52 protein-coding genes, 1 tRNA gene and 1 rRNA gene (1 of these 54 running past the window's edge) are annotated in these 57,671 nt (G+C 48.6%); 12 read left to right on the top strand and 42 right to left on the bottom strand.

Annotated elements, in window-relative coordinates; genetic code table 11:
- From ACX1DY_RS14785 to ACX1DY_RS14770, 4 genes are all read right to left on the bottom strand, one after another.
- Positions 1–1,301, bottom strand: the 5' portion of a protein-coding gene (locus ACX1DY_RS14785) for a cytochrome ubiquinol oxidase subunit I (protein ID WP_458964951.1). It extends 103 nt beyond the left edge of the window; 1,301 of the gene's 1,404 nt are visible here — the first part of the coding sequence; the start codon lies at positions 1,299–1,301; its stop codon lies beyond the left edge, outside the window.
- A 225-nt stretch (positions 1,302–1,526) separates the two neighbouring features.
- The gene (locus tag ACX1DY_RS14780; RefSeq protein ID WP_019914583.1) at positions 1,527–1,757 is read right to left on the bottom strand and encodes a cold-shock protein; all 231 of its coding nucleotides are present in this window, start codon (positions 1,755–1,757) and stop codon (positions 1,527–1,529) included.
- A gap of 178 nt (positions 1,758–1,935) precedes the next feature.
- On the bottom strand, positions 1,936–2,136 hold the full coding sequence (locus tag ACX1DY_RS14775; protein ID WP_039878010.1) for a cold-shock protein: 201 nt from the start codon (positions 2,134–2,136) through the stop codon (positions 1,936–1,938).
- Positions 2,137–2,527: 391 nt separating this feature from the next.
- Positions 2,528–3,775: a S1C family serine protease gene (locus tag ACX1DY_RS14770; protein WP_458964950.1), complete on the bottom strand. Its 1,248-nt coding sequence runs from the start codon at positions 3,773–3,775 to the stop codon at positions 2,528–2,530.
- Between the two features lie 475 nt (positions 3,776–4,250).
- On the opposite strand from ACX1DY_RS14770, the gene ACX1DY_RS14765 reads away from it, so the two are divergent.
- Positions 4,251–4,457 carry a hypothetical protein gene (locus ACX1DY_RS14765; protein ID WP_458964949.1) on the top strand — a complete coding sequence of 69 codons (207 nt, stop codon included), beginning with the start codon at positions 4,251–4,253 and terminating at the stop codon, positions 4,455–4,457.
- Here the strand turns inward: ACX1DY_RS14765 and ACX1DY_RS14760 are convergent.
- The 21 genes from ACX1DY_RS14760 to rpsF all read right to left on the bottom strand — a co-directional run bounded on the left by ACX1DY_RS14760 (position 4,426) and on the right by rpsF (position 30,155).
- Positions 4,426–5,232 carry an MBL fold metallo-hydrolase gene (locus tag ACX1DY_RS14760; protein ID WP_458964948.1) on the bottom strand — a complete coding sequence of 269 codons (807 nt, stop codon included), beginning with the start codon at positions 5,230–5,232 and terminating at the stop codon, positions 4,426–4,428. The two genes, ACX1DY_RS14765 and ACX1DY_RS14760, sit on opposite strands and share 32 nt — an antisense overlap.
- A gap of 22 nt (positions 5,233–5,254) precedes the next feature.
- The gene (gene yycI, locus ACX1DY_RS14755; RefSeq protein ID WP_458964947.1) at positions 5,255–5,995 is read right to left on the bottom strand and encodes a two-component system regulatory protein YycI; all 741 of its coding nucleotides are present in this window, start codon (positions 5,993–5,995) and stop codon (positions 5,255–5,257) included.
- A 19-nt stretch (positions 5,996–6,014) separates the two neighbouring features.
- Positions 6,015–7,307, bottom strand: a complete 1,293-nt coding sequence (locus ACX1DY_RS14750) for a YycH family regulatory protein (protein WP_458964946.1) — start codon at positions 7,305–7,307, stop codon at positions 6,015–6,017.
- Positions 7,304–9,136: a cell wall metabolism sensor histidine kinase WalK gene (gene walK / locus ACX1DY_RS14745; RefSeq protein ID WP_458964945.1), complete on the bottom strand. Its 1,833-nt coding sequence runs from the start codon at positions 9,134–9,136 to the stop codon at positions 7,304–7,306. Before walK ends, ACX1DY_RS14750 begins: the two co-directional genes overlap by 4 nt.
- The gene (gene yycF, locus ACX1DY_RS14740) at positions 9,136–9,867 is read right to left on the bottom strand and encodes a response regulator YycF (RefSeq protein WP_019914571.1); all 732 of its coding nucleotides are present in this window, start codon (positions 9,865–9,867) and stop codon (positions 9,136–9,138) included. The genes walK and yycF overlap by 1 nt, the downstream gene beginning before the upstream one ends.
- Positions 9,868–10,020: 153 nt before the next feature.
- Positions 10,021–11,559, bottom strand: a complete 1,539-nt coding sequence (locus ACX1DY_RS14735; RefSeq protein WP_458964944.1) for a peptidoglycan DD-metalloendopeptidase family protein — start codon at positions 11,557–11,559, stop codon at positions 10,021–10,023.
- 298 nt (positions 11,560–11,857) lie between these two features.
- A complete protein-coding gene (locus ACX1DY_RS14730) occupies positions 11,858–12,502 on the bottom strand; it encodes a hypothetical protein (protein ID WP_458964943.1) in 645 nt (214 codons plus the stop codon).
- Between the two features lie 167 nt (positions 12,503–12,669).
- Positions 12,670–13,956 (bottom strand): adenylosuccinate synthase, encoded by a 1,287-nt coding sequence (locus ACX1DY_RS14725; RefSeq protein ID WP_458964942.1) that lies wholly within the window; start codon positions 13,954–13,956, stop codon positions 12,670–12,672.
- 214 nt (positions 13,957–14,170) lie between these two features.
- A complete protein-coding gene (gene dnaB, locus ACX1DY_RS14720) occupies positions 14,171–15,532 on the bottom strand; it encodes a replicative DNA helicase (protein WP_458964941.1) in 1,362 nt (453 codons plus the stop codon).
- Position 15,533: 1 nt separating this feature from the next.
- Positions 15,534–15,980 carry a 50S ribosomal protein L9 gene (gene rplI / locus ACX1DY_RS14715; RefSeq protein ID WP_458964940.1) on the bottom strand — a complete coding sequence of 149 codons (447 nt, stop codon included), beginning with the start codon at positions 15,978–15,980 and terminating at the stop codon, positions 15,534–15,536.
- Positions 15,977–17,983, bottom strand: a complete 2,007-nt coding sequence (locus ACX1DY_RS14710) for a DHH family phosphoesterase (protein ID WP_458964939.1) — start codon at positions 17,981–17,983, stop codon at positions 15,977–15,979. The genes rplI and ACX1DY_RS14710 overlap by 4 nt, the downstream gene beginning before the upstream one ends.
- A gap of 11 nt (positions 17,984–17,994) precedes the next feature.
- The gene (locus ACX1DY_RS14705) at positions 17,995–18,912 is read right to left on the bottom strand and encodes a DUF2232 domain-containing protein (RefSeq protein ID WP_458964938.1); all 918 of its coding nucleotides are present in this window, start codon (positions 18,910–18,912) and stop codon (positions 17,995–17,997) included.
- Between the two features lie 6 nt (positions 18,913–18,918).
- On the bottom strand, positions 18,919–19,254 hold the full coding sequence (locus ACX1DY_RS14700) for a MazG-like family protein (protein ID WP_458964937.1): 336 nt from the start codon (positions 19,252–19,254) through the stop codon (positions 18,919–18,921).
- 153 nt (positions 19,255–19,407) lie between these two features.
- The gene (locus ACX1DY_RS14695; protein ID WP_019914561.1) at positions 19,408–19,833 is read right to left on the bottom strand and encodes a CBS domain-containing protein; all 426 of its coding nucleotides are present in this window, start codon (positions 19,831–19,833) and stop codon (positions 19,408–19,410) included.
- A gap of 183 nt (positions 19,834–20,016) precedes the next feature.
- Positions 20,017–21,060, bottom strand: a complete 1,044-nt coding sequence (locus tag ACX1DY_RS14690; RefSeq protein WP_458964936.1) for an LCP family protein — start codon at positions 21,058–21,060, stop codon at positions 20,017–20,019.
- A gap of 393 nt (positions 21,061–21,453) precedes the next feature.
- The gene (opp4A, locus tag ACX1DY_RS14685; RefSeq protein WP_458964935.1) at positions 21,454–23,166 is read right to left on the bottom strand and encodes an oligopeptide ABC transporter substrate-binding protein; all 1,713 of its coding nucleotides are present in this window, start codon (positions 23,164–23,166) and stop codon (positions 21,454–21,456) included.
- A gap of 267 nt (positions 23,167–23,433) precedes the next feature.
- The gene (locus ACX1DY_RS14680; protein WP_458964934.1) at positions 23,434–26,193 is read right to left on the bottom strand and encodes an endo-beta-N-acetylglucosaminidase; all 2,760 of its coding nucleotides are present in this window, start codon (positions 26,191–26,193) and stop codon (positions 23,434–23,436) included.
- Between the two features lie 246 nt (positions 26,194–26,439).
- Positions 26,440–28,446 (bottom strand): endonuclease MutS2, encoded by a 2,007-nt coding sequence (locus tag ACX1DY_RS14675; RefSeq protein WP_458964933.1) that lies wholly within the window; start codon positions 28,444–28,446, stop codon positions 26,440–26,442.
- Between the two features lie 572 nt (positions 28,447–29,018).
- Positions 29,019–29,291 (bottom strand): 30S ribosomal protein S18, encoded by a 273-nt coding sequence (gene rpsR, locus ACX1DY_RS14670; RefSeq protein ID WP_019914552.1) that lies wholly within the window; start codon positions 29,289–29,291, stop codon positions 29,019–29,021.
- A gap of 20 nt (positions 29,292–29,311) precedes the next feature.
- Positions 29,312–29,818: a single-stranded DNA-binding protein gene (gene ssb, locus ACX1DY_RS14665; RefSeq protein WP_458964932.1), complete on the bottom strand. Its 507-nt coding sequence runs from the start codon at positions 29,816–29,818 to the stop codon at positions 29,312–29,314.
- Between the two features lie 49 nt (positions 29,819–29,867).
- Positions 29,868–30,155, bottom strand: coding sequence for a 30S ribosomal protein S6 (gene rpsF / locus ACX1DY_RS14660; protein ID WP_458964931.1), 288 nt, complete (start codon positions 30,153–30,155; stop codon positions 29,868–29,870).
- A 218-nt stretch (positions 30,156–30,373) separates the two neighbouring features.
- On the opposite strand from rpsF, the gene ACX1DY_RS14655 reads away from it, so the two are divergent.
- On the top strand, positions 30,374–30,571 hold the full coding sequence (locus ACX1DY_RS14655) for a YjzC family protein (RefSeq protein WP_458964930.1): 198 nt from the start codon (positions 30,374–30,376) through the stop codon (positions 30,569–30,571).
- 360 nt (positions 30,572–30,931) lie between these two features.
- On the opposite strand, the gene ACX1DY_RS14650 is transcribed toward ACX1DY_RS14655, so the two are convergent.
- The 4 genes from ACX1DY_RS14650 to ACX1DY_RS14635 all read right to left on the bottom strand — a co-directional run bounded on the left by ACX1DY_RS14650 (position 30,932) and on the right by ACX1DY_RS14635 (position 32,573).
- Positions 30,932–31,022, bottom strand: a tRNA-Ser gene (locus ACX1DY_RS14650).
- Between the two features lie 47 nt (positions 31,023–31,069).
- On the bottom strand, positions 31,070–31,279 hold the full coding sequence (locus ACX1DY_RS14645; RefSeq protein ID WP_458964929.1) for a DUF951 domain-containing protein: 210 nt from the start codon (positions 31,277–31,279) through the stop codon (positions 31,070–31,072).
- A complete protein-coding gene (locus ACX1DY_RS14640; RefSeq protein ID WP_458964928.1) occupies positions 31,279–32,304 on the bottom strand; it encodes a mechanosensitive ion channel family protein in 1,026 nt (341 codons plus the stop codon). Before ACX1DY_RS14640 ends, ACX1DY_RS14645 begins: the two co-directional genes overlap by 1 nt.
- Positions 32,301–32,573 (bottom strand): DUF3343 domain-containing protein, encoded by a 273-nt coding sequence (locus ACX1DY_RS14635; protein ID WP_458964927.1) that lies wholly within the window; start codon positions 32,571–32,573, stop codon positions 32,301–32,303. The genes ACX1DY_RS14640 and ACX1DY_RS14635 overlap by 4 nt, the downstream gene beginning before the upstream one ends.
- Before the next feature lie 115 nt (positions 32,574–32,688).
- On the opposite strand from ACX1DY_RS14635, the gene yyaC reads away from it, so the two are divergent.
- On the top strand, positions 32,689–33,297 hold the full coding sequence (gene yyaC, locus ACX1DY_RS14630) for a spore protease YyaC (protein ID WP_458964926.1): 609 nt from the start codon (positions 32,689–32,691) through the stop codon (positions 33,295–33,297).
- Here the strand turns inward: yyaC and ACX1DY_RS14625 are convergent.
- The 12 genes from ACX1DY_RS14625 to rpmH all read right to left on the bottom strand — a co-directional run bounded on the left by ACX1DY_RS14625 (position 33,269) and on the right by rpmH (position 44,776).
- Positions 33,269–33,769, bottom strand: a complete 501-nt coding sequence (locus ACX1DY_RS14625; protein ID WP_458964925.1) for a DUF4446 family protein — start codon at positions 33,767–33,769, stop codon at positions 33,269–33,271. The genes yyaC and ACX1DY_RS14625 overlap by 29 nt on opposite strands.
- Positions 33,770–33,789: 20 nt before the next feature.
- On the bottom strand, positions 33,790–34,953 hold the full coding sequence (locus tag ACX1DY_RS14620; RefSeq protein ID WP_458964924.1) for an aminotransferase class V-fold PLP-dependent enzyme: 1,164 nt from the start codon (positions 34,951–34,953) through the stop codon (positions 33,790–33,792).
- A 94-nt stretch (positions 34,954–35,047) separates the two neighbouring features.
- Complete coding sequence (locus tag ACX1DY_RS14615; protein ID WP_458964923.1) at positions 35,048–35,890, bottom strand: ParB/RepB/Spo0J family partition protein; 843 nt, start codon at positions 35,888–35,890, stop codon at positions 35,048–35,050.
- The gene (locus tag ACX1DY_RS14610) at positions 35,883–36,644 is read right to left on the bottom strand and encodes a ParA family protein (RefSeq protein WP_458964922.1); all 762 of its coding nucleotides are present in this window, start codon (positions 36,642–36,644) and stop codon (positions 35,883–35,885) included. The genes ACX1DY_RS14615 and ACX1DY_RS14610 overlap by 8 nt, the downstream gene beginning before the upstream one ends.
- Positions 36,645–36,852: 208 nt before the next feature.
- The gene (gene noc, locus ACX1DY_RS14605; RefSeq protein ID WP_458964921.1) at positions 36,853–37,668 is read right to left on the bottom strand and encodes a nucleoid occlusion protein; all 816 of its coding nucleotides are present in this window, start codon (positions 37,666–37,668) and stop codon (positions 36,853–36,855) included.
- A 416-nt stretch (positions 37,669–38,084) separates the two neighbouring features.
- Positions 38,085–38,807 carry a 16S rRNA (guanine(527)-N(7))-methyltransferase RsmG gene (rsmG, locus tag ACX1DY_RS14600; protein ID WP_458964920.1) on the bottom strand — a complete coding sequence of 241 codons (723 nt, stop codon included), beginning with the start codon at positions 38,805–38,807 and terminating at the stop codon, positions 38,085–38,087.
- A gap of 3 nt (positions 38,808–38,810) precedes the next feature.
- Positions 38,811–40,697, bottom strand: coding sequence for a tRNA uridine-5-carboxymethylaminomethyl(34) synthesis enzyme MnmG (gene mnmG, locus ACX1DY_RS14595; protein ID WP_458964919.1), 1,887 nt, complete (start codon positions 40,695–40,697; stop codon positions 38,811–38,813).
- 56 nt (positions 40,698–40,753) lie between these two features.
- A complete protein-coding gene (gene mnmE, locus ACX1DY_RS14590) occupies positions 40,754–42,130 on the bottom strand; it encodes a tRNA uridine-5-carboxymethylaminomethyl(34) synthesis GTPase MnmE (protein WP_458964918.1) in 1,377 nt (458 codons plus the stop codon).
- 120 nt (positions 42,131–42,250) lie between these two features.
- Positions 42,251–42,985 (bottom strand): RNA-binding cell elongation regulator Jag/EloR, encoded by a 735-nt coding sequence (gene jag / locus ACX1DY_RS14585; protein ID WP_458964917.1) that lies wholly within the window; start codon positions 42,983–42,985, stop codon positions 42,251–42,253.
- Positions 42,982–43,890: a YidC/Oxa1 family membrane protein insertase gene (locus tag ACX1DY_RS14580; RefSeq protein ID WP_458964916.1), complete on the bottom strand. Its 909-nt coding sequence runs from the start codon at positions 43,888–43,890 to the stop codon at positions 42,982–42,984. The genes jag and ACX1DY_RS14580 overlap by 4 nt, the downstream gene beginning before the upstream one ends.
- An 86-nt stretch (positions 43,891–43,976) precedes the next feature.
- Positions 43,977–44,327 carry a ribonuclease P protein component gene (rnpA, locus tag ACX1DY_RS14575; RefSeq protein ID WP_019914531.1) on the bottom strand — a complete coding sequence of 117 codons (351 nt, stop codon included), beginning with the start codon at positions 44,325–44,327 and terminating at the stop codon, positions 43,977–43,979.
- A gap of 314 nt (positions 44,328–44,641) precedes the next feature.
- On the bottom strand, positions 44,642–44,776 hold the full coding sequence (gene rpmH / locus ACX1DY_RS14570; RefSeq protein WP_019914530.1) for a 50S ribosomal protein L34: 135 nt from the start codon (positions 44,774–44,776) through the stop codon (positions 44,642–44,644).
- Between the two features lie 671 nt (positions 44,777–45,447).
- On the opposite strand from rpmH, the gene dnaA reads away from it, so the two are divergent.
- The 6 genes from dnaA to gyrB all read left to right on the top strand — a co-directional run bounded on the left by dnaA (position 45,448) and on the right by gyrB (position 51,775).
- The gene (dnaA, locus tag ACX1DY_RS14565) at positions 45,448–46,794 is read left to right on the top strand and encodes a chromosomal replication initiator protein DnaA (RefSeq protein ID WP_019914529.1); all 1,347 of its coding nucleotides are present in this window, start codon (positions 45,448–45,450) and stop codon (positions 46,792–46,794) included.
- Positions 46,795–46,991: 197 nt separating this feature from the next.
- Positions 46,992–48,134, top strand: a complete 1,143-nt coding sequence (gene dnaN, locus ACX1DY_RS14560) for a DNA polymerase III subunit beta (protein ID WP_458964915.1) — start codon at positions 46,992–46,994, stop codon at positions 48,132–48,134.
- Between the two features lie 48 nt (positions 48,135–48,182).
- Positions 48,183–48,413, top strand: coding sequence for a S4 domain-containing protein YaaA (gene yaaA, locus ACX1DY_RS14555; RefSeq protein ID WP_458964914.1), 231 nt, complete (start codon positions 48,183–48,185; stop codon positions 48,411–48,413).
- A gap of 21 nt (positions 48,414–48,434) precedes the next feature.
- Positions 48,435–49,553, top strand: coding sequence for a DNA replication/repair protein RecF (gene recF / locus ACX1DY_RS14550; RefSeq protein WP_458964913.1), 1,119 nt, complete (start codon positions 48,435–48,437; stop codon positions 49,551–49,553).
- Positions 49,554–49,569: 16 nt separating this feature from the next.
- The gene (gene remB / locus ACX1DY_RS14545) at positions 49,570–49,818 is read left to right on the top strand and encodes an extracellular matrix regulator RemB (RefSeq protein WP_219220158.1); all 249 of its coding nucleotides are present in this window, start codon (positions 49,570–49,572) and stop codon (positions 49,816–49,818) included.
- A 46-nt stretch (positions 49,819–49,864) separates the two neighbouring features.
- Complete coding sequence (gene gyrB, locus ACX1DY_RS14540) at positions 49,865–51,775, top strand: DNA topoisomerase (ATP-hydrolyzing) subunit B (RefSeq protein ID WP_458964912.1); 1,911 nt, start codon at positions 49,865–49,867, stop codon at positions 51,773–51,775.
- Positions 51,776–51,882: 107 nt separating this feature from the next.
- On the opposite strand, the gene ACX1DY_RS14535 is transcribed toward gyrB, so the two are convergent.
- Positions 51,883–52,764, bottom strand: coding sequence for a YheC/YheD family protein (locus ACX1DY_RS14535; protein ID WP_458964911.1), 882 nt, complete (start codon positions 52,762–52,764; stop codon positions 51,883–51,885).
- Between the two features lie 322 nt (positions 52,765–53,086).
- Here ACX1DY_RS14535 and gyrA point away from each other — a divergent pair, with 322 nt between their 5' ends.
- The 3 genes from gyrA to ACX1DY_RS14520 all read left to right on the top strand — a co-directional run.
- A complete protein-coding gene (gyrA, locus tag ACX1DY_RS14530; protein WP_458964910.1) occupies positions 53,087–55,630 on the top strand; it encodes a DNA gyrase subunit A in 2,544 nt (847 codons plus the stop codon).
- A gap of 198 nt (positions 55,631–55,828) precedes the next feature.
- On the top strand, positions 55,829–56,929 hold the full coding sequence (locus ACX1DY_RS14525; RefSeq protein ID WP_458964909.1) for an HD-GYP domain-containing protein: 1,101 nt from the start codon (positions 55,829–55,831) through the stop codon (positions 56,927–56,929).
- A 441-nt stretch (positions 56,930–57,370) separates the two neighbouring features.
- Positions 57,371–57,671: ribosomal RNA gene (locus tag ACX1DY_RS14520) — 16S ribosomal RNA — on the top strand; the annotation flags it as partial.

The following is a 57,671-nucleotide window of genomic DNA, read 5'->3' as shown; positions in this document are numbered from 1 at the left end:
CCAACCAGCACAGCTCCCAGTATGGCGTAAATTGCCGTAAAGGAAATGACCGAGAACAACACCTGACCAGCCGTAACATTAGGAGACACACTATCCGCTGTGGTCATGAGTCCAAATACCGTCCAAGGCTGACGCCCGATTTCAGTCATGATCCAGCCCGACACATTGGCGATTGGCGGAAGCAGCAGCCCCCAGAGCATTAAGCGCATGAACCAGGTATTCGGACGTTCCATCTTCTTGCGCCACATCAGGTAGATCGCATAGACTCCAAGCCCGATCATCGCCGTACCTGCGGCAACCATGATCCGGAAGCTCCAGAACGTTGTGCGTACAGGCGGGATATAATCCCCAGGTCCGTACTTCTGTTCATACTCTGCCTGCAGCGTATTCATACCTTTAAGAGATCCGGAGAACTTGCTGTAGGAGAGAAAGCTCAGCATGTACGGAACCTTAATCTCATGTGTGCTTACTTTATTATCAGGATCAATGTTTGCGTAGACCGTCCACGCCGCAGGATCTCCACTGTCGTCCCAAAGCGCTTCTGTAGCAGCCATTTTCATCGGTTGAGTCTCTACGAGATACTGCGCTTGAGCGTGACCTGCAATGGCTACGCCAAACGAGGATACAACCCCGACAATAGCAGCAATTTCAAACGATTTTCTGAAAAAAGAAACATCCTGCTTCTTCAGCAGCTTATACGCACTGATACCTGTTACCAGGAATGCGCCTGTGGCGTAAGCGGCGAGTACCGTATGCGGGAATTCCACCAGCAATTGTCCGTTCGTAATGAGGGCGAAGAAATCGTTCATTTCAGCCCGGCCATTGTTAATGGCAAAACCGACCGGATGCTGCATAAAAGAGTTCGCGGCCAGAATCCAGAACGCCGATAACATCGTTCCCAGGGCTACCAGCCAAATAGCGAGACAGTGAACCTTCTTCGGAACCTTGTCCCAGCCAAAAATCCACAATCCAATAAATGTAGACTCCAGAAAGAAAGCCAGCAACGCTTCAATGGCCAGCGGAGCTCCAAACACATCACCGACAAAGCGTGAATAATCGGACCAGTTCATCCCGAACTGAAACTCCTGCAAAATCCCTGTCACTACACCTACGGCAAAGTTAATGAGGAAGAGCTTTCCCCAGAACTGCGCCATTCTTTTGTACTCGTCATTGCCTTTTCTGACATACATCGTCTCCATGATTGCAATCAAGAGCGCAAGTCCAATTGACACCGGTACAAAGAAATAATGAAAAATCGTCGTCGACGCAAATTGTATACGCGACAGTATAACTGTATCCATATTTCTCCCCTTCCTTCTCCCCATTCATTACGTATATTCTGTCAAAAATCTAACACCTTAAGTGTGATATTAATCACATTATACACCCTGTTTCGGCCTTAAAATCAATAAATTTGTGACAAATATCACAATATTACGTTCATAAAGCAAAAAAAATAAGACGGTTTCACCGTCTTGGATGTGTACATCATTCTATAGAAAAAGCTTGACTCATAAAGGTGCTCATTAGCTAATGGAAGTGCCCTTCTTCAGCGATTTTAGATCGCCATTCGAATTAAGCAATTGTGGCAGCATTTTCATGGAACGCTCCATCGGAGAGTTGCAGAGACGGCAAGAAGGCGCATGTTCAAATGCGAAATTATCCCTCATCCATCCGTTACATCCATCGTTGGTACAGGCCCATATTTCAGTATTTTCCTCTGGTACTTCCTCCAAAGGCTTCTTCCGGTAGTTCATTGCCGTTCCTCCCTTCCTTTATGTAACAAGCCCGAGAATCCAGACAAGTAAAAACGGCGTTGCCGCCCTTTATTCTAAGGACGGCAACCGTTTCATTGAGAATATAAGGATATTTACTCCTCATAATTCTAAAAAAAGACCGTCCCAGCTTTCACAAGCGGGACGGTTCCTTCTATTATTACAGTTTTACAACGTTTTCGGCTTGTGGTCCACGGTTGCCTTGAACAACGTTGAATTCAACGCGTTGGCCTTCATCCAAAGTTTTGAAGCCTTCGCCAGTGATTGCGCTGAAGTGAACGAATACGTCGCTTCCGCCTTCAACTTCGATGAATCCGAATCCTTTTTCTGCGTTGAACCATTTAACTGTACCTGTTTGCATGTGTGTTACCTCCACAAATTTAAATTAATATGTTCTTTTTATCTTCAAACAAAGAAAAAATTCACACATTGAAAAAGGTTGTGCTTCAGTTGACAGCCCTTTTCAATACGTGAATCAGGTATCAATTGTATGATTAATTTTCATGTTACCACACCTCATTAACAAAGGCAAGCTGGCTCATCCGAATTTCTCCGTTTTTCCCCTTATAAGGTTACTTTCCCAATGTAAGGGCTACCAGCATATAAAAACTATATAAATTAATTCCTTCACTATCCTTTACCCTAAGTATTTCACTTAGAAACGGTTGCCGCCCTTAAATAATAATTATAAGGGCGGCTCGCCGCCTCTCTTTATGTGACTGCTTCATCATTATATACTGCCTGATGCGTTTTTATTCCTCCGGCTTCTCAAGAAGCTTCACAGTGACCTGCTTCATTTCCCCATTGCGGTAAAAAGTGATTGTAAGCTCATCGCCGATCTTAGTGTGATCGTACAGATATTTCCGCAGTGAAAGCGTAGATGTAATCGGCTGGTCGTCAAACTTCGTAATGACATCATTGAGCTGCAGTCCCGCTTCCTTGGCTGGACCTACGGCATCAAGCACAACTACCCCATCCTTCACACTCGTCGGCAGGTTCAGCTCCTTGCGCTGGTCCTCTGCCAGCGGCACATAAGGATTGTTCAGATCAACGGAATATACACCTAAGTACGAACGGGCTATTTTCCCTTTGGCTGTCAGTTCATCCGCCGTTTCTATCACATGATTGGCAGGAATGGCAAAGCCGAGGCCTTCCACACCTGTATCAGAGATCTTCATTGTATTGATGCCTATTACCTTGCCGTTCAGATCTACGAGTGCGCCTCCGCTGTTGCCCTCATTAATCGCGGCATCGGTCTGAATAACCTCCTGCTCCCAGTCATATACGCCATCCTGGTTCAGCGATACGGGAATGGTCCGCTCGGTATAGCTGACAATACCTGAGGTTAGCGAATCCCCGAGTCCCAGCGGATTGCCGATGGCGATCACCGTCTCACCAAAACGCAGCTTGGAGGAATCGCCAATCTGGGCAATGGTATTGATGCCTTTGGCGTCTATGGAGAGCACCGCGATGTCGCTTACTTTATCCGCACCAACAAGTGTCGCCTTGCGGGTCTCCCCGTCAACCGTAACCACTTCCAGCTTGCCTGCACCATCAATCACGTGATTATTGGTGATGATGAAGGCCTTGCCGTCGTTTTTCTTATATATAACCCCTGAACCCAATGCCGACTGATCCTGGATATTGAGTTCCTTGTTATCTTCTTTATGATTAATAATGCTTACTACCGCAGGACGCACTAGAGCGGCTGCCTGAACAATCCGGTCAAAGGGATCGCCGCTGCTTACAGCGAGCTTACCTATCACTGCCGGTGAATTGGCTTTCACATGAGTGAACTGCCCTGTGACCATACTGAAGAGAAGCACCGACATCACAGCGCTGGCTATGGAGCAGATCATTGCCACCTGCCACGTTGCTAGTCCCCTCCGCGATCTGCGCACAGCCCATTTACGGCTGCCAGCTCCACTGGAGGCCTCATGTTCCCTGCTTATGCGCCGCGACACTTTCGTTGAATAGAAATCATCATCAAACAGTCCCACCGTTACACCCTCTCCCCTCTATTGCTACTGCATTCAAGACCTGAACGCCAAGCAACCACGTCCGAGCTTATTACTTTATCTCTTAGACTCCAGGAGGCACTAAAAGGTTTCAACTGATTCATTACCGCATAGGTGCGGCTTATAACAAGTAGAAACGCCGCGCCGTCCATAGAAGGACGGTATCTGTTTCAGCGAGAAATATAAGGATAAAGTATAGCGTGAAACTTATACTTTCTTATATTTGTACAAAGGCTCTCTTATTCTTGCAGCCTAGCATAAATCGTTACGTATTTTTGAGGAATATTCTGCAACTTAAAAGACTACAATAGTAGAAACAGCTAATCCTGTCTTGCACCTGATCTGTTCTATACAATTGTATCACAGGCAGCGGCCGTTCCGTATTTTTTCTGCAGTAAATTTTGTGTAAATTTATTACAGTTAAAGTGTATATTCAGCATCGAAGGAGGAAGGCAAAATGGAATCTTTTGGAACAAGCATGGACCTCGTGCAATTTATCGGCAAGCTGGGTGATCTCAAGGATGAGCATTATCATTTGGTTCTTGTTCAAAGTGCGATGATCGAGCTGCTGATTGATAAAGGGCTCTTCTCACGCCAAGAGCTGGAGCATAAAATCGCCGAAATGGACCGGCTTATGACTGACTCACCTTATCCCATGGCGTAGGACGGTCATAGTAGGTATCACACAGCCTGAATTCACTGTCTTTGAAAAAACAGCCCCGGTCTTCCATCGCCCCGCGCACCGACATCCTCGCAAGATCAATCATATTATGATCCCGGCTCAAGTGAGCCAGATAAGTGCGTTTGGTCCGCCCTGTAAGAATCTCGCTCAGCGCCGCCCCCGCCGCCTCATTGGACAAATGGCCCAGGTCGCCAAGAATACGCCGCTTGGTGTTCCACGGATAACGTCCCATTCTCAGCATTTCAATATCATGATTGGCTTCCAGCACAAGGACATCGGCATCCGAAATCGCCGTCCGCACTTTATCGCTGACATAGCCAAGATCCGTCGCGACACAAAGCTTCTCCTTGCCGTCATAAAAGTTGTAGCCCACCGGTTCAGCAGCGTCATGTGAGATTGCAAACGACTCTACCCGCAGACTGCCGAAATCCCTGTGCTGCCCAGTCTCCAGAATTATGCGGTTATGCTCGGCAATGTTGCCGATTCCCTTCTCTATCGCTCCCCAGGTATTGGTGTTGGCGTAGATCGGAAGATCGTATTTGCGCGCCATAGCTCCGAGCCCCTTAATATGATCGGAATGCTCGTGCGTTACCAGAATTCCATCGATATCCTGACCCGTTAGCTCGCGCATGGCCAGCAGCTCATCAATCCGTTTTGCACTTAGACCGGCGTCGATCATCAGCGTGGTTTCCCCGTTCCGCACCACCGTTACGTTACCGGTAGAGCCGCTCGACAGCACCGTAAATGATATTCCCATCTCTCTCCTGCTCCTTCTACTTCTACTCTGTTGTCTTGGGACTAATTATGTCCGCACTAATGGCATCCACATAATAGGCATTGCCATTCTCCAGCATGAACCGCCACATGGGTGAAGCTACCTGGCTCTCGGAATTGAACAGCTCGCCGTAGTAGCCAAGCTCAATCTCCTTGACCACTGAATTCGCCGGTAAATATTTTTCAATCAGGCTGCTCAGCGCCTGGGAAGCCGGAAGCACCTTCTGCGCTTTGTCTTCGCTGCCGGCTTCAATCTCAATCTTCGTCCAGCGGTACGCCACAATTTTCTGGTCGCTGTTAATCAGCTCCAGCCTGACTCTGAACAGCGAATATTTCTTATCGACCAGTGGATGGAGCACGAACTTGCCGACCTCACTTTCCTGTGAATCGAAGCGGTAATTAGCAATATCCGTGATCTGGCCCTGCAGGGCACTACTCAGCTCCGTGAACGAGGAATAGATCAGCTTGCTGTCTACAGGCTCCTTCAACTGAACCGGAGGATCATTCTGCTCATCGCCGGAGTAATGGTACGTAATATTCGGAAGCTGCGGTGTGGCTGCCGGGATCGGGCACAGCACCCGGATAGCCTTCTCTTCCATTACCGCCTGTGTTTCCTGGGACAAGGAGGTGAAATCCAGGTTGGCACTGGCCTGATCGCGCAGATCGATCCAGAGCTGATAACACAGCAGCAGGTTCAGCACTAAAAAGGCGTAAATCATTACATTTTTCGCTCTTCCCCAGTCCATACCTTCCCCTCCGTCACTTCTAGTTCAACGTAAGCACAGTGCCGTCTTCCAATGTAACCCGCCATACCGGGCGAAGCTGCAGCGATTCTCTCTTCACGACAGGCACATAGGCCGGAGTCAAATCCTTTACCGCCGATACCTGGCTGATTTGCGCCAACTGATTGCGCAGCCTGTCTCCTACCGGCAGATCGACAATTCGCTTAACCGCCTTAGCCTCCTGCACATACATCAGGGAGCGCTCGTAGGAGGATACCGTTCCCTGCTGCAGCTCCAGATTAATGATTCCATACTTCAGCCGTGGCTGGCTAATGATCGGATACGAACCATAAGGCGAGTCGCCGTAGAACTGCTGAAAAGAAACCTTCCGTTCCTGCCGCCCCTCCTCCGTCGCCTCCAGCCGGTATGTTCCATTCCATCCGCCATGCTGGTTGACGAAGTCAACAGCTTCCAGAGCGTCCTTCGCCGGCGTGCTTTCCCCGGCTGGAAGGGCCGCCGGATCGCTGTAGCTCATCCAGTTCTGCTCCTGATCCACCTGAAGACTGCGTTTGCTGTCCGTATAAATCTCCGTTCCGTCTTTCTCCGGGATATATCTGGTGCTTCCTGCATCAAAAAAGAGATTGCTCTGCATTTGCTGGATAGTGTACATGCCGGACGGCATCTCCGCCTCAACCATGGATACCTTGCCCTCCGGTACGTAATAGTCGCCGTTCACGGCTGTATAATTAGGGAGATTTTTTCCGAAATCAACATGCTGCTGCACGTCCTGAACTGTGAGGTCGGCTTTGGCTGCTTCATATACGATATCGCCCCGGGTGCTGAAGAAGATGGCATGCGCTTTGGAATCATTTTTAACATTGTAAATCCAAATCCGGTCGATGCTCTCCCCTTCAAACAATGAATCAGGAGACAACTGCATCACCCGCTGCAGCAGCGTTACCGGGATGCCTGCACCATAGGACAGCTCAATCCCCGGGTTCTCGTTACGGATTTTATCCCAATCGAAATCCTGCACAGAGCGCCGCTGAAAGCTCTCAAAGCTGCGTCCCTTCAAGCGGTTCAGGATAAGATTATAGAAAGTGGTGCTTGGATAAAAAAGCGTATGCTTGCTTTCCCCCATATGGATGATCATTTTATCGGGATAGAGCAGATTCTCTACCTTTTCTTCCGGCCCCATGTTATCCGTCTTCACATACAGATTCTCAGACATGACCGCCGAATCGCTGCCCGGCAGCCGGTAGATCAGGTAATAGCTCTCTACAAGACTTCCGAACACAAGCAGCGCCAGAATCCATGATTTCACTTTTTCCTTCATGACTCACTCCCCCTTTGCTCCTTCAGAGGCAGTGTGAAGGTTACGAGCGAACCTTCATTAAGCTCGGATTGCAGGGAAATAGAGCCGCCATGCGCTTTAACAATTTCCCGGGCAATGGACAGCCCCAGGCCAGTTCCACCCATATTCCGCGAGCGGGCCTTATCCACTCTGTAAAATCGTTCAAAAATACGCTCAATATCCTTTTTCGGTATTCCAATCCCGGTATCCCTTACAGAAATAGCCAACATTCCTTCTTCATTCTTCAGCGCCTCAAGCTGGATTGTTCCGCCCTCCGGCGTATACTTCAGCGCATTGGAGACCAGATTGCCCAGCACCTGATCAATTTGGTCGCGGTCAAGCCAGGCGCTCTCAACCTCCTTGCGGACTCTTGTGCTGATATGAATCCGCTTCTGGCGAATCTGAAATGAGAAGCGGTCAGCGACATCCTCCAGCATCTCGGAGATATCGGTCTGCTGAACGCGCAGGCTGGATTCCTTCGAATCAAGCCGCGAAAGATGCAGCAGATCCGTAACGAGGCGGATCATCCGCTCGGTTTCATTGCGGATAACTCCAACGAACCGCACAGCCAGCTGCGGATCATCAAGTGCGCCGTCATCCAGCGCTTCGACATAGCTTTTGATGGTCGTAAGCGGCGTCCGCAGCTCATGCGACACATTGGCTACGAACTCGCGGCGGGACTCCTCCAAGTTCTCCTGCTCAGTCACATCCTGCAGCACAGCAATCGTGCCCGCGATTCCCCGGCCTTCCCGGCGGTGAATCGGCGTAAAGGTGACGCGCACGATGTTGGAGCTGCCGCCCCCCACGGGCGAGAGATGGAGCATGGCCGACTGGGCGTTGCCCTGGGCAAGCGATCCCGATTGCTCATGGTCGAGGCCCAGCAGCTCGTCCAGGGGAGCGCCCTCAGGAAGTGGACCTTCGGAGCCTAGCATATGTGCTGCGCGGGTATTCATCAGAATGACCACACCGCTCTCATCCGTAGCCACTACACCATCGCTCATGTTCGTCAGAATGGAAGCCAGCTTCTCCTTCTCCTCCTCATTCTGTGACAGGGCTTCGCGAAGCCTTCCAGTCATATAATTGAACGCCTGGCTTAGCTGGCCGATTTCATCGTTGCCGAATACAGGCATCTTACGGTTAAAGCGTCCTTCCGCAACCGCTGTGGCATGACGGGTCATTTCCTTGATCGGATGCGTGATCGTATGAGCGAGAATAACACCCAGAACGGCCGTCAGCGCCAGAGCCAGCAGCAGTCCCGAGAGAAATACGCTATTGATCCGGCTCATTGTGGCGTATAAATCCTTCATGTCGGCAGCAATATAGATTGCGCCTACGACCTTGTCGCCGGAGAGCACCGGCTTGGCGACTACCTTCTTTCGCACATTGTCGTCGGCAATAATGTATTCTTCATTGTCGCTGATCCCCTGCAGAGCGCGGCTGACCACAGTCTGCGTGTTGCGCTGGCCGACATAATCATTCTGCGAAGGGACAGAGGTGGTGATAATTTTACCGCTTGCATCCAGAACCTGAATTTCAGCACCGTTGATATAGAGATTGTTGACCATGCCCCGCAGACTCTCTACAGCAGTTTCTTCATCTGCCGTTCCGGCTTGGCTGCCGAGCTTGTCGGCGGTCAGGATAGAGAGCATTTCTGCGCGCGCCTTCAGATCCTTGGTGAAATTATCGGTCAGTGAATTCTTCATCGAGCTGACAAAATATACACCGATCAACTGCATGGCGATCAGAATCAGCAGCACATAGATAATAATAAGCCTCGCCTGTATCGTCCGGAAAAAGGACAGTCCCTTCATCACAACCCTCCGTTTTTGGGGCTATGCATCAAATAACCGAGTCCGCGCCGGGTAAAAATATATTCCGGTTTGCTAGGGTTCTCCTCAATTTTTTCTCTTAGACGGCGGATGGTTACATCAACGGTCCGCACATCACCGAAATACTCGAAGCCCCATACGGCCTGCAGCAAATGCTCCCGGGTCATCACCTTGCCGGCGTGACGAATCATATAATAGAGCAGCTCATATTCCCGGTGGGTCAGATCAAGCGGCTCGCCTTCCTTGTAGACCATGTACATATCCGTATCCACAAAAAGACCGAAATGCTGCACCCCTTGCTTGCTCTCCAGCGGTTCACTCTGCGTTTCGGAGGGCATCGGCTTATGCTGGCGGCGCATCTGCGCTTTGACTCTGGCCAGCAGCTCGCGCGTACTGAACGGCTTGGTCACATAATCATCCGCCCCAAGCTCCAGACCCAGCACCTTGTCGATTTCCCCGTCTTTGGCTGTAAGCATAATGATCGGAATATCAAGATGCGCGGACCGCACCTCACGGCAGACATCCATGCCGTCCTTGCCGGGCAGCATCAGGTCAAGCAGCATCAGATCGGGCCGTTTGGACAATGCCAGCTCTACTGCGCTGTTGCCGTCAAAGGCACAGATCACCTCATAGCCCTCTTTTTCCAAATTGAATTTCAATATATCAGCAATAGGCTGTTCATCATCTACTACCAGAATCGTTCCCATCTGCATAGGCTCAGCTTCACCTTTCTACCCTTACTTATCATTGATTCTTTTATTTTAACATACCTGATCTGGCGCCACATCCTACGATATACATTCTGCTCCTGCGTGAAATATAAAAACCGCCCGAAATCATTCGGACGGCCGAACCTGTCATATGGATTATTGCAAAAACCTCATTGGATTGATCGCTGTCCCGTTCTTGCGGATTTCAAAATGAAGATGGGTGCCGGTTGAACGTCCGGTGCTGCCCATAATCCCGATTTTGGAGCCCTTCTCAAGCCTTTGGCCCGGGGAAACGGAGATTTTGCTTAAATGCCCGTAATACGTAATATATCCGTTGTGGTGATCCACAATAACTACATTGCCGTATCCGTTCTGTACACCGGCGAAGCTGACCGTTCCGGCATCGGCGGCTTTGATCGTGCGGTTACCGGATACCAGGTCCACGCCCTTATGTACGCGTCCCCACCGTTCGCCATAGCTGCTGGAAATCGACGCACCGACCACCGGCCAGGCGAACATCCCTGTTGCTTCTAAGGCAACCTTGGTTTCCGGCGTCTTCGTTCCTTCTCCGATCACCTTGGTTCCCCGGTACACTACTTCCGGCAGTGAAGCCTGCACTACCGTCTGTCCCAGCCATTCCTCCTTGACGACCAGACCGTTCTCCTTGGTTAAGCGGTACTGCATCGTTTTGAGGCCGGTCTGCCCCGGACGGACCACCTTTCTCTTGCCGGCAGGGAGCAGATTGCTCGTCCGCACAACAACTTCCGGCTCAGTAACAACCTTCTCTGCAACCTGCTCTACAGTTACTACTGTGAGGTCAGGCTGTGGTACGGTTAATTGCAGCGTGTCCCCAATTTGCAGGGTCAATTCTTCGACAGACGGATTGTTGCGGAAAATTTCAGCTTGAGTCGTACCATACAGCTTGGCGATGCCGGAAACCGTGTCACCTTCCTGCACTGTGTATAGCAGCGGCGCCTCTTTGCCTTCGGTAAGCGTCTTGACAGCTTCCTCTACACTCAGCACTTTGTTCGGGTCGGCTTTTACCGGAGCAATGGACACTTTCTCGCGGATCGCAGCCGATTCTACTTTGTCTGCGCCTGCAGCCGAGGTTTTGGCCGCGCTTGAAGCTGCTGTCTTCTTGAGCTGGGCTCCTGTGGAAGCCTGGGCCTCTGGAAGATAATGCTCCTTAACTCCCTTCAGCACCGCAGCCGCCGTCTCCTGATCCTTGACGATTCCAAGCACCTTGCCGCCCACAGTCAATTGCACGCCTACCGCATAAGCCTTAAGCATGCTATCCAGCTTGTCCAGTGTTGCGGCGCTGTCAATCTCCGGCTTATACGCCTTCTCTGGTTCTGTAGTAATACCGTCTGTCTGCAGCACCATCACCGAGTCAGGATATTTGATCTGGTATTCCTTCCGCTTCTTTTCGAACAGCCCATCGAGCTCGGCCTCCTGGCTGATCTTTCCGATCTCCGCGCCTTTCACCAAAACCTTGTAGTAGGTCACTGTGTTCGCCGCTACGTGCTTCTTCTCCGCTCCGACCGCGAAGGCCCCAAGCAGCATCAGTCCGGCAGAAGCTGCAATCCATGAGCGCCGGATTCTCCGAGGTTTGGTTTCTGCACCAAATTGGGCTGAACGCTCCTCCTCTTGGTTCCGCATATTCCCCAACCGGCGCATGAACTTAAATCCCTTCATGAAACTCTCCCTTTCAGTCCGCCCATTCATTCCTCCTAGAGCGATCAAGCTATTGATATACGGCCCCTTGTATATATTCTGCTGCATCTATTTTTCTGTTGCGTTAGTATGAATAATCATGCTGTTACAAAGCGGAAAAAGGTTACAAAAAATTAACCCCTTTTAGTCCTTTTTTACTGTACCATAGCCCGAAGAAGGATTTCAACTTTCTCTACATGGCAAAACCCGCGCAAATGGCGGGTTTTATCCAAAAATATGATCGTTCAAAGGCTTTGTTGTGTCTGAAAAATGACAATTTTTAATTTTGTGGTGTAGCTGTTGCACTAGGTGTAAGCATTTTCATTAAGGTCTTATATTCATCCGGGTCTACATATTTGGCAATAACCTGCTGCAATTCCTGCACTTCGCTCTCTGTTAATCCATCCTCCATAATCTTGGAGATTTTTTGCATTTCATCCGGGGGCAGCTTGGTCATCAGAATATTGAATATATTGGTTTTTTCATCGGTTGGCAGCTTGTCTTTCATATCCCGCATCGCTTCAGGCGTCATTACCAATTGCTGATCGGCAGCGCTCCCGCCCTGTTCCCCACCACCCGAAACTCCCCCCATTACGGGCAGAGCATTCTCAGGGACCTTCTCCTCCGCTGGCTGCTCACCGCTTTTGCTGTCCTTATTGCCGGTGCTCCCTTTATCCGTCCCCTGGATTGGTGTTTTCGCCTTATTTGTCTCCGCATTGTCAGCAGTTGTATCTTTACTGTTCATCCCTACAAGACTCTTCATGAATCCGCCAATTCCCGGCTCCGGGCCGTCCAGCTTAATATCAAAGCTTGCCAGCACAGACTGAATATACGTATTTACAACAAATGCTGTAGTCAGAATGGAAAGTCCGCTGGCCAGAACAACAATCAGGCAGACGGCAAGTGCCCGTTTTACTAAATTCATCTTTATCTCTCCCTTGCGCTATGTTCATATCCAAACTTTCAGGAATCAGGTCTTTATACCTTCCATCCATCCAGTATTGACTAGAACCCTGCCAGGGAAACATATTAATATGGAAAAAAAAGGAGCCTCAAATGAGGCCCCTTATGTCGGCTTAATGCATATTCAGCTTAAATATAAATTGGCAGCACTTGATTGGTTTGCTCCCGGTTGCGGCCCACGGAGAAGATCGAGATCGGAATGCCGGTAAGCTCCGATACCCGTTCCACATATTTGCGGGTATTCGCAGGAAGATCATCCAGCGTTTTGGCCGAAGTAATATCCTCGCTCCAGCCTGGAAGCTCTTCGTAGACGGCTTCACATTCCGCCAGCATTTTCAGGCTTGCCGGATAGTGGGTAATCACCTCGCCGCGATACTTGTAGCCTGTGCAAATCTTCACCGTTTCGAGTCCGGTAAGCACATCTAGTGAGTTAAGAGACAGACCGGTGATGCCGCTGACACGGCGGGCATGACGCACCACTACACTGTCAAACCAGCCTACACGGCGTGCGCGTCCGGTTACTGTACCGTACTCATGACCGGTTTCACGGATATAGTCACCGATGGAATCATTCAGTTCGGTAGGGAACGGGCCATCGCCGACACGGGTAGTGTAAGACTTGGCAACCCCGATAACCTGCTTGATTTTGGACGGACCTACACCGGAACCGATGCAGACACCGCCGGCCGACGGATTCGATGAAGTAACGAATGGATAAGTACCTTGGTCAATATCCAGCATGACGCCTTGCGCGCCTTCGAACAATACCTTGGAATCAGCATCAATCGCATCGTTCAGCACAACCGAAGTATCGGTAACATAGCCGCGAAGCACTTCCGCATATTCCAAATATTTAGTCAGCACTTCTTCCACATCCAGCGCTTCCGCTCCGTAGACCTGAGTGATAACCTGGTTCTTCTCTTCCATCAAGTGGCGCAGGCGAAGCTCAAATTCCTCTGCGTCCATCAGATCGGCGATGCGGATACCGTTGCGGGCCGCCTTATCCATATAAGCCGGGCCAATTCCCTTGCGGGTAGTGCCGATCTTGTTCGGGCCTTTGCGGTCCTCTTCCAGAGCATCCAGAACCATATGATAAGGCATAATGACATGGGCACGATCACTGATCACCAGATTCTTGGTATCAAAGCCGTTCTCATGAATATAATTAATTTCTTGGATTAGGGCTTCCGGATTGATAACCATTCCGTTGCCAATTACGCAAGTCTTCTCTTTATAAAATACACCTGATGGAATCAAGCTCAGCTTGAACTTCTTCCCGTCAATCAGAATCGTGTGACCGGCATTGTTTCCTCCTTGATACCGAGCGACCACATCTGCACTTTCTGCCAGAAAGTCCGTGATCTTCCCTTTGCCTTCGTCTCCCCATTGTGTTCCCACGACGACTACCGTTGACATGTTCATTCCTCCGTAGGTGCCTCGCTTAGCACCATTATTTTTCATAATATGGGCCCAGTACGTATTTCTTATGTACGCAGCCCTGCGGGCGCCAAAGCGGTTTAACCTGCTAAAGCACAATAATCAGTGTAACAGCGGTACTTTTTAAAGTCAAACAAAAACGAACGATCTCACGATGAAATGTGTGATCGTTCGGATATTGTGCGAAAACTGCCTAACCTGCAAAGGGTTCGTTGTGGGCACGCTCGTAGTTGACGAACTTGTTGAAATTTTTCAGAAACACAAGCTCAACGGTGCCAACGGGACCATTACGCTGTTTCGCGATAATAATTTCAATAATATTCTTCTTTTCGGTTTCCTGGTTGTAGTAATCGTCACGGTACAGGAAAGCAACAATGTCGGCATCCTGCTCGATGGAGCCGGATTCACGAAGGTCACTCATCATCGGACGTTTATCCTGACGCTGCTCCACACCCCGGCTAAGCTGGGAGAGGGCAATGACAGGGACATCCAGCTCACGGGCAATTTGCTTCAAGGTACGGGATATCTCCGATACCTCCTGCTGGCGGTTCTCGCCGCCCTTGCCGCGTCCCTGAATGAGCTGCAAATAGTCGATGACGATCATGCCGAGGCCTTTTTCCTTCTTCAGTCTGCGGCATTTAGCGCGGATATCTGTAACCGTAACCCCGGGAGTATCATCAATATAAATTTCCGCCTCCGACAAAGACTGAATACCCATTGTCAGCTTTGACCAATCATCATCGCTTTTGAAGTCGCCGGTACGCATAATGTTGGCATCCAAATTAGCTTCGGCGCAGATCATACGCTGAACAAGCTGGGGCGCCGACATTTCCAGACTGAAGATGGCTACGGTCTCTTTGGCGCGTACCGCCACATTCTGGGCAATATTCAGTGCAAAAGCCGTCTTCCCTACGGAAGGACGGGCCGCGACAATGATCAAGTCATTGCGCTGGAAGCCGTTGGTCATATGGTCGAGATCAACGAAGCCGGTAGGAATCCCCGAAGTGCCGCCTTTATTCTGATGTAGCATCTCCACACGGTCGAACACCTGCATGAGCACATCACGGATAGCAATGAACCCGCTGCCGCTGCGGCGGTTGGATATCTCCAGAATCCGCCGTTCAGCATCACTCAGCATATCGGCTACATCTTCCCCGCCCGTATAACCTTCGCTGACAATCTGCGTCGCTGTGCGGATCAGCCGCCGCAGCATCGCCTTCTCTTCAATAATTTGCGCATAATAATCGACGTTGGCCGCAGTCGGAACCGCATGCGCCAGCTTTGCCAAATAGCTGACACCGCCGATATCCTCAAGCTGTCCCTTGTCCTGCAGTCTGGACGTCAGTGTAACCAGGTCAATCGGCTGGCTCTCTTCTCCGAGCTGCACCATCGCTTCAAATATCATCTGATGCGGTTTATCGTAGAAGTCTTCGGTATTCACCCGCTCCATCGCGGTAATAAGCGCTTCGTCCTGCAGCAGCACAGCGCCGATTACAGCCTGCTCCGCCTCCAGGTTCTGCGGGGGAATCCGATCGAAAAAGAGATCTCCACCCATGTTACTCCTCCGTTACCTGAACCGTGAGGTTAGCCTTTACTTCAGTATGCAGCTTGACTGCTACCTGGAATGTACCCACATGACGAATCGGATCACTCAGTTCAATCTTGCGCTTATCAATCGAAATGCCATGAGTCGCAGCAAGCGTTTCACCTATCTGCTTGCTTGTAATGGCGCCGAACAGGCGGCCGCCCTCTCCGGCTTTGGCCTTTAGAGTCAGCGTCAGCTCGTCCAGCTTCTTGCCAAGCTCCACCGCTTCCTCTTTCTCTTGATCCTTACGGCGCTGTTCAGCAGCCGCCTGATTCTCCAGCGTCTTCACATTGCCCTCAGTAGCCGGACGAACCAATCCGCGCGGCAGCAAGAAGTTGGTTGCGTAACCTTCCGATACCTCTTTGACTTGACCCTTCTTGCCTTGACCCTTGACATCTTTTATAAAAATGACCTTCATTCGAACAGCCCCTCTTTCGCTTCGATTTCAGCCAGCACCGCAAGCAGTCTGGCTTCTGCTTCCTTACTTGTTCCTTCAAGCTGTACCGCAGCGTTGGACAAATGTCCGCCGCCGCCCAGCTTCTCCATAACCACCTGCACGTTCATCCGCCCGAGTGACCGGGCGCTGATGCCGATGAGGCCGTCAGGCCGCTCGCTAATGACGAATGAAGCTACCACATTCGTCATTCCCAGCAGCGTATCCGCCGTCTGAGCAATCAGAAGCTGCGGAATCTTCATTCCCGGCGCCGTCACAACCAGCGCTATATGGTCATACACCATCCGCGCATGCTTGATGATTTCCGCTTTGGAAATGTACTCCTGCAGATCCTCCTTCAGCATGCGCTGAATAAGGATCGTATCCGCACCAATCCGCCGCAGAAATCCAGCCGCCTCAAAGGTGCGCGATCCCGTGTGCAGCGCAAAATGCTTGGTGTCCACCGTAATTCCGGCGAGCAGCATCGTGGCTTCGAGCGGACTTAGCTTGATCTTCTCATGGATATACTGCAGCAGCTCCGTGACCAGCTCGCAGGTGGAGGAAGCGTATGGCTCCAAATAGACCAGTACAGCATCATTAATGAATTCCTCGCCCCGGCGGTGGTGGTCAACCACCACAATCCGGCTGGCATACTGCACCAGGCGCGGCTCCATCGTCATCGACGCCTTGTGTGTGTCCACGACGATCAGCAGCGTATGCTCAGTCATAACCTGCAGCGCCTGCTCCGTTGAGATGAAGGACCTGTTCAGCTCTTCATCCCGGCGGATCTGCTCCATCATGCGGGTAATGGAGGGATTCGGCGTCTCCATTACAATGTTTGCTTCCACATTGTACATCTGAGCCGCCTTTAAGAGACCAATGGACGCCCCTACGGCGTCAATATCCGGTGCCCGGTGGCCCATAATCAGCACCCGGTCGCTCTCTTGCATAAGATCACGCAGCGCGTGGGCGATGACTCTGGCCCGCACTCTGGTGCGCTTCTCCGCGGCGTTGCTCTTGCCGCCGTAGAAAGACAAGCGCTGTCCTGCCTTCACAGCGGCCTGATCGCCGCCCCGGCCCAGCGCCATATCCAGACTGGACTGCGCCAGCGCTCCAAGCTCACTGGCCGACTCAGTGCCATAAGCCAGTCCGATGCTCAGCGTCATCGGCACCTTGAGGTCGGCAGTCATTTCCCGGACCTCATCCAGAATTACGAACCGGCTCTCTTCCAGCGCCTGCAGGCTGCGGTGATTGAGCAGCATGAGGTAGCGCTCTGAAGACAACCGCCGCAGATATACCTCAAACTGCTTGCTCCATTCCGTAATCTCGCTGGCCACCTTGGCGATCAAAGATGTGCGCTGCTGATCATCCATGCCTTGCGCTGCTTCATCGAGATTATCCATCATCACGATGCCGATGGCGAGCTTTTCTTCCTCATAACGTTCCCGCAGCACCACCAGCTCAGTGATATCATACAGATACAGTAGCCGCTCGCTGGGAATAACCACCGCTTGATAATACCGGTCGTCCACTGTGATTTCCTGCCGGACATCCTTCAGCGCATTGTCCTTGGCAGCTTCCCGCTTCACCGGAACGTTGCCCGTCAACAAGGGCATGAGGTCAGGCAGCAGATCCTGCATTTCTTCTCCTACCAAGGATTTGCGGGTGAAAATATCTCCGGCATTGCGGTTATTCCACTCCACCGTCCGGTCCTCGCTGTACAGGATAATGCCGAGCGGAAGCATACTGACCGCTTCACCCTCTACCCGCTTAATCCGGAATGAAAGCCCGTTTATATACTCCACCAGATTACGGCGGAACGCCAGCTCTGCCTGCAGCATCGAGAAGCACAGCGTGCCGGCCAGAAACAGACAGGCGACACCAATAACCCAGTTATAGACACTGACTGCTATAATCAGGAGCAGCATCAGCATGAACGCCCAGACGGTATGATAGCCGTGCCAGCGTCGTTGCAGAAATTTTGGCATGAGCCCTCACCCTATCGTTTCGATTTCGTCACAAGCTCCCGCAGCGGGAACGCCAGGTCGACTATACCGATAATCCACAGCCCCGGCAGCAGAATAACGGGCACTGCCAGCAGAAGCGCCACAACCTTGCTCCATTTGCGCTCATGCACCAGGAAGAAGAGGAAACCAATGGACTGAATGACAAAAGCAATCCTTAGCAGAGGCAGCAGATTATCCGAGATCATTGGCATGAACCCGCTGTTTCCGCCACCAAACAGAAGACTAAGCACGACACCCAGCAGATAATACCAGATGAATGATCTTGGAAGTCTCCAATCGCGGGCCGGTTTCAGCTTCGGTACTGCATATTCCATACTGTTCAGAATCGGACGGACGATGGAATGTGTGATAACAGATATCATGAATGAGCTCATAATCAGCGCCATTGGAATAATCTGGACGGTCATATGGCTGATCGCATTTACATCCTCCCTTGTGAACCTCAGATCGGTCAACAGCGGATTGCCCGCACCCAGCTCTGCCAGCGGCGAATTCACCATCTGTAGCACATCGTTCACATAAGTGGAGAGGTCAAAACCAAACACCGCTGTCCCAATCAGCAGCAAAAGCAAAAATTCGCCGAGGATGGCAACCGTTCCGGCAACAAGGGTGGACATGGCTGAAGCCCGCTTCTTATACCAGCGCCCCATAACTAAGGCAGGTATTAAGAAATAGACCGCTATCAAAACATAAACAGGTGTGATCAGACCTACAATCAGCAGTACGGGCAGGATATGGAAGATAAACTGCTTGGTACTTAGAGTAGTGAACAGCACTACCGCCGGAATAATCATAAAAAGGGTCGTGATAATGAGTAGCGGGGTTGATAACGACAGCAGCAAAAGCAGATAAGCTATGCTCCATGCCACAGATGTCCAGCGAAATTTCAACAGTATTCACCTCTTACGCATATGTTCTTCTAACGCAGATATATCCTGGTACCATTCTTCCAACTGATGGCCTTCCTGTCTGTGCTTCTTAAGCTTCTCCATCAGCAGGTCATCCATCTCACGATAAGGGATGCCCAGTCTGCGCCCCAGGATATAAGAGCTCATAATCAGGCTGGCAAGGCTGTCGCCGACACGAGTAGTGCTGCCCTCCCACAATGCTTTGAATAACCGCGAGACTTGATCAACGACTTCGGTCTTCAACCACTCAATTACCTTGGCGCGTTTGGCTACATCCAGATCCTTCGGATTGGGCACGATCTCTCTACCTCCGGCAAAAAGCATTATTCTCCATTATAGCATAAATAATTACCCTAGCTACACGGGACGCCCCGCGTCCCACAAACGGACTGTACCGCTTCCAAAAAGGCCCGCATTCCGTTGTCGCCGGAAATACAGGCCTTGGTCAACCTTGCTTCTGCTCCCGCAGTGGATGAATTATAATGATTCCTGCGACTGGCGTGCAACAACCTTCTCACAATACTCAATAATTTGACTGCGGCGGACAATGCCAATGAACCGGTTCATATCATCAACTACCGGCACAAAGTTCTGCACCTTGGCCAGATTGATCAAATCCTCCATGTCAGCATCTATGGAGACCGGAAGATTATTCATCCGCAGCGGCACATCCTTAAGCAAATACTTCGAAGCGTTTTCGAACGTAACCGCACCACCCGAATCCTTCATATACCAGAGCAGATCGCCTTCTGTTACAGTACCGGCGTATTCACCGTCACGGTTCAGAATCGGGACAGCAGTATAGCGGTGAAACTCCATCCGTTCCAGGGTCTGGCGCAGCGTTGAATCGAGTGTTACGCAGGCCACCTCCTGTTTCGGCAGTAAAAAAAACGCAATATTCATCTCTTGATCCTCCTCAAAGAGTTCCGAAGGAATTTTATCGCTGAAACGGATACCGTCTTATAAAGACGGCGAAGCCGTTTCCGCTTGGCTCCACACCATTATAACATGAGAACAGTAAGCAGCAGCCATCGACCCTGCACATGGCTGCTGCTTCTGTATCTTATGATGTTATAACCGGGGCGATTATTGAGCTGCCGCTGTAGCCGCAGGCTCCAGCGCATTTTGCGCCTTGCCCGGCTCGATCAATTGATCTACCGGTGTGCTGGCATTCATCCAGTTGTCGATCATAGCCTTCGCTTTGCTCAGATCCTCTTCATTAACGATGTCATAATATATCCCGCCGATGCGTTTACCTTCACCCATAACCGTGAAGCTGGATATATCCATATCCTTGCCGCCCATGAACTTTCTGGCGAGACTGATGATCATGGAAGGCTGAATGTCTGTCTTGAAGTTTTCGCCCATAATATCCAGCAGCTCGGGAATATTGCCGATTTGGCTGATGGATAACATTTTATTCGCCACTACATCAATAAAGACCTGCTGCCGTTTCGTGCGGTTGAAGTCACTGTCCTCACGGTAACGTGTATAATTGAGCGCTTCTTCACCGTCATAGTTCGATTTTCCGCCTTTGATGGTAAATTTCTCATGATCCTTGCCCTTATTCACAATATCTTTTTTGATGGGCAGCGGAACACCGCCAATGGCATCAACTGCATCCTTCAGACCCTGAAAATTAATTGTGGCATAATATTGAATTTCGTGGCCGAGCAGCGCTTCCAGCGTGTCTTTAGCCATTTTCTGACCGCCAAATGCGTAAGCATGTGTTATTTTATCTTTTTTATTATCGTCATGTCCAATGATTTCGGTATACGTATCACGCGGTATGGAGATCAGCAGGATCTTGTAATCCTCCGGACGAATAACCGCATAGATCATGGTATCCGAACGGGCAGTTTCATTCTTGCGCTGGTCTGTACCGAGCAGCATCAGCGAGAACGGATCACTTTTGTAAACAATGGGTTCCGGTTTGACCGTAGTGTTGCTGTCATTAACCAAAGGCTTATAAGATTCCTCCGCCAGCTTGTTCTCGACCCGATCCGACAGAAATAGATCAAACGCCAGTACAGCCAGCTGTTTTTGGAACAGAAATCCTCCGAGGAGAATCACCACCAGCGCAGAAATAATGACGATATATCGTTTCTTTATTTTTCTGAATTTGTTCATGATTTTTGATTCCTTCTTTATTGTGGAATGTATAAATAATTGCTTGCGATCTATTTACAATGCTTGCCTGTAACGTACCAAGCAGTCATAGTGGGCTTTTCTCGGCTGTTATGGGTTGGGCCCGATTCAGTATTAGGGTTCCCTCCTTTCCGGAATTCGGGTCATTCTAAAGGGTGGTATATACTTGGAAAACTACATTGGCACACAAACAATATTTCTATTGTAATCACTTGTCACCGAAAAAGAAACAACAAATAACGACAGTATTAGTGCTGAAGGTACTTGTATTCTGTAAAGTATATGACGAACTAAACTTCATTTTGATTCAGATTTCGCAAAAAAAAGCAAAGCCGGGGGGCACCGCCATCCGGCCGCGTCTCCCGAGCTTTGCTGCTATTCATTCTTTATCCACCATTTTTGCGGCTCAATAATGCTGCTCATGGAATTGACATGTACGTTCTGCAGACGTTTATTTACAGCAGTAATATTCGTCCGCTCGGCAAAAAAGATCATCGGCACTTCATCATTGATCAGTTTTTGCCATTCATAATAGACCTGTTTGCGGTACTCCTTATCGTATGATTTCACCCCAATGCCTTCATGAATCAGTTCTTCACTGCGCTTTGAACTCCACCGTGCATAATTCCACAGGTCATTTGCCCGCCATAGGCCTGAAGGATCGGGATCACTGGCCAGTCCCCATACCCCGTTGAACAGCTCGACTGACGGGTCGTCATTCTCCACCGCTTCATAGAAGGTGTTAAGCTCCTTCAATTGCCCGCCATTCAGCCGGACATCCAGCCCTACATCCCGCCAGTTCTGCAGGATAGCCTGGGTACGCGGCTCTGCCGTCGTACTGCCGGTCATGGCATCATAATGAATTACCAGTTTCTTGCCTTTGGGGTCCTCGCGGAAGCCATCGCCATCTGTGTCGACATATCCCGCCTCGTCCAGCAGCGCTTTTGCTTTCTCCGGGCTATAAGGATAAGTATTGATTTCTGAATCGGCGATTTTCGCCCAGCTTGAGCTGGGAACCGGTGTTTCAATCAGACTGCCTAGACCATAAGAATATTTATTGATAATGCCTTCGCGATCCAGTGCATAATACATGGCCTGGCGTAAACGTTTGTCCTTAAACTTAGGATTATTCATAACAATCTTCTGGGCTTCTTTATCCCAAGACCCAAATTTGAATCCTATGTACTCGTAAGACAGCTCTGGGGACTGCATGATTTCCACCTTGTCCAGCTTCGCCAGGGCTGCATACCCGTCACGTGGCGCCATAGCCATATCAAGCTTGTTTTCTTCAAAAAGGCTTGTGATCTCTTTGTCATCAAATACCTTATATTGCACACCGTCCAGCAGCGCCTTGCCCTGGTAATAATCGTCAAACCGCTTCATTTCCACGAGCTGCCCCGGGACAATATTGGTTACCTCAAACGGACCTATGCCGATGGGATGCTTTCGCACCTGATCACTGGCAGTCATATCCTTGACCGCTACTCCGCTGAAATACTTTTTGTTCATCGGGTATGGCCACAGATTGTCGATCGTATTCACACGGACGGCATTCATCGTAATTCTCAGCGTGTAGGGATCAATGACCTTAATGCCGGATATCTCCTTGGCTTCTCCCTTATGATAAGCTTCCACACCTTTAATCATTTCCACACTGTAGTAACGCGACCCCGTATAATCGGGACTGGCAATCGTTTCAAGCGCAAATTTCCAATCCTCCACCGTCAGCTCGTCGCCATTATGCCAGAGAACACCCGGTTTTATTTTAAAAGTAAAGACAGTGTGGTCCTCGGACTCCTGCCAAGTAGCAATATTGGGTACTGTAGACAAATCGTCATTTACCGTAAACATGGCCTCCGTAATGAACTCCAGAACCTGAGCATCGTCTTCACCTTCATAAAAGACAGGCTCAAACAAGCCCTGGAATGGAGAGGAGTAGCCGTATGTAACAATTCCCCCAGCCACAGGCTTTTCTGCCGTCTCATCAAATTGCACCGAATCGGAATGGTTGTCTGAGCCCGTTATACTGCACGCGGATAACAAGATTGCCATTGCAAGCAGCAGCCCGCTAAATTTGAGCCTACTCATATAGTCCTTCCCTTCCCAAATGTAAGCGCTCTCCGCAAGCACTTTTCTTAAAAACTTCTCTAGTTCTATATATATGCCATTATATTTCCACAGGTTAAAAAGAAAATGACAGATTCCGCTCAAGTATATCAACGAAATTCTTGGATTACCAGACTATAGCATTATAACATGCTCTCCAGCGATGCCAAATGAGGTCCAAATCGCCCATATAAACGCAAAAAGAGCGTTCCGCCCAAAAACTCTGAGCGGAACGCTCCTGCTACTCGATTATTTTCCAGAGCCCCGTACATATACAGGTGCTGATTTGTTGCCGGCGTAGTCCTCCATAACAAGTGTAATGTTGCTTGAAGTAGATGCAGGCGTTACAAATAAGGAGGCCTTTGTAGAACGTCCGCGAACGATATAAGGCTTCTTACCGGATGAGTAGGTGGTATCGAACTGCATGGCAACCCCATTCTCATAGACGTACAGATAGCGCCAGTCTCTTGTGTTCGGCATCGGCAGGCTCAGCGTATTTCCTTTCCAGGACCAAGCTTCCGCATAAGGCTCTATCGTTTTGTCAATAAAATTCCCGCTCTTCGCAACCGGGTGTTGATTGCCCACTGCTATGCTGACAACATAGTCATCCCCATTGATAGGCATGCCCGTAAATAGTGCGGAAGTCGATCCTGCCGGGACCGTCTTAGTCGTGGATATTGGCGCTGCCGTTGTCGTCCAGTTCAGCGATTTCACGCTTACTGTAATTGCGCCGGATGCTGCTGCAGGATTCGTCCAGGATACCGCAAGCTCTCCATTCTCCCCGGAAACGGCTCCGATGCCGGAAACGGCGGCGTTCAGATCGAACGGCAGCGCTGCTGCTGCACCTTCGCGGCCATCCGCTCCCACCGGAATTACTTTTACAACCCCCGAACGGGCCGGCAGTTTTTTGATGTAGAAGGTTTTGTCGTATTTGCCGCCAACGAATACATCATTGACGTAGACATTATAATTTTTGACCTGGGAATAATTCGTATTGATGTCCCAATGGATAACCATTTCGTTCGTATCGGTGAACACATTGGTCAAGGCAAGACCTGTCGGAGCCGCCGGAAGAGCGGCTGTGCCATCATAAATCCGGATTTGCCCGACATTCATCTGATAGCCCGCAATCGCGCTGCCGTTCGGAGCAGCAACGAGACCGAATGCGGCGATAGTCTTACCGGCATACATGCTGAGGTCCAGCTCCTTCGTCGTCCAGCTGGTTGTTTTGCTGCCGTCAGCTGCAGGCACTTTGACAACCGTGTTCGGCTGGTCTTTAAAGATCAGGCCAATGGACATCGAAGAAGCATCATTGGCCGAGGGTTTGTTGTACGTAAGCGACAGCTTAGAGGTGGCTTTGACGTCCAGCTCGGTTTTATACAAACGCAGGAAGTTCTCGGCATTAAGATTGCCGCTTATAGCAAGCGAGTTCCCTCCGTCATAGCCTCCGATTTGTGTATAGCTGAAAGCCGGGTCCTTCTTATATTTGGAGCCGTAGTCATAATCAACCGTCAGCCTGCTGCCGGTGGTATCCTGCCACCATTGCCAGGTTACCGGCACATCCTGCAAGCTCATGTTGGACCATTCATTATTGCTCGAAACCGCGCCAGCTTTATAGTAGGACAAACCGTGCCCGGTGTTGAAGTTCGTATAGAAGTTGGCGCTGCCAATGACGGAACGCTCCGCAATGACTGATGAAATTCCCGGCCAAGCCGTGGAAGCAGCCGTTTCCCGGGGGTTCGCGTTCGGGCTTGACCACCATTGCTGCTCTCTTTTCTTCGTTTCCCACTGATAGTCATTATTCGCCCGGTCATTCGACGGCCAAGGCAGATTATCATTATAGCCGGCATGTACAAAATCGGCTCCAAGCGTCGCTATACTGACAAGCGGCACACCGCTTCCGTCCAGCTTACTCTTGAGGGCATTAACGTTAGTCGAGGTGAACCTGTCGCGTCCCGCCTCCAGACCGGCAAAGCCGACATCATAAATGGAATAGCTGGTTCCGGAACTGGCATTCAACTGGTTCAAATAGCTCTTGGCACTATTAATTTGGGTTTGACCCACGCCGTAATCAAAGAAATAGGAGTCAGAGACCGCCTCCTTCTTACTCTTGTCATACAGCAGCGAAATATTGCTATCATTGAAGGTTCTTGCAAAAGTATTTTGCCCGCTGGACGTATTTAGGGAGTCATACCATTGAACGTATAATCCGCCCTTTTTCAGTGTCTTAATAAATTCAATATAGTCTGGTATGTCGCTCGTTTGAACGTTGGGGCTTAGTTCCTCCTGATTGATGAAATATCCGTCATAGCCGAAGTATTTGGCCATCTGGGCCAGCTTCTTGGCTACAGGGAACCCGCCGCTCGCATCCTTGACAAGCATCTGTTTATACGTCTGCTGTCCACGGTCATTGTTGGAGAAAAAGATGCCGGCCAGGGACAATACGCCATTCTTGTGAGCGGCATCCGTATAGGTCGGGTTCGGAATGTTCAGGATCCCAAATTCGAACCATTTCTGCTTCCAGTCAGCTTGCGCAACATCATCATAATATGCAGATGGCGTATAAGCCGTGGCCGTTCCATGCCAAGGCGACCAATAGTCCACATACTGCCAAAAGCCGAAGTGGTATTGGGCAAACTTGTTCGTATAGGCCGCATTTTCGATGAACGCGTTGCCGTAATCGCCGCTTACGTTGGTCATCTTTACATTTGGATTCAGGTTGGGTTTAGCCTGTGTAGCAGCAAATGGAGCGATTCTGTGCTGTAAAGGAACGAAGGATCGCAGCATCTCCGCATCGCGGTCCGTTTCCGGACTCCAATCCAGAATGTGGCCGCTTGTGTAACCGTGTACGCTTGGCTGATTCACACCATGCGCTGCTTCTCCTTTGAACGGCCACGTATCTCCAGCTTGTACTTGCAATGGCATGCCTGTCGCAACCAGCGCAGCAATCAACAGTACTGCAGAAATTCTGGAAACAGCTTTCTTTTTAATTTGCAAATGCATGTTCATTAGTCAACTCCTTTATTGAGAAGATGAGAATGCTTGCAGTCATGCCTGTGATACGATAAATCTCCCGTTCAAGTCCCTACCCTCCTCTCTCGGGCAAGATATTTGCTTTTCAATATAGCTCATGAAAACCCTTACATATAGTGGAAAAATAAAAGATACAACTGACAAATTAAAGAAATTTCCCAGTAATACCTGGCAGAAAAAGGCCCGCCCATACGGGCAGACCTCGGGGGTGTACTACACCTCTTACCTTTCTTCCTCCTTATGGATGATTGTCAGGCCTTCCACATGCTTTCTACGCATCAGCTTGCGCTTTTTCCGCGTATCCTTGCTCTCGAAAATAATATCAAAATCATAGTCCTCCGGGTACAGTTCCTCTTTGGAAAGGTACGGCTTTAGCCGTTTGTGATTGAACCTCATTTTTTGCTTCTGAATCATCACACCGACCATTCCCAGTGCGTCCCTCTTCTCATAGACAATTCCCGTCCGCCCCATCGAGCTGACATACACCGCATCTCCGACTTCAAAATCCTTTCTCTGCTCTTTACCGTCGGTGTCCTGTTGTGCCTGCTCCTCATCAATTAGGCGTGTTGAAGTATCCTCTGCTCCGTTAATAGCTGATTTTGAGCCTGCAGGCCCTTCTCTGCCGGTATCCTTGCCAACCTCAGGCATTTTATGGCCTCCTTGCACATTGAAACTGTTCCTGGACCTTCTGTTCCCGTCTAATTCGCGCTGCTGCACGACCAGCTCCTGCGAGCGCCGGATGACCGCTTCCGGTATCCCCAGCTTCTCGGCAATCTGCAGGGCGTAGCTCTCGCCCGCCTCGCCAATCGTCAGCCGGTAGAGCGGCTGCAGCGTATCCTTATCAAACTCCATCCGCGCATTTTGAAACCCGCTGGTGGAGGCGGCGAAGACTTTTAGCTCATTAAAATGCGTAGTAACCATAATATTGGCGCCTTTGCGGTTCAGCTCTTCGAGAATAGCGATAGACAACGCAAACCCCTCTTCCGGGTCCGTACCGGCTGCCAGCTCGTCAATCAGCAGCAGCACGCCCTTGCCCGCATCCCTCAGCATCCCCTCAATGCTCTTCATCTGCGCCGAGAAGGTGCTTAGCGACTGCGTGAGGCTCTGTCCGTCCCCGATCACACTGATCACATCCGTAAATACTGTAAAATCGCTCCCTTCCTCTGCAGGAATCAGCAGCCCGGATTGCGCCATTAACGTTAGCAGCCCCAATGTTTTCAGCACGACCGTTTTGCCGCCTGTATTTGGCCCCGTGACGATCAGAGATTTATATCCTTTGCCGAATTCCAGGCTGACCGGCACCATATCCTTCAGCTTCGGATGTCTGCCGCCGTTCATTCGCAGGAAGCCCTTGTCATTCAAGGCCACTGCCCTTGCGCCCAGCGTCCGTCCATATTTGGCTTTAGCAAAAATAAAATCGTAATTCCCGGTGATTTCAACATTGAGACGCAGCGCTGTCTGCTCCTGCTCAAGAAGGCCGGTCAGCATGCTTAGAATCAGCGTTTCCTCCCGTGCCTCATCCGCTGACAGCAGCTCAAGCTCTCCCTGCAAAGCAGCGATCTCGTCAGGCTCTACAAATACCGTCTGCCCGCTGGTCGACTGATCCAGCACCGCACCCTTCACCTGCTTGTGATATTCCCTTTTTACAGGGATGACATACCGTCCACCGCGCATGCTGACCAGATTCTCCTGCAGAATTGCCTGATGCCTGGACATCACACCTTCTATTTTTCTTTGCAGCCGGTCTTTAGCCACGTTCAGCCGTTTACGGACCCGTTCCAGTCCCTTGCTGGCCTGATCGTCAATAGCTCCAAAACGGATACAGCGTTCAATCTCCTCCTGTACAGGCTTAAGCTCCATCAATGAAGCCGCATATGAAGCAATCCGTGGAGCACTCTGCTCCTTGGAGGCCATATATTTGCGCAGCTGGCCGCAGCTATTCAGAAACAGGGAGACCGCTGTAAAATCCTGCACACTGTACAGGTAGCCCGTGCCGAGCAGCGAGATGATCCACTCCATTCCCTCCAATGAAGGAATAGGGACACTCGCGCCTCTCTCCAGCAGTTCCTTGGCCTCAGCCGCTTCATCCATCGCCCTATGAATCGCCGGCAGATAAGTCATGGGGTTAAGCTCGTTCACATGTCTTTTCCCCTCATAAGAAACCGCATGCCGCCCCAGCTCCTGCTTGATTTCCTCGTATTCCAGTGTGTTCAGGCTTTGTAAATTCATCTTTGTAATCCTCCTTCATTCCTCACCTGAGTTCTCAGGCTGGCAGAGCTATTTCCTAACGCTAACGCAAAAAAGGGCAAAGACTGCACTACGGCGGTCTTTGCCCTCAATTGGCAGGCTATTGCCCTCTTTGCATTCTGTCAGCTCCGCACCTTGCGTGAAGCGGATCTGACAACAGAAAAAACCGTGCTGCAAGAGCACGGTTTACTAACAAAGAGATCATTAGCCGTAAAGAGGCTTCATGACGCTTCGAGTGTGTTCTTAACTAAATCATTCATCCCTCAACAAGCTTTGATTAGATCCTCGGCGGACATAATCAAATAGAGCACATGTATCGCGATAAGCGAGACCTGCGCAGCCTGTTAATCAGATGATATGAAATTGCTTAGTTAAGAACGCTCACCGACATCAATATTTCCCCTTCAGTTATAGGATATCTGTAATTTACTACATTCTGTATTCTACGTCAATTAACAGCCAGGGTACAGGGGTCTATTTTCATTAAAATTCCGCATCCAGGCTGCAATTGGCACAAAAAAGCAGCCGGTTTCCCGACTGCTTCGTATAACGTCTTATTCCGTTGTGTAAGGCAGCAGCGCGATTTGACGCGAGCGTTTTACAGCAATGGTCAGAGCGCGTTGGTATTTTGCACTTGTACCAGTTACACGACGCGGCAAAATCTTTCCGCGTTCGCTGATGAACTTCTTAAGAAGCTCAGTGTCTTTATAATCAATGTGAGTAATCTTGTTCACAGTGAAGTAGCACACTTTCTTACGCTTGTTGCGTCCACCACGACGTGCTGGTCTTTTGTCGTTGTCTCCGCCTTCTCTTTGTTTGAAAGCCATGTCAGTTCAGTCCTTCCTTATTAAAATGGCAAATCATCGTCCGATATATCGATCGGTTTTCCATCGCCCGAAAAAGGATCTTGATTATTGTTGCTACGCGAGAAATTATTGCTGTTTCCGCGTCCACTGTTACCACCGTTACCCCCGCCATAGGCTGGTTCTTCGGGCATACTTCCACCACCTGATGCATTTCCACCTTCACGATTCTGCGAAGATTCCAGGAAACGGACGTTATCGGCAATAACTTCAGTAACGTATACACGTTTACCTTCATTATTCTCGTAATTCCGTACTTGGATGCGGCCTTCCACGGCTGTCAGACGTCCTTTGCGCAAATAATTGGCGCAGGTTTCAGCCAGCTGTCTCCAGGTTACTACCGGGATAAAGTCCGCCTCGCGTTCACCGTTCTGGCCCGTAAAGTTACGGTCTACGGCAAGCGTAAACTGTGTTACGGCAACACCAGCAGGAGTATAGCGAAGTTCCGGGTCACGGGTCAACCGACCGATCAGAATGATACGGTTCAACAATTATGGTCCCCTCCTTGTAAAGCGATTCATTACAAAGCTTGTCAACAACTTAGGCAACGTCGTTCGTAATGAGATAACGAATGACTTCGTCAGAAATCTTCATGATACGTTCCAATTCAGTAACTACTGCAGGTTCTGCAGTGAAGTTTACCAGAACATAAACGCCATCACGGAATTTCTTGATCTCATACGCAAGACGGCGCTTACCCTGCACATCGTGCTTTGTAATTTCTCCTCCGCCGTTGGAGATGATGCCTTGGAATTTTTCGACTGCTGCTTGAACGGCTTCTTGTTCAATGTCAGGACGAATAATGTACATGACTTCATATTTGCGCATAATTTTCACCTCCTTATGGTCTGCGGCCCCTGATCATGTCAGGAGCAAGGAACGAGCACAAACATAGACTCGCACCAAATGAATATACCAAATTGTTCTGATGATTGCAAGCATTATTCATTCACGCCAGATCATGGGTCTTAATAATTTACATGAAGACAATCCTCTGTGCGCACAATATACAATGCATTTACTACGCTTACAGAAGGAGAGATATCATGGGCGAAAAAACAGAATATGAAAAAGGCGATAGGGCCCCAAATCCAGGCTTGTACACCGAGGTTGGCGAGGCGCGGAGCTTCCACACGGAAATTCAGAACCCGAAGCGGATCAAGATGGAGAAAGGCGAACCCTTCCCTGAAACCACAAATAAAAACCGCAAGTGGAAAAAGGTTGAAAAGGCGCGCGTCCACTAATTTATTTTTAAAGCCGTGTATAAAAAAACTGTACATGCACATAATACAATTAGGCAGTACAAAAGAGAGGTGTGGTTCCGTTGGACGTCGTAGACGAACACAATCACAGGATTTCTGAATCAGCAACTATTGTAAGACAGGGAGAGTAAAGGCTGAGTCCCTTAAATAAGGATTCAGCCCAGCAATACCTTTTTCACTTTAGCGGCTATAGACAGAAAAAATCCGAACATCATTGATGTACTGCCTCTGGAGAGGGACCTGAAAAGGTTCCTCTTTTTGCATGCTCTAAAATATGTAAAGAAACAAAAAACCTTCGTTCTGATAACGAAGGATTCATAAACAAATGATATTATGCTGAAGTGGCGGAGAGGGTGGGATTCGAACCCACGCACGCTTTGACACGCCTAACTGATTTCGAGTCAGCCCCCTTGGGCCTCTTGGGTACCTCTCCGCAGCAAGAATTATTGTATCATGGCACCGTTGCTTTTGCAAGTCCGATTATTCAGCATCTGGCGCTTCTGCCGCACGCAGCACTTTTTTCATGTTCTTCTCGAACTTGGCGCGGGGAATCAGGACACTATGCTGACAGCCGGTACACTTAATCCGGATGTCCATCCCCATACGGATAATCTCCATTTCATTAGTACCGCAAGGATGCTGCTTCTTCATTTGCACGATATCGCCCAGTCCAAAAACCTTCCGTTCCATTAGTCTCCCTCCTCTTCTCCCTCTTGTGCTGCCGCCACTTGCCTATTCGGACTCCGACTGGACGATTCATGTCCCCGCTGTGCGTCCGCCAGAGCCCTTGCTTCCATTGCCGCCCTTGCCTCCCGCTCCGCCTGCTCGCGTGCTTCCTGTTCGGCCCTAGCCGCCTCGAGTGCGCTCTGTTTCTCCAGCGCCTGTTTAATATCACTTTGAATTTGCCGTTCCGCAGCATCCCTCGCATTGGGAAGGCAATTTGCCGCTACCCGGATCACATACTCTGAGGTGCTCATCGACTGGATGCCAAGAATATTGGGATAAGCGATAACGTTTGGATTCCGGTCCTCGATCCCTACAAGTGCTTCCCCGATTAATGACAATGTAGTCTCCAGGCCCCGTTCGATCTTGACCGGAACATCCACTACCGCGAGTGCGTTCGCCAGCGAATAGTTCGTAACATTGATGATTGTACCATTAGGGATGATATGCACCTCTCCGGTGCTGCTAAGCAGTCTGGTCGTTCTGAGACCAATCATCTCAACCGTCCCTTTGTAGGTTCCCGTCTGAATCACATCGCCAACCGCGAACTGATCCTCAAAAATAATAAAAAACCCTGTGATTACATCCTTGACCAAACTTTGTGCGCCAAACCCGATAGCAAGTCCAACCACACCGGCACCTGCGAGCAGTGGTCCAAGGTTGACATTGAACTCGGAAAGAACAAGTAAAATCATGACAAAATTGCAGATGAACGTAACTACATTTTTCAGCAGCCCGCCTACGGTTGAGAACCGGCGATTATTCGAGAGCAATCTGCCACGGGTTTCTCTCTCCATTGAACGGTCGATCACCTTCGATACAACTTTAATAATGACCCGGGTTACAATAAAGATGATCAGAATTCTCAGGCCTGCTAAAAGCACATTTACCCACATGTCTACATCTGACAGCAGATTCCATACTTTATCTCTGAATTGGACGATCCCTTTTACAGCTTCTTCAGTTGTTGTTTCCAGTGTCCACTTATTCATTGGGTTCCTCCCTCTCTTTCCCCGACTAATAAGTAGCCGCCGTCTGCGGATTTGCCATAAATCCCGCGTATTTCAACATTCTGTTCCTCAATAATCTTCTGAACCTCTTCCAGCGCCTCACTTGGAAATTGAATCGACATCGCGCATCCTGCTGTAATCTCCTTGGGAGTCGGGAATATATCAATCTCAATTTCTGCATATTCGAGCAGCATTTCGGCACGCAGCGCCTGCTGGGTGGAGTCAAAGGCAATCAGTAGTTCTTCATCCATTCACACGCGCGCCTCCTTAGGCTAATCGTCCTATCTCTTCCCACTCAAGTATAAAAAGCTTCTTGCATCCATATACTAGGATCATAATAACTCCCGGCTCAGAAAGGAAGATCCTATGAATTTTTCTTCTAAAGCTGCACCATTGCCAGAACCGTCTTGTTTAAAAATATCACATGCCGATCCCAATATCTATTCTGCCATTACCCATCGGCTGCTTTTCCACTTTTCACGCACCCGCTCTGATACACCGATCATAATTGTATGTGTGGGTACAGACCGTTCGACCGGGGACGCACTCGGCCCGCTTGTCGGCACAGCGTTAGCCCGTTTTCATAGTCCCCTGTTTCATCTGTATGGCACACTAGACGAGCCTGTGCATGCTGTGAATCTGGAAGAAACCCTTACCCTTATTCATGAAAAGCATAATAATCCTTTTATCATCGGTATTGATGCCTGCCTGGGTCATTCCGCAAGTGTCGGCTGCATTCAGGTCGTTGACGGCCCGCTGCGTCCCGGAGCCGGGGTGAACAAGCAGCTTCCCCCTGTCGGGGATATCCATCTGACCGGGATTGTAAATGTCGGCGGATTCATGGAGTACTTTGTCCTGCAGAATACAAGATTGAGTCTTGTAATGCGGCTATCAGACATCATTGCCTCCAGTCTCTATTCGGCCTTGAAGCAGTGGAATACCCACGCTAGCTCTGCTGCAACGCGAGAGCAATAACCTCTTTTTCTTCAGGAGACAATGGATATTGTGATTCCCCGTTCTCCAGGGGTTTGGAGTAAATATAAGAATTTTCCCGGTTATGAAGGCTGGTCAGAACAATTCCGTTGCGATTATCATCCAGTATAGCAAGCGAGAAACTCAGGTCATTTCCCCGCTCCCCAAAGGCATTGTACCGCTTCAACGCAACCTTTGATTTCATACCGCGGATTTTGGCCTGCGCTGCTTCAATCATTGCTTTATGCTCGCGTTGGCCTTCTTCCAGCATGTCTCCTTGGTTTTTCAGATCAATCAGCAGGGTTTCGAGGTCCTCTACACCATTACCGGTCATCATGGCTTCATATCTGCGCCGCATTTTCCGGATTTTCGCCCCCTGAACGATTAGAACTATTGCCAGCAGTATGATTACAAATGCAAATCCCATGATAAATAGCGATAGCTGCTCTGTAATTATTTGATTTAATTCCGACATGTATGGACCATCCTTTATTTTTATCTTATGCGAGCGCGGCCATACATCTCCACCATGGCGGCCAGCATTCTGTCAATATCCTGCTTCGTTGAGCTAACGCCAACACTTGCTCTCACAGCTCCGCTCTCCAATGTGTCTACAGCCATATGAGCCAAGGGAGTGCAGTGCATCCCTGCACGCACGGCGATATTATATTCACGATCCAGACGGTGAGCGATATGTGCTGACTCCTCCCCCTCAATGACGAAGGCTACAATCCCGCTGCGCTGTGATCCCAGACCCGGCCCAAGCAATCTGATACCAGGAATGCCGGACAAGCCTTCCATAAGCTTTTGAGTCAACAGCCACTCCTGCTGGTGAATATTCCGTGTCCCAATAGACATTACTTTTTTCACACCTGCGAGTAGCCCCGCTATGCCTACAGCATTTTGCGTACCTGCCTCATAACGATCGGGCCTCACACTCGGCTGGGCGCTATTTTCCGACTGACTGCCTGTCCCTCCGTGCAGCAGCGGCTCCAAATCCAGTGACGGCGATATATACAATCCCCCTGTCCCTTGTGGACCGAGCAGCCCTTTATGCCCCGGAAAAGCAAGCAGATCTATATTCATCTCCCCCACATCAATAGTCAGAGAGCCGGCACTTTGAGCAGCATCAACCAAAAAGACCGCACCATGTGACTTCGCCATATCCCCAATTTCGCCAATGGGCAGAATACTCCCCAGTAAATTCGAGCTATGATTGCAAATCACCATTTTCGTGTTTGGTTTAAAGCTACTTTGCAGCTCAAGCAAATCCACTTGTCCCTTCTGATCAACCTTCACATAATCAACGGAAATCCCTTTTGTCGCGCGCAAGTATTCCAGCGGCCGGCGGACAGAGTTGTGTTCCGTCATTGTCGATATTACATGATCCCCTGGTTGAAGTGTACCCTTAATAGCCATATTTAGTCCCATTGTGGTGTTGTTTGTGAATGCAATGTCTTGAGCGTTGGAGATAGAAAAAAGTCCAGCGAGCTGGTTCCGCGCTTTCACCAGCACCCGCCCCGCACCTATCGCCAGTGAATGATTTCCTCGTCCGGCATTTGCTCCGGAATGCTCAAGCACCTCCATCATTGCCGCACCGACTTCAGGCGGTTTTGGCCATGATGTTGCTGCATGATCCAAATAAACCAGCTTTTCCATCTTTCTACCCCCACCTTCTCATTATAAAAACATACCCCTCCATATCCGTTTTAAGGGATATCTCAGGATATGTTTTCGGGCACAGATATCCATCTCAGTTTCCCAACAGTTCCAATAATCTTTCCAGGTCTTGGGCACTGTAATAGTTCAATTCGATTTTCCCTTTTTCTTTTCCTTGCTTAATTTTCACCGTCGTTTTGAATCTTTCACGCAGCATTTCCTCTACATTATCAATATATGGATCCCGCTTGACCACCTTCGTTTTAACTGCTCCCGTAGGTTTACGGTCGAGGTTTTTCACAACCTCCTCCAGTTCTCTGACACTCCATTGCTGTTCCACGCATTGATCCGCGAGCTGCTTCACAGCTTCGGAATCCTTCAGCCCCACGATAGCCCTGGCATGTCCCATAGAAATTGTTCCACGTGAAACATATTCCTTAACCTCTTCCGGCAATGACAGCAGACGCAGAAAGTTGGCAATATGGGATCTTGATTTTCCTACCTTCAGTGAAAGCTCTTCCTGGGTGAGCTCAAATTGATCCATCAGCCCTTGATAAGCTACAGCAATTTCCATCGCATTAAGATTTTCCCGCTGCAGGTTTTCGATCAGCGCTATTTCCATGACCTGCTGATCACTCAGGCTCCGAACAACCGCTGGGATCGTTGCTTTGCCACAATACTGCGAGGCCCGGAATCGGCGTTCACCGGCAATGATTTCATAACCTTTGAGTACGCTGCGAACAATAATAGGTTGAATCACACCATGCTGTCTGATTGATTCTGCCAATTCTTGAATAGCTTCGTCATTGAAATCTTTACGCGGCTGATAAGGATTAGCCCGCAACTGCCCCAGTGGTATCTCTACAACCTTATCATCTTCATTGATGGATAAGGATGGGATTAATGCATCTAGTCCTTTCCCTAAGCGCTTACTCATATGAGATCACTTCCTTTGCCAACTCTAGGTACACTTCCGCTCCCTTGGAACGGTTATCGTAAGTAATAATAGATTGTCCATGAGAAGGTGCTTCGCTTAACCGGACATTGCGAGGGATAATTGTTCTATAGACCTTCTCCTGGAAATACTTTTTCACTTCTTCAATAACCTGAATCCCCAGATTGGTCCGGGCATCCAGCATCGTCAACAATACACCTTCAATTTTCAAATGTGGGTTGAGATTCTTCTGGACAAGTCGAACAGTATTGAGCAGTTGACTCAGCCCCTCCAGCGCATAATATTCGCATTGGATCGGAATGATCACAGAATCAGCCGCTGTCAGTGAATTAATGGTAAGAATACCCAACGATGGCGGGCAGTCAATAATAATATAATCATAATTGCCCTTAACCGCATTGAGTGCTTTCTTCAGCTTCAGCTCTCTGGATATAGTGGATACCAATTCAATCTCAGCACCGGCTAATTGAATCGTCGCCGGAATAATGTGAAGCCCTTCAATCTGTGTCTCTAATATGGTTTCTCCTGGATCGGCTTCGTTAATTAGAATATCATAGATGCAATTTGCTACATCCGCTTTGTTGATGCCAACACCGCTAGTAGTGTTGCCTTGTGGGTCGATATCAACAAGAAGCACTCTTTTCCCTAGAGTCGCCATTCCGGCTCCCAGGTTAACAGAGGTTGTTGTTTTGCCGACACCACCCTTTTGATTTGCTATGGCAATAATCTTGGACACTAATTTCACCTCGAATTGTTAGAAAAATCATCTTGTAGGTCGTAAGTTGTAACGGCGTAAGCGCCATTGAAATTCGGCATCAATTTCTGCGAGAAATATAGACAAATATACAGGTAATTTCAATATTTAGCCCATATGATACACTTCAGTTCAAGTCACAGAAAAGGCGGCCAATCACCTCAGGGCCGCCTTCAGCTATTGAAACCATTTATCTTTTTGGGATCTGAATTACAATCTCATAATGGTCCCCGCGATCATTTTCGGAGGTCTTAATCTCCATCCCAGAACCGGACACCATGTCGATGGATTGGCGAATTGTATTGAGTGCAAGACGAACATCCTTGGTGTAGGAAACCCGTTTTGATTTCTTTGTCTGTGTTACTGTTTTATAGAAAGCAATGCGCGCTTCCGTCTGCTTGACGTTTAATCCCTTGGCAATAATCTCATCCAGAACTTTTAGCTGCATTTCCACAGTGTCCAGTGACAACAGTGACCGTGCATGACGCTCTGTAATTTTTCTTTCCATTAATGCTGTTTTGACTTCTTCCGGCAACTGCAGCAAGCGGATCTTGTTAGCAATGGTCGATTGGCTTTTGCCAAGCCGCTGTGCCAAGCTTTCTTGAGTTAATTGGTGAAGATCAATCAGCTTCTGATAGGCAATAGCTTCTTCAATTGAAGTCAAGCCTTCGCGCTGCAGATTTTCTATCAAGGCGATAGATGCAGCCTGAGAATCATTGAACTCACGGACAATGGCCGGGATCGTTTCTAGTCCCAACTTCTTAACTGCCCGCCAGCGCCGCTCACCTGCAATAATCTCATACTGGGAGTCACGCACACGCACAACAATCGGCTGGATAACCCCATGAGTCTTGATAGTCTGGCATAGCTCGTCTATCTTTTCGTCATCAAAAATCGTCCGTGGCTGATAAGGACTGCTGACGACCTCATGAACTGGGATTTGTTTGATCTCTTCTCCGCTGCTCCGCTCAGTAAATCCAAAAAGCTTGGTGAATTGTTCTTTCATTCCGTTCATAACCACCTAATTTCGTTATAGTACGATCCTCTTGACCATGCCTAGCGAAAAGCTTATCGTACAGCAAGTAGAAGCAGTTGAGCCGCCCTCAAAAGGAGCATAGGCTTCCGACCGAAAAAGCAGCGATAGTCCGTATCGCATTCAGGTGTCTGTTTCAGCCCGGAGATCACCTGGCTCTTAGCCTTCATATACTACCACATGAAAAGTCTTACTATATTATTCTATCACTTTTCAGCCTATAATCCTATTCTCCATAGGGACCTATTTTTCCTGCATTTTATATTGATCAATGAACTTCTGGAATCATAAGCATCGCTATATTCACAAAAAGATCAAGCCTTCATTAATATGAAGAGCTTGATCTTGATTTGACTCATATGGATTGGAAATTGTTTCACGTGAAACAATTATAGCAGTGGCGATTTAGCCGGGATTCCGGCCTTTCGGGGATACTTAGCCGGAGTGGCTCCGGTCTTACGGATCATCACAATATGCCTTGCGGACTCCTCAACAGGCAGGCTAAACGATTCTACCTTTTGTAATTCAGCACGTAATTCCTTCAAGCTACGTTTGGCCTCGGCTAGCTCCTCAGAAGGATCATTCCCCTTCATTGCTGCAAAGATACCATCTTTGCGAGTGAACGGAAGACAAAACTCGTTCAGCAGCGACAACCGGGCAACTGCCCGGGCTGTAACAAGGTCATACGCATCACGGTGAGCAAATTGCCTTGCAACATCCTCTGCCCGGCCGTGAATCAACTGTACATTACTTAATTTTAAAGTATCGCAGACATGCTGGAGAAAAGCTATCCGCTTGCTGAGAGAATCAACAATCGTCAGCTTAAGATGCGGAAAACAGATCTTCAGAGGTATTCCCGGAAAACCAGCGCCGGAACCGATGTCCGCCAGATTTTTCACTTCTCCCATATCGACATAGAAGGCAAGCGATAGTGAATCGTAAAAGTGCTTAGTGTACACCTGGTCACGTTCGGTTATGCCGGTGAGATTCATTTTTTCGTTCCAAGAAACAAGCTCCTGGAAATAAAGCTCAAATTGCGTGAGTTGCTCAGGTGTCAGCTTAATTCCTTGTTCCTGCAATAAAAAAGTAAACTGCGCTGCAGTGTTATCCATAAATTATCCTTTCGCTGCCGTCACACGGTTATAATGCTCCAGATATACGAGAAGAATTGAAATATCCGCCGGCGTTACGCCGGAAATACGCGAAGCCTGGCCGATGGATATTGGAGCAATCTTGGTCAGCTTTTGCCGTGCTTCAATGGCGAGTCCATGAATCTCATTGTAATTGATATCATCCGGTATCTTCTTTTTCTCCATCTTCTGCAGCTTTTCAACATGCATAAGCTGTTTCTCGATATACCCGGCATATTTGATTTGAATTTCAACCTGTTCCTTCATCTCTTCATCCAAACCTTCAGGAGAAGGCGACAACTGATCTACAAAGCTGTAAGCTACTTCCGGACGGCGCATCAGCGTAAGCAGGTTGCTTCCATCCACAATAGGTGCAGAATCATATTCAGCAAGCAGCGTATTCACATCAACTGGTTTGACCTTGGTTTCCTGAAGCCGGACAACTTCCCGTTCCACCCGTGCTTTTTTATCCAAGAAAGCTTCATAACGTGCTTCCGGTATCAGACCAATCTCATACCCGATCGGAGTCAGGCGCAGGTCAGCGTTATCATGACGGAGCAACAGGCGGTATTCTGCACGCGAAGTGAGCAAACGATAAGGCTCATTCGTTCCTTTGGTCACCAGATCATCAATCAGTACGCCAATATACCCTTGAGAGCGATCTAGTACAACTGGTTCCTTGCCCTGCACTTTGCGGGCTGCATTAATGCCTGCCATCACTCCCTGCCCTGCAGCTTCTTCATAACCTGAAGTACCGTTAATTTGTCCAGCTGTGAACAGTCCAGGCAGACGTTTGGTTTCGAGCGAAGGCCAGAGCTGGGTTGGAACCATTGCATCATATTCAATAGCGTAACCATTACGCATCATCTCAACCTTCTCCATCCCGGGGATTGAGCGGAGTATAGCCAATTGAACATCCTCAGGGAGACTGGTAGACAACCCTTGGACGTAATATTCTGCTGTGTTTTTACCCTCTGGCTCCAGGAAAATCTGATGATGTGATTTGTCACTGAAACGAACAACCTTATCTTCAATGGATGGACAGTATCTCGGGCCCGTTCCTTCAATAATACCTGTAAACATCGGCGCCCGGTGCAGATTATCATTGATGATCTGATGAGTCACCTCAGAGGTATAGGTTAACCAACAAGGAAGCTGTTCATTATCTGAAGATTTCGTTTCAAAGGAAAAGAATTTCGGCTTCTCGTCTCCCGGTTGAATCTCGGTCTTGGAGAAATCAATCGAATCTTTATGCACCCGTGGGGGTGTGCCTGTCTTGAAGCGCACAAGATCAAAGCCCAGCTCGCGCAGATTCTCAGACAGCTTCACTGACGGCTGCTGGTTGTTCGGTCCGCTTTCATAGGTCAGTTCGCCCATAATCACTTTGCCGCGCAGATAAGTGCCTGTGGTTAGAATCACCGTTTTGCTGTGATATACCGTTCCTGTCTTCGTAATAACACCGGCGCACTTTCCATCTTCAACAATCAGTTCTTCCACCATCCCCTGACGAAGCGTCAGATTCGGCGTTTTCTCCATCGTTTCCTTCATCGCATGCTGATAGAGAAATTTATCGGCTTGCGCACGCAGAGCGTGGACTGCAGGGCCTTTGCCTGTATTGAGCATCCGCAGTTGAATAAAGGTTTTATCAATATTGCGGCCCATTTCTCCGCCGAGTGCATCTATTTCACGCACTACATGTCCTTTAGCAGGTCCGCCAATAGACGGATTGCATGGCATGAAGGCTACCATATCCAGATTGATTGTAATCATCAGCGTGCGGCAGCCCATCCGGGCTGCGGCCAGTGCAGCTTCGCAGCCGGCATGACCTGCGCCAATGACCACTACGTCATAGCTGCCTCCATCATAATTCATATCCTGTTACCTCCTTAATTTGTGCTTATAATCTTCTATTTAATACCTAAGCAATGTTACTTGCCTAAACAAAATTGCGAAAAAATTTGATCAAGCAGCGAGTCTGCAGCCGTATCTCCAATAATCTCACCCAACTGTTCCCACGCAAGACGGACATCTATCTGGATCATATCAATCGGAATATGCATATCTGCAGCCTCATAGGCATCCTGCAACGATTTTTGGGCTTTTTTGAGCAGAGCAATATGCCTTACATTACTTACATAAGTCAGGTCGCCCGACTCCAGCTTGCCGCCAAAAAACAGCTCAGAGATCGCTTCCTCAAGCTTATCCAAGCCTTGCTCTTCCAGTACAGACATCGACACAATATTCGCTTCATTAAAATAAGGAAGCAGCTCCTTTTTATCGAGCCTGGACGGTAAGTCCATTTTATTCATGATTACCAAGGCTTGTCTACCGTGGATTTGTTCCATCAATGCCAGTTCATCCTCATGCAGCTCTTCGCTGGCATTCAGTACCAAGAGAATCAGGTCCGCATCGCTAAAAGCAGCTTTGGAGCGCTCCACCCCGATTTTCTCCACAACATCCATTGTTTCGCGAATTCCGGCGGTGTCCAGCAGCTTCAGCGGAATGTTGTTAATCGTTACATACTCTTCTATAACGTCACGCGTCGTTCCCGGAATATCGGTTACAATCGCTTTATTATCACGGGCAAGCGCATTAAGCAGTGATGACTTGCCGACATTGGGACGCCCAACAATCGCCGTCGTGATGCCTTCGCGCAGTATTTTACCTTCATTAGCTGTTTTTAAGAGCTTACTAATGCCGTCCATTACCTCACTGCTTTTGGTTTTGATGAACTCAGCAGTTAAGGATTCCACATCATGCTCGGGGTAATCAATATTCACTTCAATATGAGCCATCGTTTCAATTAAAGTATGGCGCAGCGCCCCAATCCGTTCCGACAAAGAGCCGCTGACCTGCTTAAGCGCAACTGAAAAAGCACGATCCGATTTGGAACGGATCAGATCAATAACAGCCTCCGCCTGAGAAAGATCAATACGCCCGCCTAAAAACGCACGTTTGGTGAACTCACCCGGCTCCGCCAATCTGATGTCCTGCTGCAGCAGAAGGTCCATTACTCTTCGTACAGAGATCACCCCGCCATGGGCGCTAATTTCTACAACATCCTCAGTAGTAAAAGAACGCGGCCCTTTCATCACGGTTACGAGCACTTCTTCCAATTGTTCTCCGTTAACGGGACTAACGATATGCCCATAATGAACGGTATGCGACTCCACTTCCGTAAGCGGTGTCTTGCTGCGGAATAATGGGGCTACCTGGGAGATTGCTTGCGGGCCGCTGACCCGGATAATTGCAATTCCTCCCTCGCCCAATGCCGTTGATACGGCAGCAATAGTGTCACTAAGCATGTTTTATTCACCTCAATTTTATATGCACTTCAGCTGCGCTGAAAGGTTCATTTCATTAATATTATCAAAAAAACAATGACCCCTTATATTGGTCAAGGAGTCATTGCGGCAATTTAGTCTCTACTTCAATGTTATAACAACGCGGCGGTTAGGCTCTTCCCCTTTGCTCAGGGTGCTGACCTGCCGGTGATCCTGCAATCTGGAGTGAATAATCTTCCGTTCCTGCGGTGACATCGGCTCCAGTACAACCTCTTTGCGGGTTCGAACGACCCGGGCCGCCAGGCGGTCGGCCAGTTCCTCCAGCGTCTTCTTGCGGCGTTCGCGGAAGTTCTCGGCATCCAGAACAAGCCGGATGAAACTATCAGAATAACGGTTGGCAACGATATTAGCCAAATACTGCAGAGCATCGAGAGTTTGTCCTCTTCTGCCGATCAGCAGCCCCAGATCCGGACCGGATATTTGCAGAACAGTCGATTCTTTGGCATGAACGGTTTCCACTTCCACCTCGAGCCCCATGCTCTTGGCAACATCCACAATGAAATGAACAGCCTCTTGGTAAGCTTCCTCCACCGGGTGTCCGGAATCTTGGCGCGTTGCACCGTCGGCAGCCTCCTGTTTGTCCTCTCTTGCTGACTGCTGAGGCAGTGACGGAGCACTCGCCGCTGACGCCGGTGCGGGTTCGGCAATCAAGGTCAATTCCACCTTGGCGCCTTTCGCACCGATGAGTCCCAGGAATCCTCTTGACGGCTGTTCCAGTACGTTGACCGTTACCCGGTCCTTGTGAACTCCAAGCTGGCTCAGTCCCTGTTCTACAGCTTCTTCAATGGTTTTCCCTGTCGCGACGACTTTGCTCATTTTGACTTTTTGGCCCCCTTCGTTCCTTTGCTGCTATTGCCTTTCGCAGCCGGAGTAACATCCTTACGGGCGGTATCCTTGCTCTTCACAAGATTAACTTCTTTGCTGCTGCCAGCACCCGCGCCAGCGACAGCCAGTTTGGTCTTATCGTTGTTGCGGTATAAGAAGTAGTTCTGAATAATGGTATACAGGTTACTGTAGAACCAGTACAGTGGAAGTGCTGAAGGGAAATTATAGGACATAATGAAAATCAGAACCGGATACACCATCATCATGAACTGCATTGGACCTTGCTGCTGAACCGGGTTCATCTTGGTCATCATCCGGGTCTGCAGGAATGTGGTTGCTGCTGCGAGCAGCGGCAGAATGAACAGGTGGTCGGGCTTGCCGAGCTGCAGCCACAAGAAGGAATGCAACCGCAGGTCAGGGTTATAATAGATCGAGTTATACAGCGCGATAAAGATCGGCATTTGCACAATCAGCGGCAGACAGCCGGCCATCGGATTAACCTTGTTCTCTTGGAACAGGCGCATCGTTTCCTGCTGTACCTTTTCCGGCGAATCTTTATATTTTTTCTTTATTTTCTCTAGTTCCGGTTGAATCGCTTGCATCGCACGCGAGCTCTTCACCTGCTTCATAGTAAGCGGCAGGATCAGCGTGCGGACAATAATCACCATTACAAGGACGGCTAAGCCATATTGTCCATCGAACCATTTAGCGAAAGTATCCAGGGCTGTGGCGAAGTAGTACACAACATTACTCTGCCAGAAGCCTCCATTCTTCAAATCCTCCGTAGTGTGCGTAACCGCCTGCGACGGGGTACACCCCGACAGAACAGCAATCATCAATACCATTACTCCGAGGAGAAGAAACCATTTTCCCCGTTTAGTCTTCATTAGAGACACCTCAAAACCCCTCTCTTAAACATTCCATTGCACCGTAAATCATACCATAATTATGAGTACAAATAAACAAGCCCCTTCTGCCCCTCTTACATACGTGAGGCCTTGAGCAGCTTGGCTTTGCGCAGCACATGCAGCACGCTTTTCTCCAGTTCGGAATAATCCTTGGAAAGCGCTCCTTTTCTTACGATAAACACCATATCAATCCCGCCTGTAATTTCCGGTTCATGGTGTCTAACAATCTCCTTCACCAGTCGTCTCATCCGGTTGCGGACAACGGCGTTTCCGACCTTTTTGCTGACCGACACCCCGACTCGGAAGCGCTCCACCTCTTTTCTGTTGAACCAATAGACCACAAACTGATGATTCGCAAATGACTTCCCATGGCGGTATACGCGGCTGAAGTCGGCACGGTTTCGTAATCGTAAACTTTTGTGCATGGGAATCTCCTATTCAAAGACCGGATTCATAAGGCTCCGGAATTTTATCTTCTAATTATTATTGTCATACGAATGCCGTCATAAACGGCACACATACATTAAAAAGCCCCGCAAAGTATAGCCAACGCTGTCTTAGGCATATTCCTCTGCAGAGCGAAAATAAATTATCCATACAATATAATGAAACGAATGCCCAGCTTCTTAAGGAGCATGTCCGTTTCTGCGGGTATATAAGGAAGTAATTTGTTCAAAGAACACAGATTACTTCCTTATATTTAAAAAGGACCACCGTAGTGGTCCCTAAGTGGCCTAACTTACGCACTCAAAACTTTTCTGCCTTTCAAGCGGCGGGCTGCCAGCACTTTACGGCCGTTTTTCGTGCTCATTCTTTTGCGGAAACCATGTACCTTCTTGCGTTTGCTCACATTCGGTTTGAACGTCGGTCTCATGTATTGCACCTCCCTTACAGGATCTTAATTACTGTCATATAGCAGAAACGGACTAAGCCGCCCTTTGAGTAGGGACAGTATCTACAAGTATCATCATTTTAATTTGGAGACATATCCTCACAGAAAACACCTTTATATATTTAAACACATAATGAAGTCAAAAGTCAACCATATCTCCTTGCCAGCCGCGCCTCCATTTCAGGGGCTTTATCCACAATCCCCTCGCCCAAACAAATAATCCACAGACTTTTACAGTTATCCACCTGTGATCAAAAAAATCTCCGGCTACTCACAATTGAGCACAACCTGTGTATAAAAAAGTCGAAGTCTTGGCAGAAACTGTCGAACGGTAAACAAATTATCAACAATATGTAGTGTTGTGCCTAATAATTATACACAAGTGATTGAATTTGTGGATAAAATGTCCCTGCACATTGAAAAACAAGGGCCATTTTGCTATGATGGTATTACTTTTGAATGTGAATAGATTTGTTTGTTCAATAAATTATCAACAAGCTGTGGATAAAGTTGTGAACAATTCAAATTTATCCATATTTTTTTGTCTCTTTATATTGCATATTGGGGATAAGATGCAGTACCAACCCATTTTCTTCGACATTTCCACTTCATGGCTGACGCCACATTTGGAAGATTTAAAGGAGTGACAGTCTGTGGACAGCCATACTTCCGAATTATGGCAGCAAATTTTAGAGATTATTCAAACCAAATTAAGCAAGCCGAGCTTCGATACCTGGTTTAAGGCTACGAAAGCGTTAACCTTCAGCCCCCAGGCTCTAATCATCTCGGCGCCTACAACTTTTGCCGTAGAATGGCTGGAAAGCCGCTATACAAAATTGGTGGGAGCTACCGTTTATGAAGTCACCGGACAGCAGGTTGACGTCAAATTTGTGATTGAGGAGAACAAGCCCTCTGAGCCTGTAATACAACAAATGGCGCCCTCGCCCGCAGTATCGCGTGAAGAAGCGCAGACCCATTTGCTCAATCCCAAATATACTTTTGATACATTCGTAATCGGTTCCGGCAACCGTTTTGCGCATGCCGCCTCACTGGCGGTGGCCGAAGCGCCTGCCAAAGCTTACAACCCGCTGTTTCTGTATGGAGGCGTAGGACTCGGAAAGACTCATTTGATGCATGCCATCGGACACTATGTTCTGGAGCACAATCCGAACAATAAGGTCATCTATATCTCGTCCGAGAAATTCACGAATGAGTTCATCAATTCGATCCGTGACAACCGCGGTGAAAGCTTCCGCAACAAATACCGCAATGTTGATATTCTGCTGATTGACGACATCCAATTCCTCGCCGGCAAGGAATCAACGCAGGAGGAATTTTTCCATACGTTCAATGCGCTGCACGAAGAACGCAAGCAAATTATTATCTCCAGCGACCGTCCCCCAAAGGAAATTCCCACCCTGGAAGAACGGCTGCGCTCCCGGTTTGAATGGGGACTCATCACCGATATTCAGCCGCCGGATCTGGAGACGCGAATTGCCATTTTGCGCAAGAAAGCCAAGGCAGAGAATCTGGATATCCCGAATGAAGCCATGATGTACATTGCCAACCAGATTGATACGAACATTCGTGAGCTGGAAGGCGCATTAATTCGGGTTGTGGCCTATTCATCGCTGACTAACCAGGATGTAACCACTCATCTGGCAGCCGAAGCGCTCAAGGATATTATTCCATCAAGCCGGCCGAAGATGATCACCATCGGTGATATTCAGCAAAAAGTCGGCGAGTATTACAATTTGCGCATGGAGGATTTCAAAGCGCGCAAACGTACCAAGGCTGTAGCTTTTCCACGGCAAATCGCTATGTATCTCTCTCGTGAATTAACAGATTATTCGCTGCCTAAGATTGGAGAAGCCTTCGGAGGACGCGATCATACCACCGTTATCCATGCCCATGAGAAGATTACACAGTCATTAAAGGTAGACCAGGAGTTGTACAAAGTGGTAAATAATCTTGCGGAGAAAATTAAAAATCCTTCATAAAAGTAACAAAGAGCCTATACACAATCTATACACATGTGGGTAGGCTTAATTTTATGCTGTTTTTACGGTTATCCACATAAACAGCGCCCCTACTACTAATACTATTAATTAACTATAATAATTCATCATCTAAGAGCGCCGTTTCAAAGAGAATACACAGCCACCCAATTCCCAATTTTCCAGCTAGGAGTGAAATCATGAAAATAAGCATTCTCAAAAATGAGCTCAACGAATCAATAGGCCATGTATCCAAGGCGATTTCCAGCAGAACCACTATCCCCATTCTTACCGGTATTAAGTTTGAAGTCAGTCATCAAGGCGTTACCTTGACTGCAAGCGATACGGATATTTCCATACAATCTTTTATTCCTGCAGAAAGCGACAGCCAAACCATCGTAAAAGTAGAACAGCCCGGAAGTGTTGTGCTTCCAGCGAAGTTCTTCGTTGAAATCATCAAGAAGCTTCCCTCCAAAGAAATCCATATGGAAGTCAAAGAAGGCTTTCAAACCTATATCTCTTCCGGTTCCACCGAGATTCAAATCGTTGGCCTTGATCCCGAAGAATTCCCTGTGCTTCCTAGCATAGAGGAGAACGATACGATTTCTCTGCCTGGCGATTTGCTGAAAAATATGATCAAACAAACCGCTTTCTCCATCTCCACCCAAGAGACAACACCGATTCTTACAGGGATTTTGTGGAATCTTAGCGATAATGAATTCAAATTCACGGCAACTGACCGCCACCGTCTTGCGACAAGAGCTGCACATCTGGAAGGAACGGATAATGTTCAGTTTGCCAATGTTGTTATTGCCGGTAAAACGCTGAATGAACTGAGTAAAATCATCCCCGACCAGAATATGCTGGTGGATATTGTCGTAGCCGATAATCAGGTGCTGTTCAAAATCGACAAGGTGCTATTCTATTCGCGCATCCTGGACGGAATTTATCCGGATACTTCTAGAATTATTCCAACTGCCTACAAAACAGAACTAACTTTGGATACAAAAAAATTAAGTGAATCCATCGACCGTGCTTATTTGCTGTCCCGTGAGGAAAAAACCAATATCGTACGCATGCAGACACTTGATAACGGTGATGTTGAGATTTCCTCAAGCTCGTCGGAGCTGGGCAAAGTGCGCGAGGAGCTGGAAGTGATTGATTTTAAAGGCGAACCGCTGAGAATCTCCTTCAACTCCAAATACATGCTTGATGTGCTTAAGGTTGTCGAAAGCGAACAACTGGTGATTGCTTTTACGGGAATGATGAGTCCGATCATCCTGAAGCCGCTTGATGAAAGCCGCAGCCTGTATGTCATTCTCCCTTACCGGACCACCAATTAATGCCGCTGTCCATGCACCTGTGGATAAGTGGCTGAAAGGATAAAAAACATGAAAAAAATACTTATCCACAGTGGATATATTAAGCTCGACCAGTTTTTGAAGCTCTCAGATTGTGTATCCACAGGCGGGATGGCCAAAGCCCTGCTGCAGGAAGGTTATGTGAAGGTTAACGGCGAAAAAGAAGAACGGCGTGGAAGAAAGCTGTACCCGGGTGATACAATAGAGGTTCAGGATAACGGCGTTTTTGTGGTTGAAGGCGGCGGAATACAAGAGGAATAGTCTAAAGGGAGGCACAGGCTTGTGTTTGTCAAAAATATCGGTCTGCAGCATTACCGCAACTACGGGCTGCTGCGTCTGGAGAGCCTGGGCGATGTGAACCTTATTCTCGGTCAGAACGCCCAGGGCAAAACCAACCTCATGGAGGCTCTGTTCGTCCTGGCAATGACCAAAAGCCACCGGACCTCCAAGGACCGGGAGCTTATTTCCTTTGATGCCCCGGCAGGCTCCGCGCAGATTGTGGCCGATGTAGAGCGCAAATACGGCGATCTGAAGCTGGAGCTGACCTTGTCCTCCCAAGGCAAAAAAGCCAAAATTAACGGACTCGAGCAGCGCAGGCTCAGCGAGTTCGTCGGCTCATTGAATGTCGTCATGTTCGCTCCGGAGGATCTGGAGATTGTCAAAGGTACGCCCGGTATCCGGCGCCGGTTTCTTGATATGGAGATTGGCCAGGTTCAGCCAAGCTACCTGTTTCATCTGCAGCAATACCAGAAGGTGCTGCTCCAAAGAGGCAATTTGCTGAAGCAGCTATGGGGCAAGGAGGCTGCAGGCCAAGAGCTTTTGGAAATATGGGATGCCCAGCTTGTGGAGCATGGTGTTAAAATCGTGAAAAAAAGGAAACAATTCATAAAGAAGCTGCAAGTATGGGCAGAGAGCATCCACAAGGGCATTACCAACGGCGGAGAAGAGCTGAAACTAATGTATGTTCCCTCTTTCGGTGAACGGGAGATGGAAGATGAAGCTGTTTTATTGAACAATTTTATGTTAAAGTTATCACAAACGAGAGATCAAGAAATCAGGCGCGGCATGACGCTGACGGGTCCCCATCGGGATGACCTGTCCTTTTTTATCAACGGAAGAGAAGCTCAGGTCTACGGTTCCCAGGGGCAGCAACGTACGGCGGCTTTATCGCTCAAGCTGGCGGAAATTGAGCTGATCCATGAGGAGATCGGAGAGTATCCTGTGCTGCTTCTTGATGATGTTTTGTCCGAACTTGATCCCTACCGTCAGACCCAGCTTATCGAAACCTTTCAGAGCAAGGTCCAGACCTTCATTACCGCCACCGGGGTAGAGAGTCTGAATGCCGAAAGATTAAAAGGCGCAAGCCTATATCATGTTCATGACGGCAAAGTGGAGCTATAAAGAGCGGAGGAAGATCATGTATATCCATTTAGGCGGGGAAAAAATTATTCGATCCTCAGAGTTGATTGCTATTTTTGATATCTCGATTGAGAAATCTTCCAAGGTGTCGAAGCAGTTCATTATTCATTCCGAGCAGGACAAAAGACTGGAACGAATCGGTGAAGAGGAAGCGAAGTCCATTGTCGTAACCAAAAACACTGTATATTACTCCCCTATTTCCTCCTCCACTCTCAAAAAAAGAGCCAAAATCTTGTTAGAAATATAGTGTATTCAGAGTTACAAGAGATAATCAGAAAGAAGTAGGTGAAGACATGTCAATGAATCAACCGACATATGATGAGAGCCAGATTCAGGTACTGGAAGGGCTAGAGGCAGTTCGGAAACGTCCCGGCATGTACATCGGCTCCACTAGCGCCAAAGGTCTGCATCATTTGGTCTGGGAGGTTGTCGATAATAGTATCGACGAGGCGCTGGCAGGTTTTTGCGACCGGATTCAGGTTAAGATTCATGAGGATAATAGTATAACTGTTGTTGATAATGGCCGGGGTATCCCTGTCGGAGAGAACGAGAAGCTGAAGAAATCAACCCTCGAAGTTGTCATGACCGTCCTGCATGCAGGCGGTAAATTTGGCGGTGGCGGGTATAAAGTATCGGGCGGTCTGCACGGCGTAGGGATATCGGTAGTAAATGCATTGTCCGAGAAGGTAGTTGTAAAAGTTAAACGTGACGGCCATATCTACCAGCAGGCATACAGACGCGGCGTACCGGAGTATGAGATCAAGGTGGTTGGGGATTCCGATGAGACCGGGACAACGACAACTTTTCATCCCGACCCGGAGATTTTCACCGAAACTACTATTTATGATTATGCGACTCTGCTCACCCGTATCCGCGAGCTGGCTTTTCTTAACAAAGGCATTGAGCTGTCCCTGCTGGATGAACGGACGGGAGTATCCAACGTTTTCAAATATGAAGGCGGTATTGTTGAGTATGTGAAATATTTGAACGAGAAAAAAGAAGCTCTGCATGAGGATCCGATCTACGTGGAAGGCTCGCGGGATATGATTGCGGTGGAAGTGGCTCTGCAATATAACGATTCATATACAGAAAATATCTACTCTTTTGCCAATAATATTCATACCCATGAGGGCGGAACCCATGAATCGGGCTTTAAGAGCGCATTAACGAGAATCATTAATGATTATGCCCGTAAGACGGGAGTCATTAAGGACAGCAACTCGAATCTGACCGGGGATGATGTTCGTGAAGGATTGACAGCAATCATTTCGGTCAAAATTCCAGAGCCTCAATTCGAAGGTCAGACCAAGACCAAGCTGGGCAACAGTGAAGTCCGTGGTATTGTTGAGTCTCTATTCGGGGAGAAATTGCAGCAGTTTCTGGAAGAGAATCCGGCGGTTTCCCGGCGTGTGCTGGAGAAATCACTGCAGGCTTCCCGTGCCCGTGAGGCAGCCCGTAAAGCCCGTGAGCTGACCCGCCGCAAGAGTGCGCTTGAAGTTAGTGCGCTGCCGGGTAAGCTGGCCGACTGCTCATCCAAGGATGCCTCGATCAGTGAGCTGTACATCGTCGAAGGTGACTCTGCCGGCGGTTCTGCCAAGCAGGGGCGTGACCGTCATTTCCAGGCGATTCTGCCATTGCGCGGTAAAATCCTGAATGTCGAGAAAGCACGTCTTGATCGTATATTGTCCAATGCCGAGATCCGGGCAATTATTACGGCCCTTGGAACCGGCATCAGTGATGATTTCGATTTGTCCAAAGCCCGTTACCACAAGGTTGTTATCATGACCGATGCGGATGTCGATGGAGCGCATATCAGAACATTGCTGCTGACGTTCTTCTACCGCTACATGCGCAAGCTGGTAGAGGCAGGATTTATCTATATCGCCCAGCCGCCGCTCTTCAAGATTGAGCGCAACAAAGTTGTTCGTTACGCCCAATCCGAACGTGAACGTGATGAGATCATCGCTTCGTTCGGCGAGAATGTTAAAGTTAATATTCAGCGCTATAAAGGGCTTGGAGAGATGGATGCAGCTCAGCTATGGGATACGACAATGGACCCTGAGAGCCGCATCATGCTGCAGGTAACGATTGAGGATGCGATACTCGCTGACAGTATCTTTGATACTCTCATGGGAGATAACGTCCAGCCGAGATACGAGTTCATTCAAGAGCATGCGAAGTCAGTTCGGAACCTTGATATTTAATAGCTGTGCATGCGCAGTATAGCTTAAGGCTGCAGTATATTTTCTATAGCGAATCTCCGCTCCCTGTTCTCTGATGAATAGGGGCGGAGGTTCTTTTTTTCTGTCCGTTACCGGAGTCTTGAAATAGATTTGCGGCGGGAAGCTGAAGCAGATTTGGTGCGCTTAAACCGGCCATAGGCTGCAGCATAACGGTGGATTCTGCGGTAGATTGATTTATTGGGAAATGTTTTAAAGATCATTACAGCAGGAAGTGTGTTGACCTCAAGCAGCCACATATCATGATGCGGGTCCAGCGCTACATCAAGTCCGATCTCTTTAAGTCCCGGATAGGCAGTTTCAAGCTGTGCGGCGATTTTTACTCCAAGCGATTTCAATTGCTGTATGGCTGCAGTCATTTCAGCCGGGTCCATGTGGGCTTTCAGCAGGTCATGGACGGTAAAAATACTGCCACCATTGTGATAGTTGGTGACAACCTTTTGCGGGGCGGCTACTCTGCCGAGCATTCCTGTCGTTTCCCAGCCCCCCATCAGATTTTTCTGAGTAAGTACCCGTAGATCAAAGGGCAGGTCCTGATGGCACAGCAGGTCAATCCCCTTTTGAATCAAATAGGACCGTCCTTTAATCCGCTTCATGATAGCTGTGTGCAGCTCTTTGGCGGTGTTAAATGCCTCAGCGTCCTTTGCATACCGGAGGATGTACATAACCTTTTGCTCGGTTTGGCGATTGTCGATCAAATGATCGGGGCTGCTTTCATTGTCCGGCTGCTGATCGCTTGGGCTTAAATGAACCGTGCGTTGTTCCGCCCTCATCACTCCGCTTCCATAGGTCCCGCGGTCCGGCTTAATGTAAACCACTCCATGGATGTTAAGCAGTTCTATTAGAGCTTCCAGTTTATATTTCCTCGTTTCCGGTATGAAGGCTGAAAGCTTGCTGTTCTGCAGGATGACTTTCGTTTTAGCCCATTTACTGGACACCCGTTGAATCCTCATGATCATCCTCCTAAAAAGTATTGTTAGTTACCTCGAAAGCATGCAGTTCAAGTGTTATGCGGGTTGAAATGTCAGGACAAGCTGCCTAAACAATGTTATAATATAAGGATATGGGGTTATGTCTTTTTGGACGAAATTAGGGTCATAAGACCATTCTTCTTGTCTTTACAGTCTATGTACTGAAGACATTGGCGGACAGGGCATATACCCGTATTCTGCTAAAGAAAATCAATGCAAAGGCTATCATGTTTAATTGTGCTACTTTTGTGAAAGTAATATAATTAGGGGTAGCGGTTTTTAACTGAAGGAGGTCCAGCAACTCATGGCTGAACAAAATAACCCGCAAGTCCACGATCGGGACATTGGTGTGGAAATGCGCGAATCCTTTATGGATTACGCGATGAGCATCATTGTAAGCCGAGCTTTGCCGGATGTGCGGGACGGACTTAAGCCTGTCCACCGGCGCATTTTGTTTGCGATGTCGGAACTTGGAATGTTTTCAGATAAACCTCATAAGAAATCAGCAAGAATCGTCGGTGAGGTTATCGGTAAGTATCATCCTCACGGAGACTCTGCAGTTTATGAAACGATGGTCCGGATGGCCCAGGATTTCTCAATGCGGTATATGCTGGTGGATGGTCACGGAAACTTTGGATCTATCGACGGAGATATGGCTGCAGCTATGCGTTATACCGAAGCGCGGCTTTCCAAAATCGCGGGTGAAATGCTTCGTGATCTGAACAAGGAAACGGTAGATTTCGCACCCAACTATGATGGTGAAGAAAATGAGCCGGTAGTTTTGCCTGCCCGGTATCCCAACCTGCTCGTTAACGGGGTATCTGGTATCGCTGTTGGTATGGCTACCAATATTCCTCCGCATAATCTGGGCGAGGTCATTGATGGTGTTCAGGCAATGATCAAGAATCCTGATATTACTCCTATGGAACTCATGGAATATATTCAAGGCCCGGATTTTCCAACTGCCGGTTACATCCTGGGCCGTGAGGGCATTCGCCAAGCTTATCGCACTGGCCGCGGATCGGTCACTATGCGTGCCAAGGCGGATATTGAAGAGAATAACGGTAAAGCGCGGATCATTGTGAGTGAGCTGCCTTACCAGGTGAATAAGGCGAGATTGGTTGAGAAGATTGCCGAATTAGTGCGTGAGAAGCGGATTGACGGCATTACGGATCTTCGCGATGAATCCGACCGCAATGGTATGCGTGTTGTGATTGAGATGAGACGTGATGTGAACCCGAACGTCGTGCTGAACAATCTCTACAAGCATACTTCAATGCAGTCTACGTTCGGCATCAACATGCTGGCTATTGTCAATAACGAACCAAAGATTCTTAATTTGCGTGATGTGCTGCATCACTACCTGCAGCACCAAATGGAAGTTATCCGCCGCCGGACCGTCTTTGACCTTAAGAAGGCTGAAGCACGGGCGCATATCCTGGAAGGTCTGCGCGTAGCACTGGATCATTTGGATGAAGTTATTGCCTTGATCCGTGCCTCACGCACAACGGATATTGCGCGAGATGGCTTAATGAGCACCTTCAGTCTCAGCGTAGAGCAGGCACAAGCTATCCTTGACATGCGGATGCAGCGCCTGACCGGTCTGGAGCGGGAAAAGATTGAGAACGAATATAACGAGCTATTAGCCAAGATTGCTGAGTATAAAGAGATTCTGGCTAATGAGCACCTCGTGCTGGAAATCATCGGCAATGAGCTGCAGGAGATTCGCGATAAGTATTCGGATGACCGCCGTACAGAAATCACAATTGGAGAAGAAAGCATTCTCGATGAGGATCTGATTCCACGTGAAGAGGTGGTCATTACCATCACGCATACTGGCTACATCAAGCGTTTGCCGGTAAGCACCTACCGCAGTCAGAAGCGCGGAGGCCGCGGTGTAATGGGAATGGATACCAAAGATCAGGATTTTGTGGAGCATCTCTTCGTGAGCAACTCTCATAATTACCTGATGTTCTTTACCGATAAGGGCAAGGTGTACCGGATCAAAGCGTACGAGATCCCAGAGCTTGGACGTACCGCACGCGGGACACCAATCATCAACCTGATTCAAATCGAACAGGGTGAGAAGATCAACGCGGTAATCCAGGTTGAGGATACCGACAGCGATAAATATCTGTTCTTTGCTACCCGTGAAGGGATCGTGAAGAAGACCCCGCTGGAGGATTATAATAACATCCGTAAGGGCGGGCTCATTGCGATTAATCTCCGTGAGGAGGATTCGCTGATTGAGGTTAAGCTGACGGACGGCGAGCAGAATCTGATCATCGGTACCGCACGCGGGATGTCGATTACGTTCTCCGAGAATGATGTACGTTCTATGGGCCGCAGCGCAACCGGCGTTAAGGGAATTACTCTCGACGACAATGACCATGTTATCGGTATGGATTGTGTGGATAAGGAGCTTGAAGTGTTGATTGTAACCAGCAATGGTTACGGCAAACGGACACCTGCAAGCGACTATCGTTCACAGACTCGGGGAGGTAAGGGAATCAAGACCATCAGCCTTACCGAAAAGAACGGTCCGGTAGTGGGTCTGAAGGTAGTTAAGGATGACGAGGACCTGATGATAATCACCACCAGCGGTACCCTGATCCGCACCAGTATGGACGGCATTTCAACTATGGGCCGTTATGCGCAGGGCGTTAAGCTGATCAATATCCGTGAAGATGACGCGGTAGCGACTCTTTGCAGAGCAGATAAGAATGAAGAGGATGAACTCTCAGAGCAGGAAGGCGGAGAAGAAATTCAAGGCGAGCCTGTAGAGGACGCTGGAGATGCGAACCAGCCTGAAGCAGGCACAGACAGCGAAGGGGACAGCCTCGAATAGAACAGCTACAAAGATCAAGGGTTTCTGTTTGCAGAGACTCTTGATCTTTTTGTATATATACATTGCCCGTGGCAGGAGCTCGTAATAAATTTTTGCCAATTGGCATTAATCTATCTAGTCGCTTACGGCTATCCATACTATAATTAGAGAGTTATATTACCCAGAGCGCAGTGTCACAGAAATAGAGGGGCTGATTTTATGCCAAGCATATCCGTAGGAGAAGTTAAACCGGGTTCAAAAATTGTTAAAGATGTAATAACACCTTTGGGAGGTGTTTTATTTGCTAAGGGGAAGATTATACTCCCACGGGATATCGAGATTTTGCAGGCATTCCTGATCCAACAGATAGAAATAGAGGGTGCCCAGGGAGATAATAAAGCTTCCGAAACAACCAAAGCAGCCTCCAAGCGCGCGTCGCTCAAAGCAGGTGCGATGATCAATGAGTCACTGCTAGCCAAGAGCAACTCTCCTCTTCATGATGAGTATGAGAAGATGCTGGCGTTAATTAAGAAAAGCTACGCTTCCGTGGCTGCTGCTCCCTTGCCTATTTATGAATTGCGAAGTCAATTAGAGACATTAATCAGTCACTTGAAGGACTATCATATTTTAAAATTTACTCCGCGGGTTGTGCTTGACCAGGATTATTACTATCACAATGCTGTACTCTCAGCACTGACCTCCTACAAAATTGCCCAATGGTGCGGGTATCCGCAAAAGGATTGGCTGCAAGCTGCATTCGCCGGGCTGCTGCATGATATAGGGAACGTTAAGGTCGATGCCTCACTGCTGCAGAAGCCGACTCCGCTGACAGCCGATGAGGTAGAAGAGGTTCGCAGGCATACCACCTATGGTTACCAGTTGCTGCGCAATGTTACGGCAATCAATGAAGGCGTCCGATTGGCGGCACTGCAGCATCATGAGAAAATTGACGGTTCAGGCTATCCACTCCATCTTGAGGGCACTCAGATTCACTTCTATGCCAAGATTGTGGCAGTGGCGGATATATTCCATGCCATGACTCTGGAGAAGGCGTACAGAAAGGCACAGTCGCCGTATCTGGTTCTGGAGCAGCTGCTCACGGAGAGCTTTGGCAAGCTGGATCCGGTCATCGTTCAAACGTTCATTCAGAAAACAACCGATCTCTATAACGGTACAAGAATACGTCTTAGCGACGGCCGACACGGAGAGATTATTTTTACTGACCGCAGCAATCCTACACGCCCAATGGTTCAAGTCGAAGGTGAGATTGTTAATTTAATGATGGATCGTGAACTGTTCATCCAGGAGATCATTGCTTAAGGCTGATTGATAAGCTTTTATACTAAAGGCTAAGCCCCCATACAACTGCTTGAGAAATTCGCGGTGTAAAGGGGCGTGGCCTGTTCTATATAAAATATTCAGAATAAAGCTTGCAAAGAATCTCTATACATGGTATATTCTTATTCCGGCCAAGAAAGTTAAACGCCGAGCTCGAAAAAAGAATTTAAAAAAAGAGCTTGCAATTATCGGTCGAACATGATATAGTATAAGAGTTGCTGCTGACGAGAACATCGTCGTGGGCAACGAGCTTGATCTTTGAAAACTGAACAACGAGTGAGTATCGGAAATCACTTCGGTGATTCCAAAATGAGAATTTTAATTCTCGTCAGATGTTTCAAAATGAGCGAATCGCTCTTTTCGATAATTTTCGGATGGTTATTTCCTCGGAGTAATTCGGTGGAGTAGCTGCTCGGAAAAACCTTATTGGAGAGTTTGATCCTGGCTCAGGACGAACGCTGGCGGCGTGCCTAATACATGCAAGTCGAGCGGGGCTTATCCTTCGGGGTAAGCTTAGCGGCGGACGGGTGAGTAACACGTAGGCAACCTACCCTGTAGACTGGGATAACTACCGGAAACGGTAGCTAATACCGGATAATTCCTTTCTTCTCCTGAAGGAAGGATGAAAGGCGGAGCAATCTGCTACTAGAGGATGGGCCTGCGGCGCATTAGCTAGTTGGTGGGGTAACGGCCCACCAAGGCGACGATGCGTAGCCGACCTGAG

The organism is Paenibacillus sp. BAC0078 (assembly GCF_054483875.1).
The sequence above is the reverse complement of the archived record's forward strand: the minus strand, read 5'-3'. Positions and strand labels throughout refer to the sequence as shown.

What these genes read in the sequence shown, in the direction of transcription:
- gyrB (WP_458964912.1), top strand. Translation starts at nt 49,865, where the DNA reads ATGTCAATGAATCAACCGACATATGATGAGAGCCAGATTCAGGTACTG.
- jag (WP_458964917.1), bottom strand. Translation starts at nt 42,985, where the DNA reads ATGAGCAAAGTCGTCGCGACAGGGAAAACCATTGAAGAAGCTGTAGAA.
- ACX1DY_RS14765 (WP_458964949.1), top strand. Translation starts at nt 4,251, where the DNA reads ATGGAATCTTTTGGAACAAGCATGGACCTCGTGCAATTTATCGGCAAG.
- yycF (WP_019914571.1), bottom strand. Translation starts at nt 9,867, where the DNA reads ATGCAGATGGGAACGATTCTGGTAGTAGATGATGAACAGCCTATTGCT.
- ACX1DY_RS14710 (WP_458964939.1), bottom strand. Translation starts at nt 17,983, where the DNA reads ATGCCAAAATTTCTGCAACGACGCTGGCACGGCTATCATACCGTCTGG.
- ACX1DY_RS14725 (WP_458964942.1), bottom strand. Translation starts at nt 13,956, where the DNA reads ATGTCAACGGTAGTCGTCGTGGGAACACAATGGGGAGACGAAGGCAAA.
- noc (WP_458964921.1), bottom strand. Translation starts at nt 37,668, where the DNA reads ATGAAAGAACAATTCACCAAGCTTTTTGGATTTACTGAGCGGAGCAGC.
- ACX1DY_RS14760 (WP_458964948.1), bottom strand. Translation starts at nt 5,232, where the DNA reads ATGGGAATATCATTTACGGTGCTGTCGAGCGGCTCTACCGGTAACGTA.
- opp4A (WP_458964935.1), bottom strand. Translation starts at nt 23,166, where the DNA reads ATGAGTAGGCTCAAATTTAGCGGGCTGCTGCTTGCAATGGCAATCTTG.
- rpsR (WP_019914552.1), bottom strand. Translation starts at nt 29,291, where the DNA reads ATGGCTTTCAAACAAAGAGAAGGCGGAGACAACGACAAAAGACCAGCA.
- yycI (WP_458964947.1), bottom strand. Translation starts at nt 5,995, where the DNA reads ATGGACTGGGGAAGAGCGAAAAATGTAATGATTTACGCCTTTTTAGTG.
- ACX1DY_RS14655 (WP_458964930.1), top strand. Translation starts at nt 30,374, where the DNA reads ATGGGCGAAAAAACAGAATATGAAAAAGGCGATAGGGCCCCAAATCCA.
- ACX1DY_RS14615 (WP_458964923.1), bottom strand. Translation starts at nt 35,890, where the DNA reads ATGAGTAAGCGCTTAGGGAAAGGACTAGATGCATTAATCCCATCCTTA.
- mnmE (WP_458964918.1), bottom strand. Translation starts at nt 42,130, where the DNA reads ATGCTTAGTGACACTATTGCTGCCGTATCAACGGCATTGGGCGAGGGA.
- ACX1DY_RS14680 (WP_458964934.1), bottom strand. Translation starts at nt 26,193, where the DNA reads ATGAACATGCATTTGCAAATTAAAAAGAAAGCTGTTTCCAGAATTTCT.
- rsmG (WP_458964920.1), bottom strand. Translation starts at nt 38,807, where the DNA reads ATGGATAACACTGCAGCGCAGTTTACTTTTTTATTGCAGGAACAAGGA.
- ACX1DY_RS14780 (WP_019914583.1), bottom strand. Translation starts at nt 1,757, where the DNA reads ATGAACTACCGGAAGAAGCCTTTGGAGGAAGTACCAGAGGAAAATACT.
- ACX1DY_RS14675 (WP_458964933.1), bottom strand. Translation starts at nt 28,446, where the DNA reads ATGAATTTACAAAGCCTGAACACACTGGAATACGAGGAAATCAAGCAG.
- ACX1DY_RS14695 (WP_019914561.1), bottom strand. Translation starts at nt 19,833, where the DNA reads ATGAATATTGCGTTTTTTTTACTGCCGAAACAGGAGGTGGCCTGCGTA.
- ACX1DY_RS14750 (WP_458964946.1), bottom strand. Translation starts at nt 7,307, where the DNA reads ATGAAGGAAAAAGTGAAATCATGGATTCTGGCGCTGCTTGTGTTCGGA.
- rplI (WP_458964940.1), bottom strand. Translation starts at nt 15,980, where the DNA reads ATGAAGGTCATTTTTATAAAAGATGTCAAGGGTCAAGGCAAGAAGGGT.
- ACX1DY_RS14735 (WP_458964944.1), bottom strand. Translation starts at nt 11,559, where the DNA reads ATGAAGGGATTTAAGTTCATGCGCCGGTTGGGGAATATGCGGAACCAA.
- dnaN (WP_458964915.1), top strand. Translation starts at nt 46,992, where the DNA reads ATGAAAATAAGCATTCTCAAAAATGAGCTCAACGAATCAATAGGCCAT.
- gyrA (WP_458964910.1), top strand. Translation starts at nt 53,087, where the DNA reads ATGGCTGAACAAAATAACCCGCAAGTCCACGATCGGGACATTGGTGTG.
- rpmH (WP_019914530.1), bottom strand. Translation starts at nt 44,776, where the DNA reads ATGAGACCGACGTTCAAACCGAATGTGAGCAAACGCAAGAAGGTACAT.
- rpsF (WP_458964931.1), bottom strand. Translation starts at nt 30,155, where the DNA reads ATGCGCAAATATGAAGTCATGTACATTATTCGTCCTGACATTGAACAA.
- ACX1DY_RS14700 (WP_458964937.1), bottom strand. Translation starts at nt 19,254, where the DNA reads ATGCTTTTTGCCGGAGGTAGAGAGATCGTGCCCAATCCGAAGGATCTG.
- ACX1DY_RS14775 (WP_039878010.1), bottom strand. Translation starts at nt 2,136, where the DNA reads ATGCAAACAGGTACAGTTAAATGGTTCAACGCAGAAAAAGGATTCGGA.
- ACX1DY_RS14620 (WP_458964924.1), bottom strand. Translation starts at nt 34,953, where the DNA reads ATGGAAAAGCTGGTTTATTTGGATCATGCAGCAACATCATGGCCAAAA.
- ACX1DY_RS14635 (WP_458964927.1), bottom strand. Translation starts at nt 32,573, where the DNA reads ATGGATGAAGAACTACTGATTGCCTTTGACTCCACCCAGCAGGCGCTG.
- ACX1DY_RS14690 (WP_458964936.1), bottom strand. Translation starts at nt 21,060, where the DNA reads ATGAACAAATTCAGAAAAATAAAGAAACGATATATCGTCATTATTTCT.
- ACX1DY_RS14645 (WP_458964929.1), bottom strand. Translation starts at nt 31,279, where the DNA reads ATGGAACGGAAGGTTTTTGGACTGGGCGATATCGTGCAAATGAAGAAG.
- ACX1DY_RS14640 (WP_458964928.1), bottom strand. Translation starts at nt 32,304, where the DNA reads ATGAATAAGTGGACACTGGAAACAACAACTGAAGAAGCTGTAAAAGGG.
- ACX1DY_RS14535 (WP_458964911.1), bottom strand. Translation starts at nt 52,764, where the DNA reads ATGAGGATTCAACGGGTGTCCAGTAAATGGGCTAAAACGAAAGTCATC.
- yyaC (WP_458964926.1), top strand. Translation starts at nt 32,689, where the DNA reads ATGAATTTTTCTTCTAAAGCTGCACCATTGCCAGAACCGTCTTGTTTA.
- walK (WP_458964945.1), bottom strand. Translation starts at nt 9,136, where the DNA reads ATGAAGGGACTGTCCTTTTTCCGGACGATACAGGCGAGGCTTATTATT.
- rnpA (WP_019914531.1), bottom strand. Translation starts at nt 44,327, where the DNA reads ATGCACAAAAGTTTACGATTACGAAACCGTGCCGACTTCAGCCGCGTA.
- ACX1DY_RS14625 (WP_458964925.1), bottom strand. Translation starts at nt 33,769, where the DNA reads ATGTCGGAATTAAATCAAATAATTACAGAGCAGCTATCGCTATTTATC.
- mnmG (WP_458964919.1), bottom strand. Translation starts at nt 40,697, where the DNA reads ATGAATTATGATGGAGGCAGCTATGACGTAGTGGTCATTGGCGCAGGT.
- yaaA (WP_458964914.1), top strand. Translation starts at nt 48,183, where the DNA reads ATGAAAAAAATACTTATCCACAGTGGATATATTAAGCTCGACCAGTTT.
- dnaB (WP_458964941.1), bottom strand. Translation starts at nt 15,532, where the DNA reads ATGGGTGGAGATCTCTTTTTCGATCGGATTCCCCCGCAGAACCTGGAG.
- ACX1DY_RS14730 (WP_458964943.1), bottom strand. Translation starts at nt 12,502, where the DNA reads ATGAATTTAGTAAAACGGGCACTTGCCGTCTGCCTGATTGTTGTTCTG.
- remB (WP_219220158.1), top strand. Translation starts at nt 49,570, where the DNA reads ATGTATATCCATTTAGGCGGGGAAAAAATTATTCGATCCTCAGAGTTG.
- ACX1DY_RS14525 (WP_458964909.1), top strand. Translation starts at nt 55,829, where the DNA reads ATGCCAAGCATATCCGTAGGAGAAGTTAAACCGGGTTCAAAAATTGTT.